Source organism: Pseudomonas sp. 18058 (genome assembly GCF_902706155.1).
GTDB lineage: Bacteria > Pseudomonadota > Gammaproteobacteria > Pseudomonadales > Pseudomonadaceae > Aquipseudomonas > Aquipseudomonas rustica.
Window position 1 is genome coordinate 1 of the sequence record NZ_CACSJY010000016.1, and the last position, 57,671, is coordinate 57,671.

The 57,671-nt window shown below is 59.9% G+C and carries 42 protein-coding genes and 5 tRNA genes (1 of these 47 running past the window's edge); 29 read left to right on the forward strand and 18 right to left on the reverse strand.

Translation table 11 applies throughout. The features are described from left to right. On the forward strand, window positions 1-3,470 hold a 3,470-nt coding region (locus GVL50_RS10980), incomplete at its 5' end, for a non-ribosomal peptide synthetase (RefSeq protein WP_159812910.1). Between the two features lie 84 nt (window positions 3,471-3,554). Beyond that, entirely contained in the window at window positions 3,555-4,517 is a 963-nt protein-coding gene (locus tag GVL50_RS10985; protein ID WP_159812911.1) for an alpha/beta hydrolase, read from the forward strand. A 148-nt stretch (window positions 4,518-4,665) separates the two neighbouring features. On the opposite strand, the gene GVL50_RS10990 is transcribed toward GVL50_RS10985, so the two are convergent. The 5 genes from GVL50_RS10990 to pvdM form a co-directional block, all read right to left on the reverse strand. Further along, on the reverse strand, window positions 4,666-7,128 hold the full coding sequence (locus tag GVL50_RS10990; protein ID WP_082341413.1) for a TonB-dependent siderophore receptor: 2,463 nt from the start codon (window positions 7,126-7,128) through the stop codon (window positions 4,666-4,668). Between the two features lie 98 nt (window positions 7,129-7,226). Next, window positions 7,227-8,876 carry a cyclic peptide export ABC transporter gene (locus GVL50_RS10995; RefSeq protein WP_159812912.1) on the reverse strand — a complete coding sequence of 550 codons (1,650 nt, stop codon included), beginning with the start codon at window positions 8,874-8,876 and terminating at the stop codon, window positions 7,227-7,229. A gap of 144 nt (window positions 8,877-9,020) precedes the next feature. Then, window positions 9,021-9,929 (reverse strand): formylglycine-generating enzyme family protein, encoded by a 909-nt coding sequence (locus GVL50_RS11000; protein ID WP_159812913.1) that lies wholly within the window; start codon window positions 9,927-9,929, stop codon window positions 9,021-9,023. 11 nt (window positions 9,930-9,940) lie between these two features. Continuing rightward, window positions 9,941-11,245, reverse strand: a complete 1,305-nt coding sequence (locus GVL50_RS11005; RefSeq protein WP_159812914.1) for an aminotransferase class V-fold PLP-dependent enzyme — start codon at window positions 11,243-11,245, stop codon at window positions 9,941-9,943. Further along, window positions 11,242-12,612, reverse strand: a complete 1,371-nt coding sequence (gene pvdM / locus GVL50_RS11010; protein ID WP_159812915.1) for a pyoverdine-tailoring dipeptidase-like protein PvdM — start codon at window positions 12,610-12,612, stop codon at window positions 11,242-11,244. The genes GVL50_RS11005 and pvdM overlap by 4 nt, the downstream gene beginning before the upstream one ends. Window positions 12,613-12,864: 252 nt before the next feature. Between pvdM and GVL50_RS11015 the strand changes: the two genes are divergently transcribed. Beyond that, window positions 12,865-14,484, forward strand: a complete 1,620-nt coding sequence (locus tag GVL50_RS11015; RefSeq protein WP_159812916.1) for a PvdJ/PvdD/PvdP-like protein — start codon at window positions 12,865-12,867, stop codon at window positions 14,482-14,484. 121 nt (window positions 14,485-14,605) lie between these two features. On the opposite strand, the gene GVL50_RS11020 is transcribed toward GVL50_RS11015, so the two are convergent. From GVL50_RS11020 to GVL50_RS11030, 3 genes are read right to left on the reverse strand one after another with little or no spacing between them, the layout of a single operon-like run. Then, the gene (locus tag GVL50_RS11020; RefSeq protein ID WP_159812917.1) at window positions 14,606-16,000 is read right to left on the reverse strand and encodes an efflux transporter outer membrane subunit; all 1,395 of its coding nucleotides are present in this window, start codon (window positions 15,998-16,000) and stop codon (window positions 14,606-14,608) included. A 7-nt stretch (window positions 16,001-16,007) separates the two neighbouring features. Continuing rightward, window positions 16,008-17,981, reverse strand: a complete 1,974-nt coding sequence (locus GVL50_RS11025) for a MacB family efflux pump subunit (RefSeq protein WP_159812918.1) — start codon at window positions 17,979-17,981, stop codon at window positions 16,008-16,010. Then, window positions 17,982-19,154: an efflux RND transporter periplasmic adaptor subunit gene (locus GVL50_RS11030; RefSeq protein ID WP_159812919.1), complete on the reverse strand. Its 1,173-nt coding sequence runs from the start codon at window positions 19,152-19,154 to the stop codon at window positions 17,982-17,984. A gap of 323 nt (window positions 19,155-19,477) precedes the next feature. Here GVL50_RS11030 and GVL50_RS11035 point away from each other — a divergent pair, with 323 nt between their 5' ends. The 7 genes from GVL50_RS11035 (at window position 19,478) to GVL50_RS11065 (ending at window position 30,275) form a co-directional block, all read left to right on the forward strand. Then, on the forward strand, window positions 19,478-19,960 hold the full coding sequence (locus tag GVL50_RS11035) for a sigma-70 family RNA polymerase sigma factor (RefSeq protein ID WP_159812920.1): 483 nt from the start codon (window positions 19,478-19,480) through the stop codon (window positions 19,958-19,960). 134 nt (window positions 19,961-20,094) lie between these two features. Then, window positions 20,095-21,429 (forward strand): lysine N(6)-hydroxylase/L-ornithine N(5)-oxygenase family protein, encoded by a 1,335-nt coding sequence (locus tag GVL50_RS11040; protein WP_159812921.1) that lies wholly within the window; start codon window positions 20,095-20,097, stop codon window positions 21,427-21,429. A gap of 704 nt (window positions 21,430-22,133) precedes the next feature. Further along, window positions 22,134-24,833: a magnesium-translocating P-type ATPase gene (gene mgtA, locus GVL50_RS11045; protein ID WP_159812922.1), complete on the forward strand. Its 2,700-nt coding sequence runs from the start codon at window positions 22,134-22,136 to the stop codon at window positions 24,831-24,833. Window positions 24,834-24,978: 145 nt separating this feature from the next. Continuing rightward, window positions 24,979-25,695 (forward strand): MgtC/SapB family protein, encoded by a 717-nt coding sequence (locus tag GVL50_RS11050; RefSeq protein ID WP_159812923.1) that lies wholly within the window; start codon window positions 24,979-24,981, stop codon window positions 25,693-25,695. 148 nt (window positions 25,696-25,843) lie between these two features. Next, entirely contained in the window at window positions 25,844-26,278 is a 435-nt protein-coding gene (locus GVL50_RS11055; protein ID WP_053118871.1) for a hypothetical protein, read from the forward strand. Between the two features lie 141 nt (window positions 26,279-26,419). After that, complete coding sequence (locus GVL50_RS11060) at window positions 26,420-27,046, forward strand: response regulator transcription factor (RefSeq protein ID WP_053118873.1); 627 nt, start codon at window positions 26,420-26,422, stop codon at window positions 27,044-27,046. A gap of 10 nt (window positions 27,047-27,056) precedes the next feature. Then, window positions 27,057-30,275: an ATP-binding protein gene (locus GVL50_RS11065; RefSeq protein ID WP_159812924.1), complete on the forward strand. Its 3,219-nt coding sequence runs from the start codon at window positions 27,057-27,059 to the stop codon at window positions 30,273-30,275. Window positions 30,276-30,279: 4 nt separating this feature from the next. On the opposite strand, the gene dkgB is transcribed toward GVL50_RS11065, so the two are convergent. Both dkgB and GVL50_RS11075 read right to left on the reverse strand, forming a co-directional pair. Beyond that, window positions 30,280-31,083, reverse strand: coding sequence for a 2,5-didehydrogluconate reductase DkgB (gene dkgB / locus GVL50_RS11070; protein ID WP_159812925.1), 804 nt, complete (start codon window positions 31,081-31,083; stop codon window positions 30,280-30,282). A 246-nt stretch (window positions 31,084-31,329) separates the two neighbouring features. Beyond that, window positions 31,330-32,238 carry a LysR substrate-binding domain-containing protein gene (locus GVL50_RS11075; protein WP_159812926.1) on the reverse strand — a complete coding sequence of 303 codons (909 nt, stop codon included), beginning with the start codon at window positions 32,236-32,238 and terminating at the stop codon, window positions 31,330-31,332. 105 nt (window positions 32,239-32,343) lie between these two features. Between GVL50_RS11075 and GVL50_RS11080 the strand changes: the two genes are divergently transcribed. The 4 genes from GVL50_RS11080 (at window position 32,344) to GVL50_RS11095 (ending at window position 36,292) form a co-directional block, all read left to right on the forward strand. Then, window positions 32,344-33,210, forward strand: a complete 867-nt coding sequence (locus tag GVL50_RS11080) for a pirin family protein (RefSeq protein WP_159812927.1) — start codon at window positions 32,344-32,346, stop codon at window positions 33,208-33,210. 86 nt (window positions 33,211-33,296) lie between these two features. Continuing rightward, the gene (locus GVL50_RS11085) at window positions 33,297-33,980 is read left to right on the forward strand and encodes an isochorismatase family protein (protein WP_159812928.1); all 684 of its coding nucleotides are present in this window, start codon (window positions 33,297-33,299) and stop codon (window positions 33,978-33,980) included. Between the two features lie 56 nt (window positions 33,981-34,036). Then, complete coding sequence (gene ycaC, locus GVL50_RS11090; RefSeq protein WP_053118885.1) at window positions 34,037-34,663, forward strand: isochorismate family cysteine hydrolase YcaC; 627 nt, start codon at window positions 34,037-34,039, stop codon at window positions 34,661-34,663. Between the two features lie 186 nt (window positions 34,664-34,849). Continuing rightward, window positions 34,850-36,292: a mechanosensitive ion channel family protein gene (locus tag GVL50_RS11095; protein WP_159812929.1), complete on the forward strand. Its 1,443-nt coding sequence runs from the start codon at window positions 34,850-34,852 to the stop codon at window positions 36,290-36,292. Between the two features lie 5 nt (window positions 36,293-36,297). On the opposite strand, the gene GVL50_RS11100 is transcribed toward GVL50_RS11095, so the two are convergent. Then, entirely contained in the window at window positions 36,298-36,879 is a 582-nt protein-coding gene (locus GVL50_RS11100) for a GNAT family N-acetyltransferase (RefSeq protein WP_159812930.1), read from the reverse strand. A 129-nt stretch (window positions 36,880-37,008) separates the two neighbouring features. On the opposite strand from GVL50_RS11100, the gene xth reads away from it, so the two are divergent. Together xth and GVL50_RS11110 are read left to right on the forward strand one after the other, a co-directional pair. Further along, the gene (xth, locus tag GVL50_RS11105; RefSeq protein WP_159812931.1) at window positions 37,009-37,803 is read left to right on the forward strand and encodes an exodeoxyribonuclease III; all 795 of its coding nucleotides are present in this window, start codon (window positions 37,009-37,011) and stop codon (window positions 37,801-37,803) included. A gap of 101 nt (window positions 37,804-37,904) precedes the next feature. After that, window positions 37,905-38,738, forward strand: a complete 834-nt coding sequence (locus GVL50_RS11110) for an arylamine N-acetyltransferase (RefSeq protein WP_159812932.1) — start codon at window positions 37,905-37,907, stop codon at window positions 38,736-38,738. On the opposite strand, the gene GVL50_RS11115 is transcribed toward GVL50_RS11110, so the two are convergent. Next, window positions 38,735-39,055, reverse strand: a complete 321-nt coding sequence (locus GVL50_RS11115) for a BrnA antitoxin family protein (RefSeq protein ID WP_159812933.1) — start codon at window positions 39,053-39,055, stop codon at window positions 38,735-38,737. The two genes, GVL50_RS11110 and GVL50_RS11115, sit on opposite strands and share 4 nt — an antisense overlap. 289 nt (window positions 39,056-39,344) lie before the next feature. On the opposite strand from GVL50_RS11115, the gene GVL50_RS11120 reads away from it, so the two are divergent. Next, window positions 39,345-40,868 carry a nucleobase:cation symporter-2 family protein gene (locus tag GVL50_RS11120; RefSeq protein WP_053118894.1) on the forward strand — a complete coding sequence of 508 codons (1,524 nt, stop codon included), beginning with the start codon at window positions 39,345-39,347 and terminating at the stop codon, window positions 40,866-40,868. A gap of 201 nt (window positions 40,869-41,069) precedes the next feature. On the opposite strand, the gene GVL50_RS11125 is transcribed toward GVL50_RS11120, so the two are convergent. Beyond that, window positions 41,070-41,145, reverse strand: a tRNA-Asn gene (locus GVL50_RS11125). Between the two features lie 228 nt (window positions 41,146-41,373). Between GVL50_RS11125 and GVL50_RS11130 the strand changes: the two genes are divergently transcribed. Beyond that, window positions 41,374-41,604: a hypothetical protein gene (locus GVL50_RS11130; protein WP_028624759.1), complete on the forward strand. Its 231-nt coding sequence runs from the start codon at window positions 41,374-41,376 to the stop codon at window positions 41,602-41,604. Here GVL50_RS11130 and GVL50_RS11135 read toward each other — a convergent pair. After that, window positions 41,601-41,801 (reverse strand): hypothetical protein, encoded by a 201-nt coding sequence (locus GVL50_RS11135; protein WP_159812934.1) that lies wholly within the window; start codon window positions 41,799-41,801, stop codon window positions 41,601-41,603. The two genes, GVL50_RS11130 and GVL50_RS11135, sit on opposite strands and share 4 nt — an antisense overlap. A gap of 226 nt (window positions 41,802-42,027) precedes the next feature. After that, a complete protein-coding gene (locus tag GVL50_RS11140; RefSeq protein WP_007913409.1) occupies window positions 42,028-43,224 on the reverse strand; it encodes an amino acid aminotransferase in 1,197 nt (398 codons plus the stop codon). Window positions 43,225-43,560: 336 nt separating this feature from the next. On the opposite strand from GVL50_RS11140, the gene uvrB reads away from it, so the two are divergent. After that, window positions 43,561-45,576 (forward strand): excinuclease ABC subunit UvrB, encoded by a 2,016-nt coding sequence (gene uvrB, locus GVL50_RS11145; protein WP_159812935.1) that lies wholly within the window; start codon window positions 43,561-43,563, stop codon window positions 45,574-45,576. 120 nt (window positions 45,577-45,696) lie between these two features. On the opposite strand, the gene GVL50_RS11150 is transcribed toward uvrB, so the two are convergent. Both GVL50_RS11150 and GVL50_RS11155 read right to left on the reverse strand, forming a co-directional pair. Next, on the reverse strand, window positions 45,697-47,187 hold the full coding sequence (locus tag GVL50_RS11150; RefSeq protein ID WP_178124178.1) for an MDR family MFS transporter: 1,491 nt from the start codon (window positions 47,185-47,187) through the stop codon (window positions 45,697-45,699). 49 nt (window positions 47,188-47,236) lie between these two features. Then, window positions 47,237-48,286 carry an HlyD family secretion protein gene (locus GVL50_RS11155; RefSeq protein WP_159812937.1) on the reverse strand — a complete coding sequence of 350 codons (1,050 nt, stop codon included), beginning with the start codon at window positions 48,284-48,286 and terminating at the stop codon, window positions 47,237-47,239. 229 nt (window positions 48,287-48,515) lie between these two features. Here GVL50_RS11155 and gltX point away from each other — a divergent pair, with 229 nt between their 5' ends. From gltX to GVL50_RS11205, 10 genes are all read left to right on the forward strand, one after another. Further along, window positions 48,516-49,997, forward strand: a complete 1,482-nt coding sequence (gene gltX / locus GVL50_RS11160) for a glutamate--tRNA ligase (RefSeq protein ID WP_159812938.1) — start codon at window positions 48,516-48,518, stop codon at window positions 49,995-49,997. A gap of 256 nt (window positions 49,998-50,253) precedes the next feature. Further along, window positions 50,254-50,329: transfer RNA gene (locus GVL50_RS11165), tRNA-Ala, on the forward strand. An 80-nt stretch (window positions 50,330-50,409) separates the two neighbouring features. Beyond that, a tRNA-Glu gene (locus tag GVL50_RS11170) sits at window positions 50,410-50,485 on the forward strand. A gap of 52 nt (window positions 50,486-50,537) precedes the next feature. Beyond that, window positions 50,538-50,613, forward strand: a tRNA-Ala gene (locus GVL50_RS11175). Window positions 50,614-50,692: 79 nt separating this feature from the next. Beyond that, window positions 50,693-50,768: transfer RNA gene (locus tag GVL50_RS11180), tRNA-Glu, on the forward strand. Window positions 50,769-50,949: 181 nt separating this feature from the next. Further along, window positions 50,950-51,489 (forward strand): TetR/AcrR family transcriptional regulator, encoded by a 540-nt coding sequence (locus GVL50_RS11185; RefSeq protein WP_053118906.1) that lies wholly within the window; start codon window positions 50,950-50,952, stop codon window positions 51,487-51,489. Window positions 51,490-51,519: 30 nt separating this feature from the next. Then, the gene (locus GVL50_RS11190) at window positions 51,520-52,353 is read left to right on the forward strand and encodes an alpha/beta fold hydrolase (protein ID WP_159812939.1); all 834 of its coding nucleotides are present in this window, start codon (window positions 51,520-51,522) and stop codon (window positions 52,351-52,353) included. Window positions 52,354-52,398: 45 nt separating this feature from the next. Beyond that, window positions 52,399-52,836 (forward strand): thioesterase family protein, encoded by a 438-nt coding sequence (locus tag GVL50_RS11195; protein ID WP_159812940.1) that lies wholly within the window; start codon window positions 52,399-52,401, stop codon window positions 52,834-52,836. Between the two features lie 163 nt (window positions 52,837-52,999). Then, on the forward strand, window positions 53,000-53,959 hold the full coding sequence (locus GVL50_RS11200) for a tRNA-dihydrouridine synthase (protein WP_159812942.1): 960 nt from the start codon (window positions 53,000-53,002) through the stop codon (window positions 53,957-53,959). A gap of 121 nt (window positions 53,960-54,080) precedes the next feature. Next, window positions 54,081-54,524: an Hsp20 family protein gene (locus GVL50_RS11205; RefSeq protein WP_159812944.1), complete on the forward strand. Its 444-nt coding sequence runs from the start codon at window positions 54,081-54,083 to the stop codon at window positions 54,522-54,524. 45 nt (window positions 54,525-54,569) lie between these two features. On the opposite strand, the gene GVL50_RS11210 is transcribed toward GVL50_RS11205, so the two are convergent. Next, window positions 54,570-57,671 carry the 3' portion of a PAS domain S-box protein gene (locus tag GVL50_RS11210; RefSeq protein WP_159812946.1) on the reverse strand. 177 nt of this gene lie beyond the right edge of the window, so only the last 3,102 of its 3,279 coding nucleotides appear in the window; its start codon lies off the right edge, out of view; its stop codon occupies window positions 54,570-54,572.

The window sequence follows — 57,671 nt, forward strand, 5'->3', positions numbered from 1 at the left end:
GGCAGGGCTTGTTCGACAGCATCATCGTCTTCGAGAACTACCCGATCGACGAGCGTCTTAGCGAGCAGCAGGACAGCGGTCTGAGCTTCGGTGAGTCACGCAATCATGACGTGACCAACTTCCCGATGGATCTGGCAGTCAATCTCGGCGAGCAACTGTCCATCGAGTATCTGTTCCTGCGTAACGCCTTCAGCCTTGAGGCGGTGGAGCAGATCCGTCGCACGCTGGAAGACACCCTTGAAGCGATGATCGCCGCGCCGGGCGTGTGCCTGGGCAACCTGCAGCGTTTGTCCGCGCAGCAATGGCAAGCGTTTGAACAATGGAGCGCAGCGCCTGAGGCGAGTTATCAGGCGCAGTTGCTGCCCGAATTGATTGCTCGTCATGCGCAGTCGCGGCCTGAGGCCACGGCACTGGTCTGCGGTGACGCTACCCTGAGTTACGCTGAGCTGGAGCGTCGCGCCAACCGTCTCGCCCATCGACTGATCGAACTGGGTGCCGGGCCGGAAGTGGTCATCGGTGTGGCGCTGGAACGTTCGGTGGAAATGGTCGTGGCATTGCTGGCGGTGATGAAAAGCGCTTCGGCGTATGTGCCGTTGGACATCGATTATCCGCCGGAGCGTCTGGCGTTCATGATCGAAGATTCGGCGATGGCGCTGCTGCTCACCCACACGCAGGTGCAAGATCGCTTGCCGGTGGTCGAGGGGCTGGCGCGTCTGGCTATCGATGAATTCGACGACAGTGCTTACCGCGAGACAGCGCCGGTCAGCAACTTGCTCGCGGGCAATCTGGCGTATCTGATTTACACCTCCGGCTCGACCGGAAGGCCGAAAGGCGTCGCAGTGGCGCACGGGCCGATGAGCATGCACTGCCAGGCCATTGCCGAGCTATACGACATGGACGAGCGCACCCGTGAGCTGCATTTCATGTCGTTTGCCTTCGACGGTGCCCACGAGCGCTGGCTGAGCACGCTGTTCAGCGGCGGCACGCTGGTGATTCGCGACGCCAGTTTGTGGACACCGGAGCAGACCTTCGAGGCCTTGCATCAGCACGGCATCACGATTGCCTGTTTCCCGCCGGCCTACCTTAAACAACTGGCCGAATACGCTGCACACAGCCAATTGGCGCCGCCGCCGGTGCGCGTATATTGCTTTGGCGGCGACGCGGTGCCGGATCAAACCTTTGAGCAAGTGAAAGCCGCGTTGCGTCCGCAATTCTTCACCAACGGTTATGGCCCGACCGAAACCGTGGTCACGCCGATGCTGTGGAAGGTGCCAGTCAGCGAACGCTGTGAAGCGGCGTACGCGCCGATCGGACGTGCTGTTGGCGAACGTGCGTTGTACGTGCTCGACGAAGATCTCAACCCGCTGCCGCCGGGCATTGCCGGCGAGCTGTACATCGGCGGCCAGGGTATCGCCCGTGGCTACTACCAGCGTCCGGATCTGAGCGCCGAGCGTTTCGTGCCGGATCCGTTCGGGCCGCCGGGCGATCGTCTGTACCGCAGCGGCGATCTGGTGCGCCAGCGTGCCGACGGTGTGCTCGATTACGTCGGGCGCATCGACCATCAGATCAAGGTGCGCGGGTTCCGTATCGAACTCGGCGAAATCGAAGCCAGTCTGCGTCAGCTCGCCGACGTCAGCGATGCCTTGGTGATCGCCCGCGACAGTGCCTCGGGTAAACAACTGATCGGTTATGTGGTGACGCCGCAGGGTGTGGCCATCGGTGATCGACTCAAGTCCGAATTGCGTGCGCAACTACCGGACTACATGGTGCCGGCGCAGGTGATCTGTCTCGCCGCGCTACCTGTCACGCCGAACGGCAAACTCGATCGCCAGGCCTTGCCGGAACCCGAGTTCAAGGGCGCGGAATATGTGGCCGGGCGCACCCGTGACGAGCAACTGCTGGCCGAGGTCTGGGCCGATGTGTTGCAAGTCGAGCGGGTGGGCATTACCGACAACTTCTTCGAACTGGGCGGCGACTCGATTCTCAGCCTGCAAGTGGTGTCGCGGGTGCGCAACCACGCGGAGCTAAAGATGGATCTGAAACTGCGCGACCTGATGCGTGGGCAGACCATCGAAGCGATTTTCGAACAGCGTTCGAGCGCAGTGGCGAGCGTGGTGGAAGACGTGACGCAGGTGGCGGCCGAAGGGCAGTTCAACCTGATTCCGATCCAGCAATGGCTGTTCGATCAACGCATGAGCGAGCCGCATCACTACAACCAGGCGTTGATGTTGCGTGCGCGGCAGGCACTGAATTTGCCGGCGCTGGAAATGGCCCTGCGCGCAATGATGCAGCAACACGACGCCCTGCGTCTGCGCTTCAGCGATGTCGGCGCGCGTCATTATCAGCATTACCAACCGCTGGCGGAGATGCAGGCGCAATGGGCCAACGAAGCGTTGCTGTGGCAGCACGAAGTGGCCGATGAAACCGAACTGGAACTGTATGCCGAGCAGGTGCAACGCAGCCTCGATCTGCACAATGGGCCGGTGTGGCGCACGGCGCACGTGACGTTGCCTGATGGCGAAAGCCGTGTGCTGATGGTCATTCACCACTTGGTCATCGACACGGTCTCATGGCGTTTGCTGTTGCAGGATTTGCAGGTGGCTTACGAGGCGTACAGCGCCGGTGGCTCACCGAATCTGCCGATTCGTACCAGCAGCTATCGCGCCTGGGCCGAAGGTTTGCAAGCCTACGCAGCGGATTATCCGCCGGAGGAAAAGGCCTGGTGGCTGGCGCAGATCAACCAGCCCGGCAGCGAGTTACCGTGCGATAACCCGCGCGGCAAGAATCAGGTGCAATACCAGTCGGTGGCGCATTTGGGCTTGTCGGAGCAACACACCCAGCAACTGCTCAAGCAAGTGCCGGCGGCGTATCAGACGCAGATCAACGATGTGCTGCTGGCGGCGCTGAGCCGGGTGCTGTGCCGCTGGAGTGAGCAGTCTTCGGTACTGATTCAGCTTGAGGGCCACGGCCGTGAAGATCTGGTCAAGGACATCGACTTGAGCCGCAGTCTGGGCTGGTTCACCAGCATGTTCCCGGTGCGCCTGATGCCCGGCGAAAACGCCGACATCGGTACCTCGGTGCGCGCCGTGCAGCGGCAATTGGCGGCGGTGCCAAATAAAGGTCTGGGTTACGGCGTGCTGCGTCACATGAGCGGCGGGGCGATGGCCGAGACCTTGAGTCAGGCACCGCAGGCACGCGTGACCTTCAACTATTTGGGGCAATTCGACCAAAGCTTTGACGACAAAGCCATGCTGGTGCCGGCGGCAGAAAGCTACGGCAGTTGCTACAGCCCGCATGCTGCGCTGGGCAACTGGCTGGAAGTGGTCGGTCAGGTGTTCGACGGGCGCCTGGCCTTGCGCTGCATCTACAGCACTCGCCGTTACCGCGCCGAGACCGTCGAACAGCTGATGCGTGAGTATCAGGCGGAACTGGAGGCGCTGATCGAGCACTGTGTCGCACAAGCGGCCTAAGTATTGGCCCTGATCCATCGTTATACATAGAGGAGCCCTTGCGGCTCCTCTTTTGTCTGTGGCTTTTTCATAAGGAAACCTGCGATGTCCCTGCATCCGGAACTCAATGCCTTCCTCGATCTGGCCGAAGAAAGCCAGGCCGATGGCCCCGGTCCGTTTCATTTGTCGACGCCGGCTCAGGCCCGGGAAGCCTTCGAGCGCACTACGGTGCAGTTGCGCTGGGGCGCGCCGGCGGATGTCAGCGTCATGACGGTGCCGTACACCGCGCGTGATGGCGCCAGTCTGGAGCTGCGTTTATATCGGCCCGCCAATGCGCAGGCCGAGGCGCTGCCGGTGCTGGTGTATTTCCACGGTGGCGGTTATGTGGTCGGCAGCCTGCAATCCCATGACGGCGTGTGTCGCGAGTTCTGCGCGCGTACGCCGTGCGCGGTGTTGTCGGTGGGCTATCGCGTGGCACCGGAACACAAATTTCCAACCCCGCTTAATGATGGTGCTGATGCCTTGGCGTGGCTGGCGCAGCACGCCGTGGCTGAAGGTCTGGACATCAACCGCGTGGCATTCGGTGGCGACAGCGTCGGCGCGACATTGGCGACAGTGTTGGCCCTGCAAGCGGCGCGCGATCCGGCTTCGCTGGCAATCAAACCTTGCCTGCAACTGCTCTGCTATCCGGTAACGGACGCCTCCACCAGCAGCCCCTCGACCGAGCTGTTCGGCGAAGGTTATCTGCTGGAAAGCGAGACGCTGGAGTGGTTCTACCGGCACTACGCCAACGACGCGGCGGATCGTCTCGACTGGCGCTTCTCACCGCTGCTGGCGACGGATTACCAAGGCATGGCCCCGGCCGTCATCGCCTTGGCTGGCCACGATCCATTGCTCGACGAAGGCCGCGCTTATGCCCGGCGCCTGCAAGAGCACGGCGTGACCGTGGAGCTGATCGAATACACAGGTTTGATTCACGACTTCCTGCGTCTGCAGAGCGTGGTGCCGGACATCGATAACGTCTACACCCAACTCACCCAAAGCCTGCGCACAGCCATCTCACACTAAACACGTCCCCTGTAGGAGCTGCCGAAGGCTGCGATCTTTTGCTCTTTAAGATCAACAGATCGCAGCCTTCGGCAGCTCCTACAAAAAAGCGGGTTTCAGGGCATAAAAAAACCGGGCAATCGCCCGGTTTTTTTGTCGGTGGGGTGGCTTACCAGTCGTAAGACACTTCAACCGATGCCACGCGCTCCTGGCCGTAGTAGCAACCGAACGAGTAGTTGCAGTCCGAGATGTACTCGCGGTCGAAGATGTTCTGCACGTTCACGCTGGTCTGCACGCCGCGCAGGCTTGGCGAGAGTTTGCCCATGTCGTAGCTGACGGTGGTGTCGTAGACAACGTAAGACGGCACGTCGAACGAGTTGGCCGCATCACCCGGCTTGCGACCGGTGTAGCGGGCGCCGACGCCGAAGGTCAGACCGTTGAGCGAAGCTTGGGTGAAGTGGTAGTTGGCCCACACCAGCGCCGAAACAGGCGACTGTGCTTCGCTGCGGTTGTCTTCGTTGCCCCAAGTGTCTTTGGTGTAGAACGAGTCGAGGTAGCTGGCGGCCGCCATCACGTCGATGTTGTCGAAGGTCGATTTGACTTCCAGTTCGACACCGCGCGAGCGCACTTCACCCGACTGCGCCTGGTATTGCGGGTACTCGGTGTCGCCGGTCAGCACGTTCTTCTGTTTGATCTGGAACACCGAAGCGGTGATCAGGGTCTGGTCGAACGGCTGGTATTTCACACCGATTTCGTATTGCTCGCCTTCGGTCGGCTCAAAGCCTTTGCCACCGCGCTCAGGCGCTGCAGTGCCGAGGGTCGGCAGGAACGATTCCGAGTAGCTGACGTACGGCGCGAGGCCGAAGTCGGTGACGTAGGTCAGGCCCACGCGGCTGGTGAATTTGTGGTCACGCTTTTCTTCGACGGTGCGTGCCAGCAGATCCTTGTTTTCCACTTCGGCCCAGTCCTGGCGGCCACCGATGGTGAGGATCCACTTGTCCAGTTTGATCTGGTCTTGCAGGTACACACCGGTCTGGCGAATGGTGTTGTCCCACTTGGTGTCCAGTTGCGGCGTGACGCTGCTGGTGTCGTAGTTGTTGTTCGCGCCGTAAAGGTTGATCGGCAACACGTTGTAGGCGTTGTAGCCGTCGTACTTACGGTTGAAGTGGCGATAATCCACGCCCATCAGCGTGGTGTGTTCCAGCGCGCCGGTGTTGAATTTGTATTCCAGGTTGTTATCGACGGTGTACGCGGTGTTGTGCTGTTTCCAGTTCAGCTTGACCCGGTTGGCCTGGGTGTAGTCGGTCACGCCGGCGTCATCGGTGACGAAGCTGCGCAGGTAGAAACCTTTGTAGTCATCGCGCACGTCGGTGTAACGCGCGGTGGAGCGGTATTTCAAATCTTCGGTGAGGTTGTGGGTGAAGTCGTAGCCGAAGACGTACTGATCGCGTTTGTAGTCGTTGTATTTCGAGTCGCCGGAGAAGAATTCGCGGTCGATGCGCTCGCCGTTCGGGCCGCGCTTGAGCGAGCCGATCATCGGCAGCGCCTGATAGTCTTCCAGACCGTCGTCACGCTGGATCTGCGCAAGCAGGGTCAGCGAGGTGTCGTCGTTTGGCGTCCAGGTCAGGCTTGGCGCCAGCAACATACGCTCGCTGTGCGTGTGATCGACCTGTTGGCCGCCTTTTTTGCCAACGCCAACGACGCGGTAGGTGAACTCTTTCTGATCGTCGATCGGGCCGCTGGTGTCGAACGCGCCGTTAACCCGATCGTAGCTGCCGGCACCCAGTTTGACCTGGCTGCGCTGCTCGGTGGTCGGACGCTTGGACACCATGTTGATGATGCCGCCCGGCTGGTTTTGGCCGTACAGCACCGAGGATGGGCCTTTGAGCACTTCGATGCGCTCAAGGGTGTACGGATCGATCTGCGGTGCGCCGCCGAGGCTGCCGGCATACGGCAGGTAGGCGCCGTCGAGGTACAGCGGCGTCGGTGCAAAACCACGGCTGGTGATTTCGTCGGCGATGGCGTTGCGGTCGGTGAAACCACCGACGTTAAGGCCCGGCGTGTAGCGCAGGGCCTGGGTCAGGTTGCGTGCGCCCTGGGTCTGCACTTGTTCGGCAGTGATGACGTTGATGGTCTGCGGGATTTCCAGGATCGGCGTGTCGGTCTTGGTACCGGTGGCGCTGCGAGTCGCGACATAGCCGTCGACCGGGCCATAGGCGGATTCAACCGCTCGGCCATTGATGTTGGTGGCGCCCAGCTCCAGCGAGTTACCGCTCGATCTGCCGCGCACGGTGACGGTGTTGTCCTGCACGGTGAACATGACGCCGGTCCCCACCAGCATCTTCGACAGCGCTTGCGACGGCGACAACCGGCCGCTGACCGGTTGGCTGCGCAGGCCCTGTACGTCATCAGCGCTGTACAGCACTTGCATGTTCGATTGCGTGCCCAATGCCTGCAGTGCGCTTGCCAGCGATTGCGCAGGGATATTGAAATTCACTTCCTCAGCCTGAACGTGGGCGCTGAACGGCAAGGCGAGGGCCATGCTGAAGGCGGTAGCGCTGAAGCCAGGTTGCAACATGCGACGCATGATCAGCGCCTTGGTAAAACGTGGAATCCCCGGAATTGCTGGCATTGTGTTTCACTCTTGCAGGTTTTAATTGGGTTGTAGTTGTTATCGATTCTTAATTAGACGCACGAGCCTCAGAAAACCAGAATGAGAATCGTGGCTATTTACGCCGTTTGCAGTTCCGTGATGACTTTTCCCGCTTCCATCCGCACCAATTGGTCGGCGACATCGAAATAACGATCGTCGTGGGAAATGACAATGATGGTTTTGCCCAGACGCTTCAGGTCGGGCAGCAGCTCGGTGTAGAAAATGCGCCGGAAGGTCGGATCCTGATCCGCCGCCCACTCGTCGAACACCAGCACCGGACGCTCTTCCAGCCAGGCATTGACCAATGCCAGACGCTTACGCTGGCCGGTCGACAGGTCGGTAGTGGTGAACGAGCCGTCACGCACGCTGACCTTGTGCGCGATCTCCAGGCGTTGCAGGTATTGGTTGGCGTCTTCGGGGATGTGCGTGTCGCCCTGTACCACGTCGTCGAACAGGTAGTAGTCGGCGAAAATCGTCGTGAACAGTTGGCGGTAGTCGTCGCGGGTGAGGGCGGTGACCACTTGCTCGTTGAGGCGAATCTCACCTTGTTGTGGTGCGTACAGGCCCAGCAGCAACTTGATCAGGGTGGTCTTGCCGCAACCGTTTTCACCGACAATGAAAACGATGTCGCCCTGTTCGATCTTCAAGTTGACCGGGCCGAGTTTGAACGGCGTGGCGCCTTCGACCGCCGGGAAGCTGTAGGCGACGTCGGTGAGTTCGAGGCTGTGCACCGGGGTTTTGCGATTGCCCTGATCGCTGAGCAACAGGTGCGGCTCTGGCGAGGAGAACTGTTCCGACAACTCGGCGATGCGGCGGAAGGCGATCTGCGCGCGGCTGACAATCGGCAGCGTGCCAATCAAATGCTCCAGCGGCCCTTTCATGTACAGCAGCACCAGCACGAAGCCGCTCATCACCGCTTTGTCCGTGCTCGGCCAAAGTGATTGCAGGGCCAGCGCCAAACCGATCACGACAAAGAACAGCATCGAACCGAAGGTTTTTGCGACCACGAAAATATTCACCGAGCGAATCTGCGTGTCGCAGATTTTGTCGGCGGTGTGCTCGATACCCGAGACGAACATGCGATGACGACGTGGGCGGTGGATGCGCAGTTCCTTGGCGCCTTCAGCGATGGCGTTGTAGTGCTTTTGCAATTCGTCTTCGGAATCGCGAGCCTCCATGAAGCCTTTGATGCCGTGGCCGCGAGCGATGTACTGAACAACAGTGCCGATGATGATCGCCACCACCATCATCAGAAACATCGGCCACGACAGCATTGCCAGGTAGCCCATGCAGCCGAGTGTCACGGTGAGGGAAATGGCCAGCGGCGCGAAGGCAAAGGCGAAATCGCTGATGGTGTCAACGTCATGGGTCAGCACCGGAATCAGCCGATGGCTGCGATAGCGCTCGATCTGTTCGATCGGTGCTGAGAGCACCTTTTCGCCCAACTCTTTGCGCAGTTTGGCGATGATTTTCTGGCCGACGTAGTTGGTGCCGATGTCGGAGAAAATCGAACTGACCAGTGCCAGCAGGCACAACCCGGCGAACGCGGCGACCACGGTGTTGGTCAGGCCGCCCTCGGCATGCAGCACATTATTGATTGTCGCCAGCAGCACCGTGACGCTCAGGCCACCGACCATGCCCAGCAGGATCGATCCGGCAACAATCAGACGAAAGGGTTTGAGCAGGGTGAACAATTCATTGATCACCCCGCGTGTTGGTTTGCTCATGGAGGTTCCCTGCTTGAAAGAACGACGAAGGCCGGCATCGGTCTCGGGCTTCGCCTGGGTGCGTAGAGGGCGGGGGCGCGTCGCAATGGATCGCGCCCACCTGTAAAACGACTGGAGGGGTGGTTAATTTAAGGGGCGCTGCGGTTACAGATCGCGGGCGACCCGGAAGCCGATCCAGTCGCCGCGATCACCCGGCACCAGCGCGTTGCGGTTGCCGGAGCGGGAGAACACCGGCGCCTCGCCCCAGTCGTTGCCGCGAATGCGCTTGAATTCGCACTTGCCGGTCAGCCAGGCGCTGCCGTCGCTCGGTGCGCCGACGTAGTTTTCGTTGTAGCAATCGGCCGTCCATTCGTAGACGTTGCCGTGCATGTCGTACACACCAAACGCGTTCGGCGCGAAGCTGCCGGCCGGGGCGGTGAAGTTGTAGCCGTCGGCGGCGCCATAGGTGTTGGCGTGCTTGGCGATGCTGTATTCCTTGCCTTCATCGAACGGGAAGGGGAACGGCCCGCTGCTGCCGCCACGGGCGGCGTATTCGCGCAAGGATTCGCTGACCAGACGGTATTGCTTGCCGGTCTTTTTCGACAGCCACGCGACGTAGGCATTGGCCTCGGCGAAGTCCATGCACACCGCCGGGTGGCGGTCGGTGTATTGCTTGCGCGGGTCGCTGCCCTGATAGTCCGGAATCCCCGCTTTGCACGCGCGGCCCGGGCGGTCGTCGCCGTCCGGCATCTGGTAGCCGGTGTCCTTCAGGTAGGCGAACCATTCACCCTTGAGCACCTGAAAACGGCTGATGGCCAAGGGTTTGGCGAACGTCACCGGGTGCATCGGGCCTTCATCGGGCTCGCGGCCGACTTCGTCATCCGGGGTGCCCATGGTGAAGGTGCCAGTGGGCAGCACGACCATTTCCGGGCAGTCCTTGCAGTCCTTGAACACTTTGCCCGGCGCGGGTGGCGTGGCGGCCTGAGCGGCGCTCGGCATGAGGCCGGCGGCGAGGGCGGCGAGCACCAGAGCGGGCAGGGCTTTCAGGGAAAAACGAGGTAACTCAGTGTTCATTTCGCGTCTCGCTAAAAAGGAAAAAGAGGGCAGGCCCACAGGGCCTGGTCGAGGATGCTCAGCAAGCGCTCGATCTGCGCTTCGTTGTTGAGCAGCCCCGGTGCGGTGCGGATCACCGGGCCGACGTCACGCTCGACGGCATCGGCAACCACACGGTTGGCCATCAGGTGCGCAGCGATCTTGTCGCTGTCCTTGCCCTTGACCCGGAAGAAGGTGAAACCGGCAGAAAACTCCGGACTCAACGGCGTCACCAGTTCGATCTGTGGGCGTTGCAGCAGACGTTTTTTCAGGTAGCTGTTGAGTTCATGGATGCGCGCCTGCACCTCGGCTTTGCCCAATTGCAGATGCAACTTGAACGCCTCGGTCAGCGCCCAGCGATGTTCGAAGGCGTGATAACCGCCCGGGGTCATCGTCGTGGAAAAGTGCTCAGCCTCGGAGAAGGTCGGGATGATCGGCGTGACGTATTTCACCTCCGGCGTGCGGCTGCAAACGATGCCGGTGCCACGTGGGCCGAACATCCATTTGTGTGTGCCGGCGATGAAGAAGTCGCAATTCATCGCTGGGAAACTCAGGTCTTCAACGCCAAATCCGTGCACGCCGTCGACCACGTAAATGATCCGGTCAGCATCGCTGCGCCCACGGTTGTGTTTGTCGACCAGCGCGCCGATCGCGCCGAGCGGCAGCTTCACGCCGCTGCCCGAATGCACCCAGCACATGCCCAACACGCGGGTCTCGGGGCGGATGCTGCGGTCGATGTTGGCCAGCAGTTGTTTCTCGCTGATCGTTTGCGGATCGTCGAACAAGCGAATCTTGCGCACCTTGGTGCCTTCGCGTTCGCTGCGCAGTTCCAGAATCGTGTGGGTGGCGTAGTGCTCGTGTTCGGTGGTGAGGATTTCCTGGTCGGCGCGCACGTGCACGCCGCCGTAAATCATGGTCAGGCCTTCGGTGGTGCTGCCGGTCAGGGCGATCTGCTTGGCATCGGCTTGCAGGTATTGGCCGGCCCAGACGCGCACATCGTGTTCGCGTTTTTCGATCACGCCGACGTCCCAGTCCATCGCCAGCCCCGGGTTTTTATCAAGTGCGGCGCGGTGCATTTCAATGGCGTCGCGCACCGGTTTCGGGTGGCTGGTGATGAGGAAATTGGAGAAATGCAGGTACTCGGGATCTTGATTGAACAGCTGCTGCAACTGCGCCCATTTATCGCGCGGCAAAGGCGCGATCGGCGTGGGGGCAGCAACGCTCGGCAGGCTCGCGCCGAGTGGCAGCGCCGCCGCGAGGATTCCGGCCTGCTTCAAAAAGTCACGACGATTGCTCATGGCTTGACGGTGTCCTGAGCAGCGGCCACTGCCGGTTTGGCGGATTTCTCGACCTGATCCCAGACGCGCAGGAAATTGCCGCCCCAGAGCTTGGCGATGTCGGCTTCGGAGTAGCCGCGCGCGAGTAATTCGGCGGTGACATTGCGGATCTCGCCAACGTTCTCCCAGCCTTTGACGCCGCCGCCTTCGTTGAAGTCGGAGCTGATGCCGACGTGGTCGATGCCGATCTTGCGCACGGTGTAATCGATGGCGTCGCCCAAGTCTTTGAGGCTGGCTTTCGGTTCCTCTTCAAGAATCGCGTAGAGCTGACCGGCGTACTCGCCAAATTTCTGCTCCGACCACGCGGCGATGATCGGGTCGCCCGGCATCAGCGCCATGGCCAGGTTCGGCAGCGGTGGCAGGTCGTAGCGTTTGCGCAGTTCGTTGAGCTTGTCCTGAGTGCCTTGGGTCAGCGGGCGCAGGTATTGCGAGAAGCCGACGATCTGCACCACGCCGCCACTGTTTTTGATCAGCTGCATTTCCTTGTCGCTGAGGTTGCGCGGAATATCCACCATCGCCCGTGGTGCCGAGTGGGACGCCACCAACGGTGTACGGCTCAGTTGCGCGACTTGCTCGAGGGCTTTGGTCGACATCTGCGAGACGTCGATGATCACGCCCAGATCGTTGAGGCGTTTGACCGCTTGCTTGCCCAGATCCGAGAGGCCATCGAGGGCGTCCGGCGAATCGTTGAAGAACGGCAACGGCCGCGACGAATCAGCCCAGTCGTTGTTGCCGATATAGCTGAAACCGAACATGCGCATGCCGCGCGCCGTCCATAGATCCAGCAAGTTGAGGTCGTGGCCGAGCGGGTAGGCGTTGAGCATGCTGATGAAAATCGCAAACTTGCCTTCGCCATGCAGGCGGCGGAAATCGGCGGGGGTGTAGGCGATCCCGACCTGATTGGGGAAGTCGCGCACCATGCCGGAAATGATTTTGTAGCGGATCTCTTGTTGATTGCGCGCCTCGTCGACGAAACCGGCGGTGGGTTTGTGCGGGGCGTTGGCGCCGTTCCAGATTTCCGGCCAGCCGAAAATCGTCAGCGCCGCGCCGGAAAGGCGACCACGGTTGGCTTTGACCAGGTCGAACTGGCCGCTGCCGTCCTTGTCGACCTCATTGCCGGTGGTGCCGAAATCCTGGGTGACGGTGATGTGGCTGTCGAACGAGAGCATGTGCTCGTGCAGCGCTTCGGCCTGCTGCATGACTTTGTGCGGGTAGCCGGGATTGTCCTTGAACCAAATGTCCCACACCGCAAAAGCAGCGCCGGCGCTGAACGCCAGAGCCAGCGGCAGGCCGATGAAAAGAGCCTTTTTCGAACGTGGTTTTGTCATTGCCATCTCAGTCAGGTTCGCCGTCGAGGTGCAGGCGCAGAGGCCTTTGCTATCTGGGAAGAACGAGTGGATGGCCGTGGAATTTAGGTCGTCGGGTTAAAAGATCGCAGCCTTCGGCAGCTCCTACAGGGATATACATTGCATGTAGGAGCTGCCGAAGGCTGCGATCTTTTCAAACCCACATAAATTTACCCGCGCAGCAAACGTTCTAGCTTGGATAAAGCCTGCTTCAGGGCTGACACAGGTAGGGCAATGAGGATTTCTCGACGATGGTTCATGGCAGGCCTGGCGTTGACCGGCGCTGCCGTACCGGCGGCTTATTTCGGGCACCGTGAATGGACGAAGCCGGATCCGACGATCACCCCCGGTGAGGCGTCGTTCGATGTCGCCGACGTGGCCGGGCAGCGCCTGTCCAATGCCTTGCGCGGGGTCTGGAACATTCGTTTTACCGGCAACGATGCCGGCCTCGATGGCTTGCCGGCTGAAGGGCTGGAAGTGTTTCTCGACATCGGTCAGAAGGGCCGGGGCGTCAATGGCTTCCTCGACACTGCCGAGCGTTTGCGCAGTGACGAAACCCCTCGTTACCGAATTCTTGGCGATCTGGCCGGGGCAGAGGCCTCGAAACTCAGTTGGCGGTTGCTCGGCACGGACGGTCGCGTCGATTACGAACTGAACATGATCCTCGATGAAGTCTGGGCTGATTTCGGTAACGCCGGCAGCGGCACCCTCAGTGGCACGGTGCAGCGCCTCGATCGCCCGTTGGCCTTGCCCGCGCAGGACAATCGCTTTATCGCCGTCAAATGCCTGTTCCCCGAAGCCCGCCAGCGCACGCCGTTGAATGCGCCGTTGCTGGCATGGCTGGTGTCGCCGGAACATCGCCTGTTCCATCAAGTCTGGCACGCCACCCGCGACAAATGGCACACGCTGCCCGAGGACAAGCGCAATGCCCTGCGCGGCCTCGGCTGGCAGCCCGGGCCGCGTGACCAGGAGCGGGATGCGCGTGGCACGCACAAGGATCGCAACGGCTCCGGCATCGATTTCTTTTTCATGCACCGGCACATGCTCGGCACGGCGCGCTCGATGATGGATCTGCCGTCATGGCAGTTTTTCCCATTGCCGCAACCGGAGCTGATCCGTGATCGCCAGGGCTTCGCGCGCTACTTCGACAACCACGACGGCACTTCGCTGCCGCCGACCTGGCTGGCGGCCGAAGATGACGAATACACCCAATGGGTCAGCGACCTGAAAACCGCCGAGACCTATCAAAGCAATTTTGAAGTCTGGGAATCGCAGTACCGCGATCCGCAATATCTGTCGAAGCTCACTTTGGGCCAGTTTGGTTCAGAAGTAGAGCTGGGCCTGCACGACTGGCTGCACATGCGTTGGGCGTCGGTGCCGCGTGACCCTTCGAACGGTCAGCCGGTGCCGCTGGCGCGTGATCTGGATGACTTCGCCGCCCGCTGGTTCGCCGCCGAAAACGATTTTCTCGGCGACCCGTTTTCATCCCATGTGAACCCGGTGTTCTGGCATTTTCATGGCTGGATCGATGATCGCATCGAGGATTGGTATCGCGCGCACGAGCGCTTCCATCCGGGGCAGGTCACGCGCCTTGAGGTCAACGGCGTGAAGTGGTTCGCGCCAGGTCGCTGGGTGGAAATCGCTGATCCATGGCTGGGGCCGGATACGCACGGTTGCAGCACTACACCGGGCTTGCAGATGGGCCGATCAGTGGAGATGGATCCGGAAACCATGAAACTGGCCCTGCGCATTACCTTCGGCGAAGACGAAAAGAAACTCGCCAACCTGTTCCGCCGCGTGCCGCAACGGCCGTGGTATGCGCGCAATCTCAAGCCGAAACAAACTTCGGCTTGAGTCCGCGTCATCGTTCTTCGCGAGCAAGCCCGCTCCCACATTTGACCGAGTTCCTTCAGTAGGAAAGCGATCCAATGTGGGAGCGGGCTTGCTCGCGAATGCGTTCTGCCAGTCAAAGCAATTACAACGCCTGCCACCCACCCCCAAGCGCCTTGTACAGCGCGATACTCGCCTGCACCCGCGACAGCCGCAGTTGCACGTTCATATCTTGCGCTGCATACAGCGTGCGCTGGGTTTCCAAAACCGTCAGCAAGTCCTCGGCCCCGGCCTGATAACGGCTTTGGGCGATGTTGAAAGCGGTCTGTGCCTGACTCAGTTCTTCGCTCTGCCATTGGCGTTGTTCGTCCAGCCCGCGAATGCTGTTGAGGGCTTTTTCGACGTCGGCGAAGCCGTTGATGATCGCGCCGCGATAGGTTTGTAGCAGCTCATCCTGACGCGCCGTGGCCTTGTCGCGCTCAGCGCTGAGGCGGCCGTTATTGAAGATGGGTGCGACCAGCCCCGCAGTCAGGTTGTAGAAAGGACTGCGGATCAAGTCATCAAACTTGTCAGCGCCCGAGCCGAGCTGCGCCGTCAATGTGACAGTGGGCAACATCGCGGCGCGAGCGACTTTGACATCAGCCTCGGCGGCCGCCAATTGTGCTTCGGCGCGAGCAATGTCCGGGCGATGGGTGAGCAAATCGCTCGGCACACCGCTGGCAATCCCCGGCCATTGCAGGCGATCGAATGATTCCTGATTGGCCGCGAGTTGCTGCACCGGTTGGCCGAGCAGGGCGGCGAGGCTGATCAACGCATCCTGCGCCTGTTGTTGCACCAGCGGCAGTTGCCGTTGCTGGGCGGCGACCAGGCTTTTCTGCTGCGCCAGTTCCAGCGCTGTCGCCGAGCCGGAATCAAACCTCGTCTGCACCAGTTTCAGCACGCTTTGCGCGTTGGCCAGATTCAATTCAGCAATGCGGCTCTGCTCACGCAACGACAAGGTTTGCGCATAAGTATTGGCAACGCCGCTGAGCAACGTCAGCTCAACCGTCGCGCGATCAAATTCGCTGGCCTGCAACGCAAATTGCGCACTGTCGCGAGACGCCTGTTTACCGCCCCAGAAATCGATCTCGTACGTCGCGCTCAAATTGGCATCGAAATAGTCCACTGCCTTGTTATTGCCGTCGGCATCCAGCTGGCTATAACCCTTGCCGCGCAACAGTTTCTGCCGATTGGCATTCAGCCCGGCCTTGACCTCCGGCAGCAACGAGCCGCCAGCAATCACCGTGCTGGCCTGCGCCTGCTGAACGCGCGCCACGGCAGCGGCAAGGTCAAAACTGCCGACGCGAGCCTGTTCGATCAGACGATCCAGCTCCGGGCTGCCAAACTGTGTCCACCATTGCGGGTTGTTGCGGGCGACGCTGGCGCTGTGCGGTGATTGCCACATAGCGGGTGCTTGCACGCCGCTGTCCGGGCGCTGAACGGGACTGCCGCAGGCGCTGAGGAGCAGGCACACGGTCAACAAACTGAGGCGCGGTTTCATAGATCGATCATTCACTGGTAAGGGCCGTGACCGGGTCGAGCCGGGCAGCTTTGCGGGCCGGCATGAAGCCGAAGACAACACCGGTCACAAGGGCGCAACCGAAGGCGCCGAGCACCGCGAGCAACGAGAACGCCACGGCGATATCGCTGAGGATCAATACGCCGCCAACGATCAGCGCGAGGGCGATCCCGGCGATGCCGCCAACCACCGAAAGCATCACCGCTTCGGTGAGAAACTGGCGGAGGATGTCGCGTTGACGCGCGCCGGTGGCCATGCGAATACCGATCTCGCGGGTACGTTCGCGGACGGTCATCAGCATGATGTTCATCACACCGATACCGCCGACCAGCAGCGAGATCGCGGCAATCGAGCCAAGCATCAGCGACAGGGTGTTTTGCGTGCGCGCCTCGGCCTGAATCATTGCGGCGTTGTTGGTCAGTTCGAAATCCTTTTTGCCGTTGTGCAGACGCAGCATCAGCTGTTCGATGGCGTGTTCGGCCTCTTTGACCTTGCGCGCATCGGTGGCGGCGATGGCCACGTATTCCGGATCGTGGGTGCCGAACAGGCGCACGCTGGCCGCCGAATAGGGCACGGCGATGCGGTCGTCACTGTCGGAATCACCGGAGCTGGCGCCTTTTTCCGCGAGCACGCCGACCACCTGAAACGGCACGTTTTCGATAAGGATGTATTGGCCGATCGGGTTGGCCACGTCCTTGAGTAATTTGTTGCGCACCTTATGGCCGATCACCGCGACGGCCGAGGCGTTTCGCTCGTCCTGCTCGGTGAAGTAACTGCCTTCCACCACCGGCCAATTGAAGATCGCCGGGAAGTTGGTGTCGTTGCCGCCGACGTAACTCAAGTGGTCGGCATTGCCGTAACGCACGCCGGCCTCAGTACCAATCACCGGCATGATGCGCTGCACTTGCGGCAGGCTCGCCAACGCGCGGACATCGTCGAGGGTGATGATTCCTGGTGGTGTGCGCGGGTTCGGCGCCGAGCCACTCAGGTACAGAATGTTCGAACCGAACGCGCCCATTTGCGCCATGACCTGACGCTTGCTGCCTTCACCGACGGCGAGCATCACCACCACTGAAGCCACGCCGATGATGATGCCGAGCAACGTCAGCGCGGTGCGGAAGCGGTTGATCCACATCACTCGCCACGCCGCGTGCAGGGCGTCGACCAGTTCGCCCTTCCAGGCGCCAGTGGCTTCGGCGCCTTCGCTCAGACGCTTGCGCAAGTCGACCGCTTGCAAGGCGTCGGGGTTGGCGCTGGTCTGGGCGTCGGGGTTGTCTTTGGCGCTGTCGCTGATGATCAGGCCGTCGCTGATTTCGATGATGCGTTTGGCCCGCGCCGCCACTTCGCGGTCGTGGGTGATGAGAATCACCACATGGCCCTGACTGGCCAGCTCGTCGAGCAGCGCCATGACTTCTTTGCCGCTGTGGCTGTCGAGGGCGCCGGTCGGTTCATCGGCGAGAATGATGTGGCCGCCGTTCATCAAGGCGCGGGCAATCGACACCCGTTGCTGCTGACCGCCGGACAACTGATGCGGACGGTTGCCGGTGCGTTCGGCGAGGCCGAGACGGTCGAGCAGGGCGGCGGCCCGGGCATGCCGTTCGGTGGCCGGAGTGCCGGCATAGATCGCCGGCATCTCGACGTTTTCCTGGGCCGAGCCGGACGGAATCAGGTGATAACCCTGAAACACGAAACCGAAGGCTTCACGGCGCAGCCAGGCCAATTCATCGCTGTCGAGGCCGGCGACGTTTTCCCCGGCGAAACGGTATTCGCCACAGGTCGGTCGGTCGAGGCAACCGAGGATGTTCATCAGCGTCGATTTGCCGGAGCCGGACGCGCCGACAATCGCGACGAATTCGCCAGCGTGGATCGACAGGTCGATGCCGCGCAGCACGTGAACTTCAGGCGCGTCGCCGCCACCGTAGGATTTGCGAATGTCCTGCAGGTCGATCAGGGGCGTTTGCATTCAACCCCCGCTGCCAGTGGCCGGGCCGATCAGTAGATGATCGCCTTCATTGAGGCCATCGAGGATCTGCACCTTGAGCCGATCACTGATGCCGGTGCGCACCTCGCGCGATTCGATGTTGCCGTTGGCAGCGACCACTTGCGCGGTCTGCCGGTCAGCTTTGACGCCACCTTGCAGGGCGGCGACTGGCGCGGTGAGCACGTCTTTGGCCTGATTGGCGACGAAGAACACCTGCGTGGTCATTTCCGCCATCAGCGCGTTGTCGGCGTTATCGACATCAAGCAGAACGGTATAAAGCACCACGCGGGCGCTGCCGCTTTTGCTGGTGCTGGTCGGGCTGCCGCCGCCCTGGCTGGTTTGATCGAGCGGTTTGGGCGGCACCGGCAGGATCTGCCGCACGGTGCTGCTCCAGCGCCGATTACCGCCGCTGAGCGTGGTGAAGTAAGCGCTCATGCCCGGTTTGACGTGACCGATATCCGCCTCGGAAACCTCGGCCCACACGGTCATCGGCGACAGTTTGGCGATGCGCAGAATCAGCGGTGTCTGTTGCTGAGCGTTGAGGGTCTGGCCTTCGCGCGCATCGAGAGCGACCACGGTGCCGGCCATTGGCGCGTAAATGCGCGTGTAGCCGAGTTCGGCCTGATCGCTGCGCAAGCTCGCTTCGGCCTGGCGGATCTGCGCCTGGAACATGTCGATGCGCGCTTGCGTGGCTTTCAGTTCGGCGCGGGCGGTTTGCACGTCTTCTTCGCGGGTTGCGCCGCCGGCAGCGAGGTTTTGCTGACGCTGATATTTCTGCTGTGCAAGCTCATGTTGCGCGCGCTGTTCCTGCAATTGCGCCTTGAGGTTTTCGATCGAGAAGCGCCCGGCGTCGAGTTTGGCCTTTTGCGTCGACGGGTCGATTTCCACCAACAACTGGCCTTCCTTGACCACGTCACCGACTTCGACGTGGATCTTCTGGATTTGTCCAGAAGCCTGCGCACCGACATCCACATAACGTCGCGGTTGCAGGGTGCCGAGGGCGGTGACGCTGCTTTCTATATCGCCGCGCGACACTTGCACGGTGGCGAATTTATCCCGGCCCGGCGGCAACATTTGCCACGCGGCATAGCCGACGACGGGGATCAGACAAAGGACTACGAGCAGGGCGCGTCGGGCGGGGCGGGGACGTTTCATGCAGGGTTCCGGCCAGTGGAATTCGGCCCGTCGTCCGGCCGCCGCGCACAGAGGGGGCAGCGCTGAACGCTGTCGCGGGGCGCGACAGACACGGGGAGCTGTCCTGTAAACGAGGAAAGAGCGGCGGAATTTAAGCGCTGACACACGAAGTAACAGCTATAGCGCAGCACTATTTATCGGGCAACGGCAAACACCACTTTAAATCTATATGAGAATTACTATAAATTACGCACCTCAAGTTGCCACTATCTTGCTACTGCGTTTCACGCCGTCGTCAATCGGTGTGCTCAAGGACAGAAACCGCACGTTTGCGGCCGGGAGTCATGTTGGAAAACTACTATCGCGAGCTGGTGTGTTTCCTCAACGCCAAGCTCGGCAATCGTCAGATTGCCGAAGATGTGGTGCATGACGCCTATCTGCGGGTGCTGGAACGTTCCAGCGATACCCCGATCGAGCAACCGCGCGCGTTTCTTTATCGTACGGCGCTGAATCTGGTCATCGACGACCATCGGCGCAATGCCTTGCGCCAAGTCGAGTCACTCGATGTGCTCGACAACGAAGAGCGCTATTTCACCCCGTCGCCCCACAGCACTCTCGATCACGGCCAGCGTCTGGAAATGCTCCAGCGCGCGTTGGCAGAACTGCCGCCGCTGTGTCGCGACAGTTTTCTGCTGCGCAAGATCGAAGGTCTGTCGCACCCGGAAATCGCCGAACAGCTGGGCATTTCCAAGGCGCTGGTGGAAAAACACATCGTCAATGCGATGAAACATTGCCGCGCGCGGATCAAGCAATGGGATGCCCATTGAGCCGACTTCGTTAAATTTTATTTCACTGTCCTCGTTCCTACTCAACAGACGACCTGCTGTCCTGCTCAAGGCCGGTCAGGTCACTTAGGCTCTCCATGCCCCTTGTTGAGGGGTTCCTCCAGAGGACACTGGAAATGACTCAGGCAATTGCATCGCCCATCGTTCACGACCTGATCGGCGTCGGTTTCGGCCCTTCGAACCTGGCGCTGGCCATCGCTCTGCAAGAGCGCGGCCCGATCCATGGCGAGCTGGATGTGCTGTTCCTCGACAAGCAGGCCAATTACAGCTGGCACGGCAACACCCTGTCGACGCAAAGCGAGTTGCAGATTTCCTTCCTCAAGGATCTGGTGACCCTGCGCAATCCGACCAGCCCGTACTCGTTCGTCAACTATCTGAAGGATCACGGCCGTCTGGTCGACTTCATCAACCTCGGCACGTTTTACCCGTGCCGCATGGAGTACAACGACTACCTGCGCTGGGTCGCCGGCAAGTTCACCGAGCAGAGCCGTTACGGCGAAGAAGTGCTGACCATCGAGCCGGTGCTGCACAACCATCAGGTTGAAGCGCTGCGCGTGATTTCCCGTGGCAGCGACGGCCAGCAACATGTGCGCACCACCCGTTCGGTGGTGGTCAGCGCCGGTGGCACGCCGCGTATTCCAGAAGCGTTCAAAGCGCTGAAGGGCGACAGCCGTGTGTTCCACCATTCGCAATACCTGTCGCAAATGGCCAAGCAGCCTTGCGTGAACAATCAGCCGATGAGCATCGCAATCATCGGTGGCGGGCAGAGCGCGGCGGAGGCGTTTATCGACCTGAATGATTCGTTCCCGTCGGTGCAGGTCGACATGATCCTGCGCGGCTCGGCACTGAAACCTGCGGACGACAGCCCGTTCGTCAACGAGGTGTTTTCGCCGGAGTTCACCGACCTGGTGTTCCAGCAGAACAGCGCCGAGCGTGAGCGTCTGGTCAATGAGTACCACAACACCAACTACTCGGTGGTCGACATTGACCTGATCGAGCGCATCTACGGCATCTTCTACCGCCAGAAGGTTTCCGGGATTGCCCGTCATGCGTTCCGCACCCTGACCACGGTCGAGAGTGCTACTGCTACTGAAAACGGTATCGAACTGGCCGTGCGCAACAACGCCACCGGCGAAGTCACCGTGCGCCATTACGACGCGGTTGTATTGGCCACCGGTTACGAGCGGCAGATGCACCGCAAACTGCTGGCGCCGCTGGAAGAGTACCTCGGTGATTTCGAGGTCGACCGTAATTACAAACTCATCACCGACGAGCGCTGCAAGGCCGGCATCTACATGCAGGGCTTCTGCCAGGCGAGCCATGGTTTGAGCGACACGCTGCTGTCGGTGCTGCCGATTCGTGCGGACGAGATCGCCGGCTCGCTGTATGAGCATGGCAAGAATCGTGGGCATCGGTCGATGGCGGATCTGCTGTTGGCGACTGCCAGCTGATTTTTTAGCGCCTCACATACCGCCTTCGCGAGCAAGCCCGCTCCAACAGGGGATTTTCAGTGAACACAGATTTTGTGTCAGATGAAGATCCAATGTGGGAGCGGGCTTGCTCGCGAAGAGGCCAGCAGAAGCACCGAAAATTCAAGATCGTTCCCACGCTCTGCGTGGGAATGCCTCAACGGACGCTCCGCGTTCGGCCTTCGACAGGGACGCGGAGCGTCCCGGGCTGCATTCCCACGCAGAGCGTGGGAACGATCATCCTGAACCCTTCCTGAACATCCCCCACATTCCCCAACGCACTGCCTTTTGCGGGTTTACTCTCCATTCATCGGCGCGTAAGCTTCGCGCGTTTTCATCAATAGCGGAGACCCACAGTGGGTACTTGTTCGAGTGACAGTTGTCGGCCGGTCTCGGTAACCGGCAGATTCTCGGCAAGATAACGCACAGACTTTCTCTGTCGTTGTCTCGCCGTAAAAGCGAGCAGCGGCATCCCGTGCATGACCCGTCCTGGGCCATGGCTAGACGTCCTTCTCATCGACGCTGAACAGAGCGTGGTTTCGACTTTACTGTCGTGATCGCAGCCCTATCGACACGCCTGTCTTTTCTGACCGGCGCGCCAAGCCTTGCCGTGCCGGTTTTTCCGGCGGACGAGGCGCGGCCGTACCTGCTTGACGGTTTCCCGGCTGACCACAGGGGCAACAGCCATGAAACTTACGCTCAAGGAATTTTTCGCAGGCTTCCTGCGCACCCGCCACATCGCCCGGCACTTCCGTCGCCTGGCGTTGCTGGAATCGATCAACGACACCACGGTCAGCCGTGAAGTCCCGCCGACTCTGGCCAACACTCTGGTCGATGCCGCGCATTGCGACAGCGGTGTGCTGCTGTCGTCATTGGGCACGCATTCCGATGGCCTCACCGATTTCGAAGTCGATGCGCTGCGTGCGCAATACGGCCTCAACGAAGTCGAACACGAGCAGCCGCTGCCATGGTGGATTCACCTGTGGCACTGCTACAAAAACCCGTTCAACCTGCTGCTGACCCTGTTGGCGGTGATCTCGTGGCTGACCGAAGACCTCAAGGCGGCCGTGGTGATTTTTTCCATGGTGGTGCTGTCGACGCTGCTGCGCTTCTGGCAGGAAAGCAAATCCAACCAGGCCGCCGACGCACTCAAAGCAATGGTTAGCAACACCGCGACAGTGATGCGCCGTGACGCGCCACGCAGCGAATTGCCGATCAAACAATTGGTGCCGGGCGATCTGATCGTGCTCTCGGCCGGTGACATGATTCCTGCCGATTGCCGCGTGCTCAGCGCCAAGGATCTGTTCGTCAGCCAAGCTGCAATGACCGGCGAATCGATGCCGGTGGAGAAGTTTCCGCGTCAGGCTGATCGCGACACGCGCAATCCGCTGGAGCTGGACAACATCCTGTTCATGGGCACCAACGTGGTGTCCGGCACAGCAGTGGCGGTGATTCTCACCACCGGTAACAGCACCTATTTCGGTGCGCTGGCCCAGCGTGTCGGCGCAACCGATCGCACGGTCACTTCGTTCCAGCAAGGCGTCAACAAAGTCAGCTGGCTGTTGATCCGTTTCATGTTCGTGATGGCGCCGCTGGTGCTGTTCATCAACGGTTTCACCAAGGGTGACTGGACGGAAGCATTGCTGTTCGCGTTGTCGATTGCCGTCGGCCTGACCCCGGAAATGCTGCCGATGATCGTCACCTCGACGCTGGCCAAAGGCGCGGTGTTTCTGTCGCGCAAAAAGGTCATCGTCAAACGCCTCGATGCGATCCAGAACTTCGGCGCGATGGACGTACTGTGCACCGACAAGACCGGCACGCTGACTCAGGACAAGATCTTCCTCGCGCGCAATGTCGACGTGTGGGGCGCTGATTCCGATGACGTGCTGGAAATGGCCTACCTCAACAGCTACTACCAGACCGGCCTGAAAAACCTGCTGGATGTCGCGGTGCTGGAGCACGTGGAAATCCACCGCGAACTGAAAGTCGGCACGGCGTTTCGCAAGGTCGATGAGATCCCGTTCGACTTCAATCGTCGGCGTATGTCGGTGGTGGTCGAAGGGCGTGGCCAACCGCATCAACTGATCTGCAAAGGCGCGGTGGAAGAAGTGCTGGCGGTGTGCAGCCGCGTGCGTCACGGCGACGTCGATGAAGCCTTGAGCGATGAATTGCTGACCCGGATTCGTCAGGTCACCGCAGCATTCAACGCTGAAGGCTTGCGCGTGGTGGCCGTGGCCGCACGCTCGATGCCTGAAGGTCGCGAAATTTACAGCCTGGCCGATGAGCAAGAACTGACGCTGATTGGTTACGTGGCGTTCCTCGATCCACCGAAAGAAAGCACTGCACCCGCGCTGAAAGCCTTGGCCGAACATGGCGTGGCAGTGAAAGTGCTGACCGGCGACAACGAACTGGTGACCGCGAAGATCTGCCGCGAAGTCGGCCTCGCGCAACAAGGCTTGCTGCTGGGCAACGACGTCGAGCGCATGAGCGATGCCGAACTGGCGGTGGCGGTAGAGACCACCAATGTCTTCGCCAAACTGACGCCGTCGCACAAGGAACGCATCGTGCGCATCCTTAAAGGCAATGGTCACGTGGTCGGGTTCATGGGCGACGGCATCAACGATGCGCCTGCGCTGCGTACCGCCGACATCGGTATTTCCGTGGACAGCGCGGTGGACATCGCCAAAGAAGCGGCCGACATCATCTTGCTGGAAAAGAGCCTAATGGTGCTGGAGGAGGGCGTGCTCGAAGGGCGGCGCACCTTCGCCAACATGCTCAAGTACATCAAGATGACCGCCAGCTCCAACTTCGGCAACGTGTTCTCGGTGCTGGTCGCCAGTGCGTTTATTCCGTTCCTGCCAATGCTGCCGATGCACCTGTTGGTGCAGAACCTGCTCTACGACATTTCGCAGATTGCCATTCCATTCGATAACGTCGACGAGGAAATGCTGAAAAAACCGCAACGCTGGCAGCCGGGCGACGTCGGGCGCTTCATGCTGTTTTTCGGCCCGATCAGTTCGATCTTTGACATCACCACGTTCGCCTTGATGTGGTACGTCTTCGATGCCAACACCCCGGATCACCAGACGCTGTTCCAGTCCGGCTGGTTCGTGGTCGGGCTGCTGACCCAGACGCTGATCGTGCACATGATCCGCACGCCGAAGATTCCGTTCCTGCAAAGCCGTGCCGCCATGCCGCTGCTGGTGATGACCGGAATCATCATGGCGGTCGGCATCTTCCTGCCGATGGGGCCGCTGGCGCACTACTTCAAATTGCAGGCGCTGCCGTCGCTGTACTTCGTATTCCTGCCGGTGATCCTGCTGGCGTACATGGCGCTGACCCAAGCGGTGAAAGGCTTCTACATCCGCCGGTTCGGCTGGCAATAACAGCACGGCCAACACCGTTCCCCTGTGGGAGCGAGCTTGCTCGCGAAGGCGTTCTGTCAGTTAAACATCTGTTAGCTGACACACCGCTTTCGCGAGCAAGCTCGCTCCCACAAGGAGTTGATGCGTTCTCAAGAGGGATTTACACATGCAAGCCATCAACAACCTCAACCTCGATTCACTGCTCGATACCCTCGTCAGCCTCAGCGCCGCGTTCATCCTCGGTGGCCTGATCGGCTTCGAACGGCAATACCGGCAACGCACCGCTGGCCTGCGCACCAACGTGCTGGTCGCCGTCGGCGCAGCGATTTTCGTCGACATGGCCAACCGTCTCACCGGCGCTGAAGGCGCGGTGCGTGTGGTCGCTTACGTGGTCTCCGGCATCGGTTTTCTCGGCGCCGGGGTGATCATGCGTGAAGAGGGCAACGTGCGCGGCCTCAACACCGCCGCCACCCTGTGGACGTCAGCCGCCGTCGGTGCCTGCGCCGGCGCCGACCTGCTCGCCGAAGCCGTGCTCGGCACGCTGTTCATCCTCGCCGCGAATACCTTGCTGCGGCCGATCGTCAACAACATCAACCGCCAGCCGCTGGACGTTGTGTCGGCGGAAGTCACCAACATCGTTTACGTCATCGCCCGGCGTTCGCAGCAAACGGCGGTGTTCGCGTTGCTCGAAGCGGAGCTGGAACGCAGTAATTACCCGGCCAGTGATGTCGACGTGCATGCCTTCGGTGCCGACGAGATCGAGATCGAAGCGACGCTGGCGACGACGTCGGTGGACGGCGATGAGCTGGACGCACTGGTCGCGCGGATCTCGACGTCAGCGTTGGTGGTGCAGGCATTCTGGAGTCCGAGCACCACCGAATAGCGGCACTTTATTGGCACCGGCCTGGCGTGGCCGAGCGCGTGAATCAAGGAATTACCGCCAGTCTTTTTAGGACGCGTCCTACAGAATCTTCCGTTTGGCCTCCGTAGGCTTGCATTCATTTGAAGCCGTTTAACCCGTGAGGTTTACGATGAACAACAAAGCCCTGCGCATTCTGATCGCCGATCCGCAACATTTTCACCGCATGAAAATCGAGCGTGCATTCAATGGCCTCGGCTACTACCGCGTGGCACCGGTGCAGAGCCTGGTCGACCTGCTGACCCTGGTCGATTACGGCTGCGAACCCTTCGACATCGTGGTGATAAACGCAGAGATGGCCGCTGGCTCACTGGATCTTCTGGGGTTTTTCCTCGATAACCCGCATGTTCGCCACGCCTTGATCTACAACGAACCTACTGCGCCATCACGGGCGATCCCGGGTTTTGCGCAGGATAATGTGCAGATCAGCCATTGCGTGCTGCCGAATGCGCGAATGATCGAGCAGTTGGCGGCGCTGGCCGATGCGCCAAAACCCGGAGCCTGCGCTGACTTGATGCGTGTTCCAGCGTTGAAACGTCAGGCTTAGACACAAATATTCAATGGCCGCAACTGTCAAACCTGACAGGTAGATTCGCCGTCGTTCCCGTGCAACAGTCTTTGCGCAGCCACCCTGTCCGCTCATGCGGTCGTGTGGCGCCAATGTCATGTCTTGCCATCGGGAGTGTTCATGAAGTCAGCGCTGATCGTCGATGATCATCCGGTGGTGTGCGCCGCCGTCAGAATCGTGCTGCAAGCGGAAGGTTTCAAAAAGATCCACGAGGCATCCAGCGGGAATGAGGTGCTGCCACTGATTCGTGAGCACGAACCTCAATTGGTGGTGCTTGACCTGAATTTGCCGATGCTCGGTGGGCTGGATGTGCTGGCGCGGATCAAGGCCAACGATCTGGAATGCCGGATTCTGGTATTCACGTCCCATGAGCCGTTGTTCTATCAGGAGCGTTGCCTGCGCGCCGGGGCCATGGCGTTTGTGCCCAAGACGAATCAGTTGGCGCAGTTGCACAAGGCGATTCAGGCGCTGATGTCGGGGTACACCTATTTCACGGCACTGCCTGATCAGGCAAACGCATCGAACGCTCTGCACTACACCGAGAAGCAGATGATCGATCAACTTTCCGATCGGGAGCTGAGCATATTCGTGCAACTGGCGCGAGGAGCGCCCAACAAGACCATCGCCGAAGACATGCACCTGAGCCACAAGACTGTCAGCACCTACAAAACCCGATTGATGACAAAACTGGGCGTCTCCTCCGGCGTTCATTTGCGTGATTTCGCTAAGCGCAATCACTTGATCTGAGAGGCCGCACATGCGCATCGGCCGCTGGGTTGTGATTGCATTGGCGGCGTGGGCGCTGACCGCGTTGGCCGAAACGGCGCCAACGACGTTGGAGATCCTCACGCGAACCCGGCTGGAGAATGTTCAAATACGGCTCGACGGCACCGACCGGCAATGGCTGCGCCAGCACCCGGTGTTGCGCATGGGCATTTCCGGGCCGGATTACCCGCCGTTCGAATTGACCCGCAACCACCATCAACTGGAAGGGCTCAGCGCCGATTACGCCGATCTGCTCGCGCAACTGCTGAATATGCGTGTCGAAGTGCTGCGTTACGCCAATCGGGAAGCGGCCATTACCGCGCTCAAACGGGGCGAGCTGGACGTGCTCGGCACCTCGAACAACTTTGAACTGGCTGACCCTGAGCTGGTGCTGTCCCGCGCGTACGCCGAAGATCAGCCAATGCTGGTGACCCGGCTCGGAGAAGCGCCGCTGGCCGATCTTGCCGGCAAACGCCTGGCCATGGCCGAAGACTATTTACCACTGGCGACCGTGCAGGGTTTTTATCCACAGACCCATATTCAGCGCTACCGCTCAGCCATGGACGCACTCGGCGCGGTGGCCTTCGGCAGGAACGATGCGTACCTCGGCGACTTCATCAGCGCCAATTACCTGATCAACACCAATTACCGCAACGACGTGCAACTGGCCGGGCCGTCCGGGCTGGATGCCAACCCGTTCGGCTTCGCACTGCGCCGCACGGATGCGCGATTGAAACGGATCATCGACAAGGCGCTGGCCGCCATTCCCCTGCATCAACGGCAGATCATCGAACAACGCTGGAGCGCCGGGCGCGCGGAAATGGCCGAGCAGTCGCAAGTACGCCTTAGTGCCAAAGAACAGCGCTGGCTCGACCAGCATCCGCGTGTGCGGGTCGGCGTTATCGATGATTTTGCACCGCTGTCGTTTTTTGATGCCGAAGGTCGCCTCAGCGGGCTCGCGGCGCCGTTGCTGAGTCTGATCAGTCAGCGCAGCGGCCTGACGTTCGAGGTGGTGCGCGGTCGCTCGCTGGATCGCCAGATCGAGCAATTGAAGGTTGGCGAGCTCGATGTGCTGCCAGTGGTGACGCCGAGCAGTGAGCGTGAAGCCGAATTGCGTTTCACCCGGGCGTATCTGAGCAATCCGTTCGTGCTGGTCACGGCAGCAGGTGTGGACAGCCCGCGCAGCCTCGATGATCTGGCCGGCAAACGCCTGGCGATTTATCGCGGGCATCCGTTGCGCGGGTATTTGCTCGAGCATGCACCGCAAGTGAAGTTGGTCGAAGTGCCCAGCCCGGCGGCGGGCATGGACATGATCGGCAAGGGCCAGGCGGACGCGACTCTGAGTTCGTTGCTGGTGGCGCGTTATCTGATCGCCCGTCATTACCGTGAGCGCGTGCGCATTGTCACCACAGTCGGTGATCAACCGGCAAGAATCGCCTTGGCTACGGTGCCGCAGGCGGCTGAGCTGCAGTCGATTCTGAACAAGGCATTGCTGAGCATTGCGCCGCAGGAAATCGATGAACTGGTCGGCCGCTGGAGCCATGACATGGTGGTCGATGACAGCTATTGGCTGCGTCATCGCGGGGAGATTTTGCGCGGTTTTATCGGTGCGGCGGTGTTGCTGCTATTGGCGCTGGCGTGGATCGTTTTTCAGCGCCGGCAGATTCGCCAACGGCAGCAATGGTTGCAGCAATTGCAGGAGGCCAAGGACGTGGCCGACGATGCCAATCGTGCGAAAACCACGTTTCTGGCGACCATGAGCCATGAAATCCGCACGCCGATGAACGCCTTGATCGGCATGCTCGAATTGGCCCTGAAACGCGCGGAGGAGGGCGTGACCGATCGCTTGGCGATTCAGGTCGCATCCAGTGCCGGGCAGCAATTGCTGGCGCTGATTGGCGACATTCTTGATATTGCGCGGATTGAATCGGGGCATTTGTCGCTGGCGCCCGAACGCGCGAATCTGCGTGAACTGGTGGGATCGGTGTGCCGGGTGTTTGAAGGGTTGGCGCGGCAGAAACGGTTGCTCTGGCACCTTGATCTAGAGGCTGGCAGTGACGTTGATGTGCTGATCGACCCGACGCGGTTCAAGCAGGTGCTGTCCAATCTGATGAGCAATGCGATCAAGTTCACCGAGACCGGCGAAGTGAGTTTGCAACTGCGCGTGAATGCTTTGGAGGCCGGACAACTGGCGGTCTGCGTGATTATCGAAGACAGCGGCATTGGCATCAGCCCTGAAGACAGGCAGCGTTTGTTCAGTCCGTTTGTGCAGGCCGGCAATGACCCGCATGCGGCGCGCAGTGGTTCGGGGTTGGGCTTGGTCATCAGTCGCAGCCTGTGCGAAATGATGGGCGGCGAGTTGCAACTAGAAAGCAAACCCGGCGTCGGCACGCGAGTCACCGTTCGGCTTGAGGTGGCGGTGCTGGAAGCGCTCGAACAAAACCATGCCGCCACGCCAATCACCTCCGAACCCTTGCAATCGCTGAGCATTCTGGTGGTGGACGATCACCCGGTGAACCGCTTGTTGCTGTGTTGGCAACTCAGTGAGTTGGGGCACCGGACGGTCGACACTGAAGACGGCGAGCAGGGCTTGAAACTGTGGCGCGAGCAATCTTTTGACGTGCTGATCACCGACTGCAACATGCCCCGGCGCAGCGGTTATGAACTGGCGCGCGCGATTCGTCAGGACGAAGCGCTCGCAGGTGCCGGTCGACGTTTGATTATTGGTTTTACGGCCAATGCGCTGGTCGAGGAAAGAGCTCGTTGCCTCGCAGCGGGCATGGACGATTGCCTGTTCAAGCCAATTCGTTTGCACGATCTGAGTGTGGCGTTGAGCGGCGTCAGCCACATTGAGCGAGGTATCGAACGATCAGAGAATCCGCCGCTGGCTGAGTTCGACCTCAGCGCGCTGGAGCAGTTGGCGGGGAATAACCGCGCCCTCATCGTTCACCTGCGCAAAGAAGTACTGAACAGCCTGCACGCCGATTTGCTGCGCCTCGACGATCTGTTGCAAACCCCTGACCGTGGCGGCCTGCGCGATCTGGCCCATCACATCAAGGGCGGTGCACAAATGGTCGGCGCCGCGCGCGTGGTGTCGGCGTGTACCGACCTCGAACACGCCTGCCGCGATGCTGAAAGCGCAACGCTAGGCGTGAGCGCCAGTGCATTGCGCGAGGCCATGCAAGGTCTCGCGCAACGTCTTCAGGCCTGAGCGATCAGTCCCAGATTGGCGCAATGCCTTTCGGACTGGTCAGACGGTGGCCGCGATCCAGCGTGGCGATTTGCGCCATGTCGGCATCGCTCAGCTTGAGGGCGGTGGCGCCGAGGTTGCTGTGCAGGTTGGCGCGCTTGGTCGACGACGGAATCACCGCGTACCCCGATTGCATGGCCCATGCCAGCGTGACTTGTGCCGGAGTGGCTTGCAGGCGCGTGGCGATCTGCTCGATCACCGGATCCTTCAAGACTTCACCGTAAGCGAGGGTCATGTACGAGGTGATGTGAATGCCCTGGCTTTTGGCGAACTCAGCCACCGCGCGGTTTTGCAGGTACGGGTGCAGTTCGATCTGGTTGGTGGCGATATTGTCGGCGCCGACGGCTTTGATCGCTTGCTTCATCAGGTCGATGGTGAAGTTGGATACGCCGATCTGCCGGGTCAGGCCCAGACGTTTGGCTTCCAGCAGAGCGCCCATGAATTCTTCGACGGGCACTTGGTCTTCCGGCGATGGCCAGTGGATCAGCGTCAGGTCGAGGTAGTCGGTCTGCAGTTTTTGCAGGCTCTCTTTGAGGCTGTCGATCAGGCGATCTTTGGCGAAGTTGGCGATCCATATTTTGCTGGTGATGAACAGATCTTCGCGGGGGATACCGCTGGCGGCGATGGCCTGGCCGACGTCGGCTTCGTTTTCATAAATTTGCGCGGTGTCGATGACGCGGTAACCGAGTTCGAGGGCAGTGCTCACCGAGTCAATGACCACCTGGCCTTGCAGGCGAAAGGTACCGAGGCCGAAAGCGGGAACAGACATGAAAGACTCCAAGGGATTGCAGTGGGAATGGGGTCGAGTATCCGCGTGTGCATCCTTGAGAAAAACCGCTGCCGGGGCAAAGCAGTGTTGAGCAGAAGTCATGAATCACATTTGAGTTTTGTGTTGTCTGGACTGGCCTCTTCGCGAGCAAGCTCGCTCCCACAGGATTTGGGGGTGTACACAACATTCATTACCAACATAAATCCCTGTGGGAGCGAGCTTGCTCGCGAAGCGCGCTCCGCCGATTCAAGCAATGTCGCTACGCGCAAATTCCTCGCCGAGAAAATCAATCAACGTCCGCACCGACGGCAACAACCCCCGCCGCGACGGAAAGATCGCATGCACCACCCCACACTTCGGTGCCCACCCCGGAATCAACTCCACCACGCGCCCGGCGGCAATGTCCTCACGCACCACCACACTCGGCAAATGCGCCACGCCGACCCCGGCAATCACTGCCTGACGCAACGCAATCAAATCATCAGTAACCATGCGCGGCGTGTGCCGGATCAGCGCAGTGTTGTCATTCGGCCCGAGCAATTCCCACTGATACTCACGCTGCGCCGCGCCCCAATGCAGGCTCGGCAAACCGTTGAGGTCAGCGGGCGAGGGCGGTGACGACAGGCGTTCAACAAACTGCGGACTGCCCACCACCGATTGCATGCTGTTGCCCAGTACCTTCATGACCATGTCGGTGTTTTCCAGCGGCGGAAAGCGCACGCGCAAAGCGATATCGAAACCTTCGTGAATCAGGTCGACGCGACGATTGGTGCTCTCGATGAACAACTCAACCAGCGGATACTTGAGCATGTAGCGCGTGAGCATCGGCCCGACCCACGAGTTGAGCAGCGCCGTCGGGCAACTCAGGCGCACCAGCCCCTGCGGCTCTGAGCGATTGCGTTCGATCAGTTCGGCGGCGCTTTCGGCTTCGATGCGCATGGCCAGACAACGCTGGTAATAAGCCTGGCCGATTTCAGTCAGCGAACAATGGCGGCTGGTGCGGTGCAGCAGGCGTACACCGAGGCGTTCTTCCAGCTCGGCAATGCGCCGGCTGAGCTTCGATTTGGGCATGTCCAGCGCACGCCCGGCGGCGGCGAATCCATGGTGTTCGACTACTTGGGTGAAGTAGTAAAGGGTGTTGAGGTCTTCCACCATCGTTCTCCAGATAGAACGCTAAGGCTGATTTTTGCAGTCTAGTGCATTAATGGTCACGGATTTAAGCTTAATCCATCGCATCACTCACCCCAATTGGAGACAACCATGAAAAACATCATCGGTATCTACACCAGCCCACGCGGCCATTGGGTCGGCGATGGTTTCCCGGTTCGCACGCTGTTTTCCTACGACAACCTGGGCAAACACATCAGCCCGTTCCTGCTGCTCGATCACGCTGGCCCCGCCGATTTCACGCCGACGACCGAACGGCGTGGCGTTGGTCAGCATCCGCACCGTGGTTTCGAAACGGTGACTATCGTTTATGAAGGCGAAGTGCAGCACCGCGATTCGACCGGCAGTGGCGGCGTCATCGGCCCGGGCGATGTGCAATGGATGACGGCGGCGTCCGGGATCCTCCACGAGGAGTTTCACTCGGATGACTTCGCCAAAACCGGCGGCAAACTGGAAATGGTGCAGCTGTGGGTCAACCTGCCGGCCAAGGACAAAATGGCCGCGCCGGGCTACCAGACCATTCTCGACCGCGACATCCCGAGCATCGCGCTCAAGGACAACGCCGGCAGCCTGCGCCTGATCGCCGGTGAGTTCGATGGCCACACCGGCCCGTCGCGCACGTTTACGCCAATCGACGTGTGGGATCTGCGTCTGAACGCCGGCAAGTTGCTGACGCTGGATCTGCACGAAGGGCGCAACACCGCGCTGGTGGTATTGAAAGGCTCGGTGCAGGTCAACGGTGTGGAATCGGTGCGCGAAGGGCAGTTGGCGCTGTTCGAACGTGATGGCAAGCAGCTGACCCTCGAAGCCAGCCAGGACGCGGTGGTGTTGTTGCTCAGCGGCGAACCGATCGACGAACCGATCGTCGGCCACGGCCCGTTCGTGATGAACACCGAGCAGGAAATCCACCAGGCCTTCGCCGACTTCCAGTCCGGCCGCTTCGGCCAGATGCACGCTTAACGCACAACCACTCCGCTCTACACAGGACGCGTAGGCCGGTTCGAAGGCCAGGGATGGCTGTTGCCTAAAGAAAAGAGGACACGCACATGAACACTGTCAATGCCGCGAACTTCGACGGCCAGAAACCGACCATCGATGCCAGCGACGCAGCCATGCTGCTGATCGACCACCAGAGCGGTCTGTTCCAGATCGTCAAGGACATGGACGTGCCGCAACTGCGCGCCAACGCCGTAGCGCTGGCGAAAGCGGCGACCCTGCTGAAGATGCCGGTGATCACCACCGCTTCCGTGCCGCAAGGGCCGAACGGGCCGTTGATTCCGGAAATTCACGAAGCCGCGCCGCATGCGCAATACGTGGCACGCAAAGGCGAGATCAATGCCTGGGACAACCCGGAATTTCACGCGGCAGTCAAAGCCACTGGCAAGAAAACCTTGGTGATCGCCGGCACCCTGACCAGCGTTTGCCTGGCGTTTCCGTCGATCGCCGCTGTGCATGAAGGCTACAAAGTGTTCGCCGTGGTCGATGCCTCCGGTAATCACTCCAAACTGGCCACTGATCTGACAGTTGCCCGTTTGGCCCAGGCCGGGGTGGTGCCGATCGACATCATGGCTACGCTTTCCGAGCTGCAAGGCTCGTGGAACCGTCCCGATGCCGAGCAGTGGGCGACCGTCTACGCCCAGGCCATGCCGCATTATCAATTGCTGATCGAGAGCTACCTCAAGGCTCAGCAAGTCGCGAACGAACACGAAGTGCTGGATTCCCAACGCTGATCGAGTCTCCCGAGGCCGGCCCCCGTCGGCCTCGACAACACGCGAGGATTACTGCAATGACCACTCAATACAAACGTCTGGACAAGAACAACGCTGCGGTGCTGCTGGTCGACCATCAGGCCGGGCTGCTGTCGCTGGTGCGCGACATCGATCCGGACAAATTCAAGAACAACGTGCTGGCGCTGGCCGATCTGGCCAAGTACTTCAAACTGCCGACAATCCTCACCACCAGTTTCGAAACCGGCCCCAACGGCCCGCTGGTGCCTGAGCTGAAAGCGCTGTTTCCGGATGCGCCGTACATCGCTCGTCCAGGCCAGATCAACGCTTGGGATAACGAAGATTTCGTCAAGGCGATCAAGGCGACGGGCAAGAAGCAACTGATCATTGCTGGCGTGGTGACCGAGGTCTGCGTGGCATTCCCGGCACTGTCGGCGATAGAGGAAGGTTTTGATGTGTTCGTGGTCACCGATGCCTCGGGCACGTTCAACGAATTGACCCGCGAATCGGCGTGGAATCGTATGTCCACGGCGGGTGCGCAGTTGATGACCTGGTTCGGTCTGGCCTGCGAGCTGCACCGCGACTGGCGCAACGACGTTGAAGGGCTGGGCACGCTGTTCTCCAACCACATCCCGGACTACCGCAACCTGTTCACCAGCTATAACAGCCTGTCTAACGACAAATAACCAATTCCCTGTAGGAGCTGCCGCAGGCTGCGATCTTTTGATCCTGTTTTGAAGATCAAAAGATCGCAGCCTGCGGCAGCTCCTACAAGGGTTGTCTGGTGATTTTTGTCGGCTGAAATCAATTACTCCTACACTCTCCCCAATCTGTGCGATCTTCTCGCGATTGGCCCCCGTCGGAGTTGTTTGATGCTGTCTCTGCTGACCGAACACCCGTTGTTTTGCGCGTTGGTCCTGATCCTCCTTGATCTCGGTCTGTGGCGCCTGATCAGTTCCCGTGGCAGCGAGTGGAAACTGCTGGTGCGCGTGCTGATTTTTACCCTGTTCAGCATCTTGCTGTTCAACGAAGGCCTCAACCCGATGGAGCCCGCGCCGTGGGCCGACAATGTGCCGTTGCACCTGGCGGCGACCGGGTTGCAGATTGGCTGGTGGCTGTTCGGCGCGCGCACCCTGACGGTGTTGATCGGCGCGGTGATGATGCAACGGGTCGGCCACACCGGGCGGTTGTTGCAGGATTTGCTCGGCGCTGTGATTTTCCTTATCGCGATTATCGCGGCGCTTGCCTACGTGCTCGATCTGCCGGTCAAAGGCGTGCTGGCGACGTCCGGCGCGTTGGCGATCATCGTCGGTCTGGCCCTGCAGAGCACGCTCAGCGATGTGTTTTCCGGCATCGTCCTCAACACCACCAAGCCTTATCAACTGGATGACTGGATTTCCATCGACGGCACCGAAGGTCGGGTCACCGATATCGATTGGCGTGCCACGCGCCTGCAAACCAGTCAGGGCAGCATGGCGGTGATTCCCAACTCGCTGGCGGCCAAGGCGAAGATCATCAACTTCAGTCGGCCGAGCAATATGTTCGGCGTCGCGGTCAGCGTGCAGGTCAGCCCGCATGCGCGGCCCAGTTCAGTGATCGAATCGCTGGAGCGGGCGATGCAGGGCTGTCGGCAATTGCTCGACAACCCGGCGCCGAGTGTCGCGCTGAAAAGCTCCGGCAGCAGCGGCGCGGAATACGAGATCAGCGGTTTCGTCGCGTCGATGGGCGAGAAACGCGTGGTGCGCAATCAGCTGTTTGATCTGGCGTACCGGCACTTGCAGGCGTCCGGGGTCAATCTGCTGTCGAGCGATGAAAGCAGCGCGCCGAGCAACCTGTCGCGGCCACGGGCATTGCTCGACAGTTCGCCGATCTTCTCGACGCTGCGTCAGGAAGAGAAAGAAACCTTCAGCCAGAACATGACCCTGCAAAATTTCCGCACTGGCGAGACGATCCTGGAGGCGGGGGAGGTCAGCGATCACTTGTTCATCATCGAGTCGGGCGTGGTCACAGTGACGCTGACCCGCCACGGCACGCCGTTCGAGTCAGGGCGCATGGGCCCGGGCGAAGTGATCGGCGAGGCGGGCATCCTTTCCGATTCCTCGGTGCCGGCCAAGTTTGCCGCGAAAACCTTCTGCGCCCTGTACCGCATCGAGAAGACTTACCTGAAGCCGTGCCTCGACGCTCGCCACGACATCAGCGATGCGATGAAAACCTTGCTCGATTATCGCCTCCACAAGGCGCAATCGCTGACCGAGGAAGCGCCGGTGGTGGTGGCGAAAAAAGGCTTCCTGCAATGGCTGCGCAGTCGCGCCTGAATGTTTTATGCGTAGGCGGCGAGTTTCTGTTCCAGATGCGCGCGCACTTGCGGCCATTCGTCGTCGATGATGCTGAAACGCACCGAGTTGCGTTTGCGCCCGTCCGGCATGATCCGTTCATGACGGACGATACCTTCCTGCTGCGCGCCGAGACGCAGGATCGCGTTACGTGACTTCTGGTTGTTCTCGTCGGTGGTGAACTGCACGCGCACGCAATCGAGCACTTCGAAGGCGTGGCGCAGCATCAGGTATTTGGCTTCGGTGTTGACGAAGGATTTCTGCCAGCTCGCCGAAATCCAGCTGCTGCCGATTTCCAGCTTGCGATTGATCGGATCGATCTTCCAGAAACGTGTTGAGCCGATCACTTCACCGGTGTCTTTCAACACAATGACAAACGGCATCACCGTGCCGGCCTCGCGACCGTCGAGGGCCTTTTTCAGATAGCTGTCGACGGTGCTGGCCGACGGCACAACGGTCACGGTGAGGTTCCACAATTCGCCGTCGGCAGCCGCATGGAGCAGGGCGGCGGCATCGGAGTACTCAAGCGGGCGCAGAAGGATGCGCTGACCTTGCAGCGTGGTTGGCATGGGATACAGGTCTCGGCAGAGCGGGCGAAGGGCGAGCGCCTATTACGCCGCAGCGAGCGGATCCGATGCAACCGCTGCGATGTTCACGCGGTCACAATTTTCACAGCCCACGGGCAGGAGCCTCAGCCGATGAAAAACCTGCGGATCGCCACCTACAACGTCAACGGTTTACGCGCGCGTTTGCCGAATCTGCTCGATTGGCTCAAACGCGAGCAACCCGACATCGCCTGCTTGCAAGAACTCAAATCGGTCGATTCGGCATTCCCCGCCGCCGAGCTGGAAGCCGCCGGTTATGGGGCGATCTGGCAAGGGCAGGCGGCGTGGAATGGTGTGGCGATTCTTGCCCGAGATGCGCAGCCGCTGGAGAGCCGTCGCGGTTTACCGGGCGATCCCGACGACAAGCACAGTCGCTACCTGGAAGCGGCGGTGCACGGCGTGCTGGTCGGTTGCCTGTACCTGCCTAACGGCAATCCGCAGCCGGGGCCGAAATTCGATTACAAACTGGCGTGGTTCGAACGGCTGATCAGCTATGCGAAAGACCTGCAAAGCAGCGATCACCCGGTGGTGCTGGCCGGTGATTACAACGTCGTGCCCACCGACATGGACATCTACAACACCCGCTCATGGCTCAAGGACGCTTTGCTGCAACCCGAAAGCCGCGAGTGTTATCAGCGCCTGCTCGATCAAGGCTGGACGGATTCGCTGCGGCATTTGTATCCCGAAGATCGCCTCTACACATTCTGGGATTACTTCCGCCAACACTGGCAAACCAACTCCGGTTTGCGCATCGATCATCTGCTGCTCAACCCGGCATTAAGTCCGTATCTGCACGAGGCCGGCGTAGACGCGTGGGTGCGCAATGAACCGCACGCCAGTGACCATGCGCCAACGTGGATTCGCATCGGCTCACGCAAAAAGCGCTAGCAGGCGATTGGCGAAATCAATTGTCGAACTCAGTGGCTGATCCCGTATACATGGCGACCATCAATGCAGTGAACTGCGGCCCCATGCAAAAGGATTGAGCAATGAGCGAGCCACGCCTGACGAACCTGAAGCTGTACCTGCAACGTCTGGGTTTTGATGCACCGCCAGCGCCGACGCTGGAAAACTTGCGGCTGCTGCAATGGCGCCACACCGGGGTCTTTCCTTTCGAGAATCTGGCGACGATTACTGGCGCACCGGTGCTGATCGATCTGCCGTCCATTGAAGAAAAAATCCTGCTCGGCGGTCGCGGTGGCTACTGCTATGAGCTGAATAATCTGTTCTTCACCCTGCTGCTTGAGCTGGGCTTCGACGCTCGCGCCATCAGCGGCCGCGTGGTGATGAACCAGCCGGAAGGCAGCTGGACGGCGCGCACGCACCGCTTGAGTCTGGTCACCCTCGACGGCGTGCGCTACATCACCGACGTCGGCTTCGGCGGCATGGTGCCGACCGCGCCGCTGCTTCTCGATACCGAGGCAGAACAAACCACCCCGCACGAACCCTATCGCATCGACAAACAAGCCGATGGCTACATGCTGCAAGCCAACGTCGCCGGCGAGTGGCGATCGATGTACCTGTTCGACCTGCAACGCCAGGAAGACATCGATTTCACCATCGGCAACTGGTACGTCTCGGCCCATCCCGACTCTCCTTTTACCCAACGCCTGATGGCGGCGCGAACCGGTGATGGCTGGCGCAAAACATTGAACAACGGCAGTTTCGCCCTTCATCGCATGGGCGCGAGCAGCGAGCGGCGCGAAATCACCGAGGTGGCGGCATTGATCGAACTGCTGGAGCAGGAATTCGGCATTCACCTGCCGGACGTGCCGCATACACGGCATTCCCTCGAACGAATGATCGTACCGGCCGAAGCCTAAGGCTTGGCATCCGGCTCCAGCACCCGGCGAATTTCCCCGGCCGCTGCCGACAATTTTTTCTCAAGACTCTTGAGGTCGGCGGCGGTAATGCCTTTGCTGAATTGCAGCGGATCGACCTGGTCGTGTTTTTCAGCATCGAGCAAGGCATGGCGCAGCGTGTTGTTGATCACCGTCTGATAACCAAACCCCTCGTTCTCCGCCACCGTGCGTGCGGCGTCGATGACGGCATCGTCGAGCATGATGGTGATCCGGGTTTTGCCCTTGGTCGACGCCACAGCGCCGCGTTTGCCTTGGGAGAAGTCATATTCGTCTTTCATTGGTTAAATCTCTTTAACAAAATACTCAAAATCATTATGCATATTTAATATGCATAAAAAAGACTGCGACCGCACCGTCGGTCGCCATGAACACTTCAGCCTAGTGGGTGTTGGCGCAGATGCAGGTGGGGATGTATTGCCGGATTTGTGGGCGTTGCGAGGCGCGGACTAGAAGCTTGGATGGCTACCTATCCATTTTGTGACTGGCAAGTTGTATACAACTCTATGGACATTTGTCCTGAGTATTGAATACAGTGTGCGCATAACAAAAACCAGGGAACCCCCCACCATGAAAACGCCCCATGTTTCACACCAACGGCCCGAGGACGAAAATCTCGGGGTCGGCGCGAATATGGCTTACGGCCTGCAACATGTTCTGACCATGTACGGCGGTATCGTTGCGGTGCCACTGATCATCGGCCAGGCGGCCGGCCTGTCGCCGGCAGACATTGGTTTGTTGATTGCTGCTTCATTGTTTGCGGGGGGGCTGGCGACGCTGCTGCAAACCCTGGGTCTACCGTTTTTTGGCTGTCAGTTGCCGCTGGTACAGGGCGTGTCGTTCTCCGGCGTGGCGACCATGGTCGCGATCGTCAGCAGTGGCGGGGAGGGCGGCTTCCAATCGGTGCTTGGCGCCGTCATTGCGGCATCGCTGATCGGCTTGCTGATCACGCCGGTGTTCTCGCGCATCACCAAGTTCTTCCCGCCATTGGTCACCGGTATCGTGATCACCACCATCGGCTTGACGCTGATGCCGGTGGCCGCACGCTGGGCGATGGGCGGCAACAGCCACGCGCCGGACTTCGGCAGCATGCAAAACATCGGTCTGGCGGCGGTGACGCTGGTGCTGGTGTTGCTGCTGAGCAAGGTGGGCAGCTCAACCATCTCGCGTCTGTCGATCCTGTTGGCCATGGTGATCGGTACGATACTGGCGGTGTTCCTCGGTATGGCGGATTTCTCCAACGTCACCACCGGGCCGATGTTTGGCTTCCCGACGCCGTTCCACTTCGGCATGCCGACGTTCCACTTTGCCGCGATTTTGTCGATGTGCATCGTGGTTATGGTGACACTGGTGGAAACCTCGGCGGACATCCTCGCCGTCGGTGAAATCATCGGCACCAAAGTCGATTCCAAACGCCTGGGCAATGGCCTGCGGGCAGACATGCTGTCGAGTATGTTCGCGCCGATCTTCGGTTCGTTCACCCAGAGCGCTTTTGCCCAGAACGTTGGTCTGGTGGCGGTGACCGGGATCAAGAGTCGTTATGTGGTGGCCACCGGCGGCGTATTCCTGGTGATCCTTGGCCTGCTGCCGTTCATGGGTCGGGTTATCGCAGCGGTGCCGACTTCGGTACTCGGCGGCGCCGGTATCGTGCTGTTCGGCACTGTGGCAGCGAGTGGTATTCGTACGCTGTCGAAGGTTGATTATCGCAACAACGTCAACCTGATCATCGTCGCCACCTCGATCGGTTTCGGCATGATCCCGATTGCCGCGCCGAACTTCTACGATCAGTTCCCAAGCTGGTTTGCGACCATTTTCCACTCGGGCATCAGCTCGTCGGCGATCATGGCGATCCTGCTGAACCTGGCGTTCAACCATTTCACCACTGGCAACTCCGATCAACAGTCGGTGTTTGCGGCGGCGGAGGAGCGGACTCTGCGTTATCGCGATCTGGATGCGCTGCGCGAAGGCGATTACTTCAGCGACGGTAAACTGCATGACTGCGACGGCAATGAAGTGCCGGTGATCGAGCCGGATGATCACGACCACGGCCATGGCGCGCCGAAAGTGCAGGTGAAAAGCAGCGAGCATGTCTGACCGCTGTAGCTGATTGGAAAAGGGCCGATCTGTTAATCAGATCGGCCCTTTTTGTTTGAAGATCAAAAGATCGCAGCCTTCGGCAGCTCCTACAGGGGATAGGTGTTTTCATGTAGGAGCTGCCGAAGGCTGCGATCTTTTGATCTTTTCGAGCGCACACAAAAAAGCCCCTGAATCTTTCAATTCAGGGGCTTTGCTATTTGGCTCCACAACCTGGACTCGAACCAGGGACCCAATGATTAACAGTCATTTGCTCTACCAACTGAGCTATTGCGGAATTGGTGCTTATGTTACTGATTCAAAAAGAGAAGTCAAGCGTCGATTGTGAAATTGAACGATTTACGGGGACGAAGGGTAGTTTGTCAGCGATTGGCGGTTACCAGATTCTCGCTAGAGGTCTACCATGGCCGCCCGGAAGTGGTAACACGCGCTACCGGCCATCCGCCGAAAAGGTAAGCGCCATGCATCACTTGATTTGTCAGTCCCGCCACAACGAGGTGTTCGCATGAGCATCGCGCAAATCAGCCTGCCGAAAGGCGTCGGCCCTCACGCCGAAAAACTCCTCGATGCGATCACTCAGGCCGGCACCGCTGAAGAACTGAATCGCGCTGGCGGCAAGGCCGAAGGTTTTGTCCTCGGTCTGGAAAGCGCCAAGGCGATCAAGAGCCAGATCGCCGAATCGCTGTACGTCGCGTATGACGATGCCGCCAGTCAGCGCGCGACCGAATTGGCTTAACTGCCGAAGGTAATGGTGCCGAGCATCAGTTTGGCGTAAGCCGCCGTGGCTGCCAGTTGCACCAGCCACAGCACCAGACCGCCAAGAAACACCCCGGTCGCTACTTGCAGCACCAGGCTTTTTTCGCGTTTGGCCGAGGCGCGGGGGATGAAATCATCCAGATCGTCACGGTCGGCGCGCAGGTTGTCGTTTTTCATTGGGTTTCTCACAGAATTCTTGGGTTAACTCATCGCTAATGTGGGAGCGGGCTTGCTCGCGAATGCGGTGTACCAGTCAGAAAAAATGGTGACTGAGCCGATGCTTTCGCGAGCAAGCCCGCTCCCACAGTTAAATCTGTGTGCAGTTTAGATGGAATGTTGCATTCCTTCGGACAAATAAAAACGGGAAGCCCCAAGGCTTCCCGTTTTTCATCACGCAGCGTTATCAGATGACCTGAACGATCGCGTCCGTCACAGCCTTGATGTTGCTCTGATTCAGCGCAGCCACACAGATACGGCCGGTATCCAGTGCGTAAATGCCGAACTCGTTACGCAGGCGATGCACCTGTTCAGTGGTCAGGCCCGAGTAGGAGAACATGCCGCGCTGACGACCCACAAAGCTGAAGTCGCGGCCCGGGGCTTTCTCGGCCAGCAGGGCAACCATCTGCTCACGCATGCCGCGAATGCGCAGACGCATTTCAGCCAGTTCCGCTTCCCACTGCGCACGCAGTTCCGGGCTGTTCAGCACGGCGGCGACGATGCTTGCACCGTGAGTCGGTGGGTTGGAGTAGTTGGTGCGGATCACGCGTTTGACTTGCGAGAGCACGCGCGCGCTTTCTTCTTTCGATTCGCTGATGATCGACAGGGCGCCAACGCGCTCGCCATACAGCGAGAACGACTTGGAGAACGAGCTCGAGACGAAGAAAGTCAGGCCGGATTCAGCGAACAGGCGCACAGCCGCGGCGTCTTCGTCGATACCGTCGCCAAAACCCTGGTACGCCATGTCGAGGAAAGGCACGTGACCTTTGGCTTTAACCACGTCCAGCACGTTGTTCCAGTCCGCCGGGGTCAGGTCGACGCCGGTCGGGTTGTGGCAGCAAGCGTGGAGGATAACGATCGAGCCGTTCGGCAGGGCGTTGAGGTCTTCGAGCATGCCGGCACGGTTCACGTCGTGAGTGGCAGCGTCGTAGTAGCGGTAGTTCTGCACCGGGAAACCGGCGGTTTCGAACAGCGCGCGGTGGTTTTCCCAGCTCGGGTCGCTGATCGCCACGACGGCGTTCGGCAGCAGTTGCTTGAGGAAGTCGGCACCGATTTTCAGGGCGCCAGTACCGCCGACGGCCTGAGTGGTGATGACGCGACCGGCGCTGATCAGCGGCGAGTCATTGCCGAACAGCAGTTTCTGCACGGCCTGGTCGTAGGCAGCGATGCCATCGATCGGCAGGTAACCGCGCGAAGCGTGTTGAGCGACGCGAATCGTCTCGGCTTCAATAACGGCGCGCAGAAGTGGAATTCGCCCCTCTTCGTTGCAGTAAACGCCAACGCCCAGGTTGACCTTGGTGGTCCGGGTATCGGCGTTGAATGCTTCGTTGAGGCCCAGGATTGGATCGCGGGGTGCCATTTCGACAGCGGAGAACAGGCTCATTATTACGGCGGCTCTAATGGATAGTGGAGGGACGTGTGGCGCTCCAGCCGAATGCACTAGAGCGGTGCACAAACGGGGAGCTAGTATAGAGGCCATCTGCGAGCAATGGCGACAGGCGATTCGGCTTTTCAGGTAAGTTTTTGCGATTATTTCTTGACCGTTAGTCGATTGGCCGTGTCAGAGACTTTACCGGATGTAGGACGTTTGCCTTGAAAGCAGAGGCAATCGCCACCACATTGAGCACAATCCAGGTTTTTTCTTGCGCGACACCGGTCGTTTGCGGTTGTCCCCGTGGTGCTCCGCTTTGCGCGGAATGCCGCGATCCCAGAGGTGTATATGTCCGAATTCCAGCTCGTCACTCGCTTTGAGCCCGCCGGCGATCAGCCGGAAGCCATCCGCCAATTGGTCGAGGGCATCGAAGCCGGGCTGGCGCACCAGACGCTGCTCGGTGTGACCGGCTCGGGCAAGACCTTCAGCATCGCCAATGTCATCTCGCAGATTCAGCGCCCGACGCTGGTGCTGGCGCCGAACAAAACCCTCGCTGCGCAGTTGTATGGCGAGTTCAAGGCGTTCTTCCCGAACAACGCCGTTGAATACTTCGTTTCCTACTACGACTACTATCAGCCCGAAGCCTATGTGCCGTCGTCCGACACCTTCATCGAGAAGGATGCGTCGATCAACGACCACATCGAGCAGATGCGCCTGTCCGCGACCAAAGCGTTGCTGGAGCGAAAAGACGCGATCATCGTCACCACGGTGTCGTGCATCTACGGTCTCGGTAGCCCGGAAACCTATTTGAAAATGGTCTTGCACGTCGATCGCGGTGACAAACTCGATCAGCGCGCATTGCTGCGCCGTTTGGCCGACCTGCAATACACCCGCAACGACATGGATTTCGCCCGCGCGACCTTCCGTGTGCGCGGCGACGTGATCGACATCTACCCGGCGGAATCCGATCTGGAAGCGATCCGCATCGAGTTGTTTGATGACGAAGTCGAAAGCATTTCCGCGTTCGATCCGCTGACCGGCGAAGTCATCCGCAAGATGCCGCGCTTCACGTTCTACCCGAAGAGCCACTATGTGACGCCACGGGAAACCCTGCTCGACGCCATCGAACACATCAAGGTCGAATTGCAGGAGCGCCTTGAATACCTGCGCAGCAACAACAAATTGGTCGAGGCCCAGCGCCTTGAGCAGCGCACCCGTTTCGACCTGGAGATGATCCTCGAACTGGGTTACTGCAACGGCATCGAAAACTACTCGCGCTATCTGTCCGGACGTCCGGCCGGTGCCGCGCCGCCGACCCTTTACGATTATCTGCCGGCGGATGCCTTGCTGGTGATCGACGAATCCCACGTCAGCGTGCCGCAGGTTGGCGCGATGTATAAGGGCGACCGTTCGCGTAAGGAAACCCTAGTCGAATATGGTTTCCGCCTACCGTCCGCACTGGATAACCGGCCGATGCGTTTCGATGAGTGGGAAGGGGTGAGCCCGCAGACCATTTTCGTTTCGGCGACGCCGGGCAACTACGAAGCCGAGCACGCCGGGCGCGTGGTCGAGCAACTGGTGCGTCCGACCGGGCTGGTCGATCCGCAGATTGAAGTGCGTCCGGCGCTGACGCAGGTCGACGATCTGCTGTCGGAAATCTCCAAGCGCGTAGCGATCGAAGAGCGCGTGCTGGTCACTACGCTGACCAAACGCATGGCCGAAGACCTCACTGATTACCTTGCCGATCACGGCGTGCGCGTGCGTTATTTGCACTCGGACATCGACACCGTTGAGCGCGTCGAGATCATCCGCGACCTGCGCCTCGGCACGTTCGATGTGCTGGTCGGCATCAACCTTCTGCGTGAAGGTCTGGACATGCCGGAAGTGTCGCTGGTGGCGATTCTCGATGCGGACAAGGAAGGTTTCCTGCGTTCCGAACGTTCGTTGATCCAGACCATCGGCCGTGCGGCGCGTAACCTCAATGGCCGCGCGATTCTCTACGCCGACCGCATGACCGGTTCGATGGAGCGGGCGATTGGCGAGACCGAACGACGTCGCGACAAGCAAATCGCCTTCAACCTGGAAAACGGCATCACCCCGAAAGGCGTATTCAAGGACGTCGCCGACATCATGGAAGGCGCCACAGTGCCGGGCTCGCGCAGCAAGAAGCGCAAAGGCATGGCCAAGGCTGCCGAAGAGAGCGCCAAGTACGAAGCCGAATTGCGCTCGCCGAGCGAGATCACCAAACGCATTCGCGCGCTGGAAGAGAAGATGTATCAGCTGGCGCGGGATCTGGAGTTTGAAGCGGCGGCGCAGATGCGCGATGAGATTGCCAAACTGCGCGAGCGGCTTTTGGCTGTTTGATCAATACGCCCTGACTTCAAACCTGTAGGAGCTGCCGAAGGCTGCGATCTTTTGATCTTGTTTTTACAATCAAAGTCAAAAGATCGCAGCCTTCGGCAGCTCCTACAGGATTGAGTCGGATCAGTGAGATTCGCCGGCCTTTAGCCCCGCCGGGAGCTTTTTGGTCAGTAGAATCGCCAACATACTGATCCCCAGCGCAATCCCGACAAAGTGAAACGCATCGTTGTAAGCCATGATCGCCGCCTGCTGATGGACGATCTCGCTCAACTTGCCCAACGCCGCCGTGTCACTGCCAAACCGATCCGTCATCGACGCCAACCGCTCGGCCACCTGCGGATTGGTCGGCACTACCGCCTCGCGCAAATAATCGAAGTAGGTCTTGGTGCGCGCATCCAAAAGCGTCGCTAGCAAGGCAATGCCAATCGCACCGCCAAGGTTGCGCAGAATGTTGAACAGGCTCGATGCCGACCCCGCGTCCTGCGGCAGGATGTACGCCGTGGCAATCAGCGAAATCGTCACCATAATCAACGGCTGCCCCAGCGCCCGGACAATCTGAATCTGATTGAACTGCGGCCCGGCAAAATCCGGGTTGAGCACTCCCGACGAAAAACTCGCCAGACCAAACAGTCCAAACCCCAGCGTGCACAGCCATTTTGGCGAAATGATCTTCATCAGCTTCGGCACCAGCGGAATCAGAAACAGCTGCGGCACGCCCATCCACATGATCACTTCGCCGATCTGCAGGGCGTTGTAGTTCTGGATCTGCGCCAGGTACAACGGCAACAAATAGATCGAGCCGTACAACCCGACACCCATGCCCAGACTGGAAATACTCGATAAACCGAAATTGCGATTACGCAGAATGCCAAGGTTGATCAGCGGATTGGGTTTGGAAATCTGCACGATGACAAAGGTGATCAGACTCACCAGCGCAATGCTGCCCAGCGTCACGATCAGGCTCGATTCCAGCCAGTCCTTGCGATGGCCTTCCTCAAGAAAAACCTGCAAGCAACCGAGGCCGATGCCCAGCGTGAGAATGCCGGTGTAATCGGTGCTTTTGAGCAATTCCCAGTGCGCTTCTTTCTTCTCCAGCCCGTACATCAAACCGGCGATCATGATCAGCCCCGGCGGAATGTTGATGTAGAAGATGTATTCCCAGCCCCAGTTTTCCGTGAGCCAGCCGCCCAGCGTCGGGCCGATCGACGGCGCAAAGGTCGCGGTCATGGCAAACATCGCCATGCCTTTGGCGCGGTGGTGTTCGGGGAGTTTGATCAAGGTCAGGGTGAACGCCAGCGGGATCAGTGCGCCGCCGGTGAAGCCTTGCATGGCGCGAAAGACGATCATGCTCTCCAGGCTCCAGGCCATCGAGCACAGTAGCGAGGACACCAGAAAGCCCAGCGACACCCACACAGCCAATCGTCGCGCCGACAGCAACTGCACCAGCCACGCGGTCAGCGGAATCATGATGATTTCCGCGACCAGATAGGAGGTGGAAATCCACGAACCTTCTTCCAGCGTCGCCGACAGCGCGCCCTGAATATCCTTGAGCGAAGAGTTGGTGATCTGGATGTCGAGCACCGCCATAAAGGCGCCGAGCATTACGCTCATCACCGCGATCCAATCGCGCCGGGTCGGTTCGCCGACCGGGCGGATCAGCGAATCACCGGCCATCTTCAGGGGCGTCTTTGATGTTTACGGTCGCGGTGACTGACATGCCCGGACGGATTTTCCCGTGCAGCGGGTTATCGGCTTTGAAGGTTAGTTTTACCGGAATCCGTTGCACGACTTTGGTGAAATTGCCGGTGGCGTTGTCCGGTGGCAACAGGCTGAACTGCGCTCCGGACGCGGCGAACAGGCTTTCGACCCGCGCTTCGATCGGCGTGTCGCCATAGGCATCGAAGGTCAGCTCGGCTTTTTGTCCCGGCTGCATGTGGCCTATCTGGGTTTCCTTGAAGTTGGCCTGCACCCAGATGTCCTCGTCCGGAACGATCGACAGCAAATAGGCGCCGGCCTGCACCACTTGGCCGTTGCGCGCAGCGCGTTGGCCAACGAGGCCGCTGATTGGTGCGTGGATTTCGCTGCGGGTCAGGTTGAGTTCGGCCTGAGCAATATCGGCGTGGGCGTTGGCGATCTGTGCGTCGAGGCGTTTGATTTCAGCGTTCAGGGCGTTGACCTGTTGGCGCTGACCTTGCGCGTCGGCCTGTGCTTTAGCCACTTGCGAACGAGCAATGTGGGCGTCGGCGGAGAGGGTGGTCACGCGTTCTTCGGAAACGTAACCGGGTTTGCGCAAGGTTTCAGCGCGCGACAAATCCATCTGCGAGCGGCCAAGCGTCGCTTGTGTAGTCGCTACTTGCGCATCGCTGGCGGCGATCAGGCTAGATTGTTGGGTCAGTTTGCTTTGCGCTTGCAGGCGTTCGGCTTCGCGGGTGGCGAGGGCGGCATTGGCGCGGTCTACCGCGAGGCGGAAATCATTCGGTTCGAGGCGTACCAGCAACTGGCCTTTTTCCACGTGCTGATTGTCCTGCACCAGCACTTCGTCGATGCGCGCGCCCAATTGGCTCGAGACACGAGTGATCTCGCCCTGGACATAGGCGTTGTCGGTGCTTTCATAAAAACGTCCCTTGAAAAACCAGTGGGCGAAGAAGCCCCCGGCAATCAGCAGGACGAGCAGCAGGAAAATAAACAGGCGACGCTTGAGTTGGGCAGGCATGGGGCAAACTGTAGTCGAGGAATTGTAAGGAAAGTTATCAGCAGGCAAATTTGGCATACAGCCGATAAACGGTAAATGCCATCTGTTGATATTCCGCCATTCATCACGGCTTACGGGCCTTACAGACGCAAACTTGGCTTAAATGCCCTGCCCGCTGGAGCGGGGCGGGTGTCGCCTGTTACCATTCGCCGCTTGATTGTTTTGCTTTTCATTATTTTCGAGACATGCCATGACCACCGTCCGCACTCGCATCGCGCCATCGCCTACCGGGGATCCCCACGTAGGTACCGCTTACATCGCATTGTTCAACTACTGCTTTGCCAAGCAGCACGGCGGTGAGTTCATCCTGCGGATCGAAGACACCGACCAGTTGCGTTCGACCCGCGAGTCCGAACAGCAGATCTTCGACGCCCTGCGCTGGTTGGGCATCGACTGGAGCGAAGGCCCGGACGTTGGCGGCCCGCACGGCCCGTATCGCCAGAGCGAGCGCGGCGATATTTACCAGAAGTACTGCCAGCAACTGGTTGAAATGGGCCACGCGTTCCCATGCTTCTGCACCGCTGAAGAACTCGATCAGATGCGCGCCGAGCAAATGGCTCGCGGCGAAACCCCGCGCTACGACGGCCGCGCGCTGCTACTGTCGAAAGAAGAAGTCGCGGCCCGTCTGGCCGCCGGCGAACCCCACGTGATCCGCATGAAAGTGCCGAGCGAAGGCGTTTGCGTGGTGCCGGACATGCTCCGTGGTGATGTCGAGATCCCGTGGGATCGCATGGACATGCAAGTGCTGATGAAGACCGACGGCCTGCCGACGTACTTCCTCGCCAACGTGGTCGACGATCACCTGATGGGCATCACCCACGTGCTGCGCGGCGAAGAGTGGCTGCCATCGGCACCAAAACTGATTCTGTTGTACGAATACTTCGGCTGGGAACAACCGGAGCTGTGCTACATGCCGCTGTTGCGTAACCCGGACAAGAGCAAGCTGTCCAAGCGCAAGAACCCGACCTCGGTGACGTTCTACGAGCGCATGGGCTTCATGCCGGAAGCGATGCTCAACTACCTCGGTCGCATGGGCTGGTCGATGCCGGACGAGCGCGAGAAGTTCTCGCTGCAGGAAATGGTCGATAACTTCGACCTCAAGCGTGTCTCACTGGGCGGGCCGATCTTCGACATCGAGAAGCTGTCGTGGCTCAACGGCCAGTGGCTGCGTGATCTGCCGGTGGAAGAGTTCGCCAGCCGCTTGCAGACCTGGGCCTTGAACCCGGAATACATGATGAAGATCGCGCCGCTGGTGCAGGGTCGCGTTGAAACCTTCAGCCAGGTTGCACCGCTGGGGGGATTCTTCTTCGCTGGTGGCGTCAATCCGGATGCCAAACTGTTCGAATCGAAAAAGCTCTCGGGCGATCAGGTTCGTCAGTTGATGCAGTTGATCCTGTGGAAGCTCGAAAGCCTGCGTCAGTGGGAGAAAGACAACATCACCGCAACGATTCAGGCAGTGGTTGAATCGCTGGAATTGAAACTGCGTGACGCGATGCCGCTGATGTTTGCGGCGATCACCGGTCAGGCGAGTTCGGTGTCGGTGCTCGATGCGATGGAAATCATTGGCCCGGATCTGACCCGTTTCCGTCTGCGTCAGGCGATTGACCTGCTGGGCGGTGTGTCGAAGAAAGAAAACAAAGAGTGGGAAAAGCTCCTGGCCGCTATCGCCTAAACGCTTTGCCTTCCTGTAGGAGCTGCCGAAGGCTGCGATCTCTTGATCTTGTTTTCAAAAGATAAAGTCAAAAGATCGCAGCCTGCGGCAGCTCCTACAGGTCTGTGTGACATCCCGAGTCCCGAATTTACGGGGGGAGGGCGGTAAGTGATTGTTATGCCGACGAAAAACTTTGAAATTTTTAAAAAATAAGTTTGACAGGCTTTCGATACGCCCTTAAGATTCGCCCCGTCCTCAGCGATGACATCAACGATGAGGGGCTATAGCTCAGCTGGGAGAGCGCCTGCATGGCATGCAGGAGGTCAACGGTTCGATCCCGTTTAGCTCCACCAATTTTACACTTCGAGGTCTGGCCACACCGGCCTTGAAGCGATCAGCACTCAGTGTTGGTCTGTTGTATAGAAGGGTTTGCGTCCCCTTCGTCTAGTGGCCTAGGACACCGCCCTTTCACGGCGGTAACAGGGGTTCGAGTCCCCTAGGGGACGCCAGTTTTACAGAAGTGATGTTGCAAGATGTCACTCCGCCGCGAGGCGATAAATCGGGGCTTTAGCTCAGCTGGGAGAGCGCCTGCATGGCATGCAGGAGGTCAGCGGTTCGATCCCGCTAAGCTCCACCAATTTTACAGTTCAAGGTCTGGCCACACCGGCCTTGAATCGATCAGCACTCAGCACTGATCAGTTGTATAGAAGGTTTGTGTCCCCTTCGTCTAGTGGCCTAGGACACCGCCCTTTCACGGCGGTAACAGGGGTTCGAGTCCCCTAGGGGACGCCACGATTACCCGCTCTGCGGGATTTTATAAGGGTCATTCAATTATTGAATGGCCCTTTTGTTTGTCTGGCGTTTGGCCAATTCTCCTATTTCCTAAACTGTGCTTCAGACCAGCGGTCACATTCTTGACTTGCAGAATATTATTATGCGAATAATATTCTAGTCGTAATATTCGGAGGCAACGATGAACGATAAAAAAGCTCAAACCCGCGAACGCATCCTCAAGGCTGCCAGCGCTGCACTGATCCAGCGCGGCCCGGCAGACCCTAGCGTGGGCGAAGTGATGGGCGCAGCCGGCCTGACGGTTGGCGGCTTCTACGCGCACTTCGAAAGCAAGGACGCGATGATGCTCGAAGCGTTCAAACAGCTGCTTGGCCGCCGTCGCGACTTGATTGCCGACATGGATGCCGAACTGACCGGTGAAGAACGCCGCGCGCTGGTTGCTGCGTTCTACCTGTCGCGCAAGCACCGTGATTCCAGCGAAGCGGCCTGCCCGATTCCGGCGTCGATCGGTGAGTTGGGGCGTCTGCCGGAATCGTTCCGCATCGCGCTGAACGAACACCTGGAATTGATGATTGCGCAGTTGGCGTCCAGCCCTGAGGACACCGACAAAGCCCTGGCCGACGTGGCCTTGATGGTGGGTGGTCTGGCTCTCGCAAGAGCGCTAGGCCCTGGTGATTTATCCGATCGATTGCTGCGCGCTGCCAAGTCGGCGGTGCGTTGACCTGAAGGCAACACGCCTGAGGAGAGAGCGATGAGCACGTTGAAATGGGTTCGTGGCGTTAATGGCACCTTAGGCTGGTTTGCACCGAAATTAGTGGCGAGCAAAATGCGTCTGGCGTTCATGACGCCGCGCGCGCTGCCACTGCGCGACTGGGAACTGCCGATGTTGGCCAGTGCCGAGCGCATCACCTTGCGTTTCGGCCTCTCGGCATTGCGCTGGGGCCAAGGCCCTGCGGTGCTGCTGATGCACGGCTGGGAAGGGCGGCCCACCCAGTTCGCCGCGCTGATCACGGCGCTCGTCGATGCCGGTTACACCGTCGTTGCGCTCGATGGCCCGGCACACGGTCGCTCACCGGGGCGTGAAGCCAACGTCGTCCTGTTCGCCCGCGCCATGCTCGAAGCTGCCGCCGAATTGCCGCCGCTGCAAGCGGTCATCGGTCACTCGATGGGCGGCGCCAGCGCGATGCTCGCCGTGCAATTGGGCTTGCGCACCGAAACCCTTGTCAGTATCGCCGCGCCGGCACGCATTCTTGGTGTGTTGCGCGGATTCGCTCGCTACATGGGCATGCCACCGCGAGCGCGTTCGGCCTTCATCCGTCAGGTCGAGCAGGACGTCGGCATGCGCGCCGCGACCCTTGACGTTGCCCACTATCAACTGGATATGCCCGGCCTGATCGTGCACGCCGAGGACGACAATTTCGTCTCGGTCAAAGAGTCGCAGCTGATCCACGAATCCTGGTTCGACAGCCGTCTGCTGCGCCTTGAGGGCGGTGGTCATCAGCTCGTGCTCGCCGACCCGCGCGTGATTGATGGCGTGTTATCACTGCTCGCCGGCCGTAGCCTTCAGGCGCGCCAATCGGCGTGAGCTCCGTTACACTGCCCCGGTTGAATAACTGACGGGGAGTGGGGCATGGGCTGGGATCGGGCAACGCCGTTTACCATTGATCTGCAAGTAGGCGCCGAGGACATCGACGGGCTGGGCCACGCGAATAACGCGGTCTACGTGACTTGGCTCGAGCGCTGTGCCTGGCGCCACTCGCAGCGTCTGGGGCTGGATCTGGTTGAATATCGGCGACTGGATCGGGCGATGGCCGTGGTGCGCCACGAAATCGATTATCTGGCAGCGGCGTATGAAGGCGACGAGTTGCAATTGGCGACATGGGTCGTCGATTGGGATCAGCGCTTGAAGATGACCCGGCACTTTCAGTTGATCCGCCCAAGCGACAACACCACGCTGCTGCGCGCGCAAACCACGTTTGTCTGCATCGAACTGTCCACCGGCAAGCCCAAGCGCATGCCGGCCGAGTTTATCGAAGGCTATGGCCCTGCGATCCTGACCCCGGCCTGACCCGATCCCTGTAGGAGCTGCCGCAGGCTGCGATCTTTTGATCTTGATTATAAAAAACAACATCAAAAGATCGCAGCCTTCGGCAGCTCCTACAAGGGATCTGCGGTTTCCCGCGATATCCAGTAAACTGCCGCACGTTTTTTCCTTAAGTAGTGTTTTCCCCATGCAAATTGCTCTGGCGCCCATGGAGGGGTTGGTCGACGACATCCTCCGCGACGTGCTGACCCGCGTTGGCGGCATCGACTGGTGCGTGACCGAATTCATTCGGGTCAACGATCAGTTGCTCACCCCGGCGTACTTCCACAAGTTCGGCCCCGAGCTGCTCAACGGCGCCCGCACCGCTTCCGGTGTGCCGCTGCGCGTGCAGTTGCTCGGTTCCGACCCGGTGTGCCTGGCGGAAAACGCTGCGCTGGCCTGCGAACTCGGCTCCGAAGTGATCGACCTCAACTTCGGCTGCCCGGCCAAAACCGTGAACAAATCCCGTGGCGGCGCGGTACTGCTGAAAGAGCCGGAGCTACTCAACCAGATCGTCGAATACGTGCGCCGTGCCGTGCCTGCGCACATTCCGGTGACCGCGAAAATGCGCCTCGGCTTTGACAGCCCGGACGGCTCGCTGGTCTGCGCCACCGCATTGGCTGAGGGCGGCGCCGAGCACATCGTGGTTCACGCTCGTACGAAAATGGACGGCTACAAACCGCCGGCGCACTGGGAGTGGATCCCGCGTGTGCAGGACGTGGTCAAGGTGCCTGTGTTCGCCAATGGCGATATCTGGAGCGTCGAAGACTGGCGCCGTTGCCGCGAAATCAGTGGCGTAGAAGACATCATGCTCGGTCGCGGTCTGGTGTCGCGCCCCGATCTGGCCAAACAAATCGCCGCTGCCCGTGCCGGTGAAGAAGTCGTCGAGATGACTTGGGCGGAACTGATGCCGCTGATTCAGGACTTCTGGTTGCAAGCCAAAGCACAGATGACCGCTCGCCAATCGCCGGGCCGTTTGAAGCAATGGCTGGCGATGCTGACGCGCAATTATCCTGAGGCGACCGAACTGTTTACCGTGCTGCGTCGTGAGACCGAGCCGGATCATGTTTCGCGTTTGCTGGGTTTGCCGGTTGCCGAAGCCGCCTGAAAAAAATCTGCACACAGTCTCTTGAAAACAATTCAGCGGTCCCTATCTAGGGGTTACGCGATGCCGAATTCGGGTCGCGGAGTCAAAAAAACTTGCTGATTGTTTTCAGGAGATTTGAACCATGAGTACTGCATTTTCCCTCGCGCCACTGTTCCGTTCCTCGGTGGGCTTCGACCGTTTTAACGACCTGTTCGAAACCGCCCTGCGCAATGAGCCAGGCAGCAGCTACCCACCTTACAACGTAGAAAAACACGGTGACGACCAATACCGCATCGTTGTAGCGGCAGCCGGTTTCCAGGAAGAAGACCTGGAACTGCAAGTCGAGAAAGGTGTGCTGACCATCAGTGGCGGCAAGCGTGATGCCAACGAAGGCGTGACCTTCCTGCATCAGGGCATTGCCCAGCGTGCTTTCAAGCTGTCCTTCCGCCTCGCCGATCACATCGAGATCAAGGCAGCGGATCTGAGCAACGGCCTGCTGAGCATCGACCTGCTGCGCGTGATTCCGGAAGAAGCGAAAGCCAAACGCATCCCGATCAATGGGGGGCAGAAGCCGGCGTTGCAGTAAGCCGAGCAATGAAAAGGGCGCCAACGGCGCCCTTTTTTGTGCCCGCTATTCCAGCAACACCTTCAAAACATCCAGTGCCACCGGCCGGCTGTGCAGATAACCCTGATACAAATGGCAACCTAATCCCTGCAAAAACGCCAACTGCTCCGGCGTCTCCACCCCCTCGGCAATCACCTCCAGCTCCAGGCTGCGCGCCATCGCCACGATCGCGCGGATGATCTCGGCATCGTTCGGATCCGTCGTCGCATCACGAATAAACGACTGGTCGATTTTCAGCGTGTCCACCGGCAAGCGCTTGAGGTACGTCAGCGACGAATAACCAGTGCCGAAATCGTCCATGGCGAAGCTCACGCCGAGTTTTTTCAGGCGACGCATTTTGCTGATGGTGTCTTCCAGGTTCTGGATGACGATGCCTTCGGTGATTTCCAGTTTCAGCAGCGAGCAGGGCAAGCCGTGGCTGATCATGCTGTGTTCGATGCGTTCGACGAAGTCGTTCTGGCGGAACTGCCGCGGGCTGATGTTCACGCACAGGCTGAAGTTGAGCGGGTCGACCAGTTTCAGTCCGATCAGCTGTTTGAAGGCGTCGCAGGCTTCGTCGAGGATCCACGTGCCGACTTCGAGAATCAGGCCGCTGTCTTCCAGAACCTTGATGAATTCGGTGGGTGATTGCGCGCCGAGTTCCGGGTGGTTCCAGCGCACCAGCGCTTCGGCGCCGATGATCTGGTTGTTGCGGGCATCGATCTGCGGCTGGAAGTGCACGTTGAATTCACCGCGCGACAGCGCCAGACGCAAATCGGTCTCCATGCGCAGCCGCTCGCTGGCGGCTTTCTGCATGGTGTTGTGGTACATCTGCGTGGTGTTGCGCCCGGAATCCTTGGCCCGATACAGCGCGATGTCGGCGCGTTTGAGCAGGTCGGTCGGGGTTGAACCGTGATCGGGAATCAGCGCCACACCGATGCTCGGCGTCACTTGCAGGCGCTGGCCATCGAGGAACATCGGTTCCGAAAGCAATTCGCGGATGGTGTCGGCCAGTTCGCGCACTTGCGCACTGACTTCGTTGCGCGAACCTTCCAGACCGCTGAGCAGCACCACGAACTCATCGCCACCGAGGCGCGCGACCGTGTCTTCCATGCGCACGCTGGCTTCGAGGCGCGCGGTGATGATCTTCAACACCGTGTCGCCGACCGGATGGCCGAGGGAATCGTTGATGTGCTTGAAGTGATCGAGATCGAGAAACAGCAAGGCGCCGCGCAGGTTGTGGCGCTTGAGCAGGGCGATCTGCTGGCTCAGGCGATCCATCAGCAAGGCGCGGTTGGGCAGGTTGGTCAGTGGATCGTGATAAGCCAGATGGCGAATTTGTGCTTCGGCATTTTTCAGCAGACTGACGTCGCGGGCGGTCAGCAGCAGGCACGCGGTTTCGTTGAGGGTGATCGGCTCGACCGAGACTTCGACCGTGAGCATTTCCCCGCGCTTGTTGCGCCCAAGCATTTCCTGATGGTGGACGCGGCCCTTGATTTGTAACTCGGCGAGTAGCGCCGAGCGCTGTTTCTCCTCGGCCCAGATGCCGACCTGATACACGGTTTTACCGACGACCTCTTCAGCGCGATAACCGGTAAGCCGGCAGAAGCCGTCGTTAACTTCCAGATAGCGCCCGGAATCACGTTCGGTGATGGTGATCGCGTCGGGGCTTGAGTGAAACGCCTTGGCGAATTTCTCTTCGCTGGCCTTCAGTGCAGCCTCTGAACGTTGTTGCTGAGTAATGTCGCGCAGGGTGGTGACGATGCACGGTTGATCGCCGACGCTGATCTGCCGACTAGAAATCACGCAGGTCAGCGACTGGCCGTCCTTGTGCTGGACGATGATCGCGACGTTGCTCAGGCCCTGTTCGCGAATTACCCGTTCGATGCGTTGCAGACTTTTTGCCGACGCGTCCCACAGGCCGATTTCTTCGGCAGTGTGGCCAATCACGTCGCTGGCACTCCAGCCGAAAGTCTGGGTAAAGCTGTTGTTGATCTCGATGAATTCGCCGCTGTCCTGGCGCGTGACGCAGATCGGGTCGGGGCTGACCTGGAACAGCGTGGCGAATTTTTCTTCTGAGGCGACCAGGCGCTGCTCTCGCTCAACCTGATCGGTGATGTCGAGCAACGTGCCGGCCATGCGCAGCGGCGCGCCGTTGTCGTCGCGGTAGAGGCGGGCGCGGCTTTCCAGATAGCGCGAGCTGCCGTCCGGCAGTTGCACGCGATAGGTCAGTTGATAATTGCCTGCCGGGCCTTCGCGCAGGGAGCGGTAGGCGTCGCGCATGCTGTCGCGTTCTTCGCCGGGCACGCCTTCGAAAAACTCGTCAAACGATTCATGGAACGGTTTCGCTTCAAGCCCGTGTAACTGCGCGGCGCGCGCCGAGCCGTAAAGCATGCCGCTGGGGATGTGCCAGTCCCACGTGCCGAGTTGCGCCGAGTCCAGCGCGAGGTCGAGACGTTCCTGGCTGTCCTTCAGCGCGTGTTCGGCAGCTTTGCGTTCGGTGGTGTCGAGGAAGGTGCTGAGCAGATAGGGTTGGCCTTCCAGTTCGACCTTCTGCGCGCTGAGAATGCCGTCGTGGATCTGGCCGTTGCTCGCACGGAACTGCACTTCCATGGCGATCAGTTCGCCTTTGGTGTTGGTCTTTTTGACCAGTTCGGCGCGTTGTTCGGGATGCACCCACAAACCGAGTTCCAGCGTGGTGCGGCCGATGGCGCTCTGCACCGGCCAGCCGAACAGGCTTTCAAAATACTGATTGGCCTCGCTGATCAAGCCATCTTCCTGGCGGGTGAGCAAAACCATGTTGGGGCATAGGTGAAATAGTGTGGCGAAACGTTTCTCCGAGCTGCTCAGCGCTTGCTCGCGTTGGCGCTGGTGGGTGATTTCGCGAATCACCCCGATCATTCGGGGGCGGCCGTTTTTGTCCGGCAGCAGACTCCCGCTGATCTCCAGCCAGTGCAGGCTGCCGTCGGGCCATTGGATGCGGTGGTGCATCGCTTGCTCCAGCGGCGCACCGGCAATCACCGCGTGGAAGGCGCGCACGGTTTTCGCGCGGTCTTCCGGAGGCAATAAATCGAGGTATTCAAGGTCGGCCGGCAGCGGCTGGCGTGGATCGAAGCCGAACAATGCCTG

Excerpts from the sequence above, each read along its gene's own strand:
- GVL50_RS10985 (WP_159812911.1), top strand. The coding sequence starts at position 3,555 with ATGTCCCTGCATCCGGAACTCAATGCCTTCCTCGATCTGGCCGAAGAA.
- GVL50_RS10990 (WP_082341413.1), bottom strand. The coding sequence starts at position 7,128 with ATGCCAGCAATTCCGGGGATTCCACGTTTTACCAAGGCGCTGATCATG.
- GVL50_RS10995 (WP_159812912.1), bottom strand. The coding sequence starts at position 8,876 with ATGAGCAAACCAACACGCGGGGTGATCAATGAATTGTTCACCCTGCTC.
- GVL50_RS11000 (WP_159812913.1), bottom strand. The coding sequence starts at position 9,929 with ATGAACACTGAGTTACCTCGTTTTTCCCTGAAAGCCCTGCCCGCTCTG.
- GVL50_RS11005 (WP_159812914.1), bottom strand. The coding sequence starts at position 11,245 with ATGAGCAATCGTCGTGACTTTTTGAAGCAGGCCGGAATCCTCGCGGCG.
- pvdM (WP_159812915.1), bottom strand. The coding sequence starts at position 12,612 with ATGACAAAACCACGTTCGAAAAAGGCTCTTTTCATCGGCCTGCCGCTG.
- GVL50_RS11015 (WP_159812916.1), top strand. The coding sequence starts at position 12,865 with ATGAGGATTTCTCGACGATGGTTCATGGCAGGCCTGGCGTTGACCGGC.
- GVL50_RS11020 (WP_159812917.1), bottom strand. The coding sequence starts at position 16,000 with ATGAAACCGCGCCTCAGTTTGTTGACCGTGTGCCTGCTCCTCAGCGCC.
- GVL50_RS11025 (WP_159812918.1), bottom strand. The coding sequence starts at position 17,981 with ATGCAAACGCCCCTGATCGACCTGCAGGACATTCGCAAATCCTACGGT.
- GVL50_RS11030 (WP_159812919.1), bottom strand. The coding sequence starts at position 19,154 with ATGAAACGTCCCCGCCCCGCCCGACGCGCCCTGCTCGTAGTCCTTTGT.
- GVL50_RS11035 (WP_159812920.1), top strand. The coding sequence starts at position 19,478 with ATGTTGGAAAACTACTATCGCGAGCTGGTGTGTTTCCTCAACGCCAAG.
- GVL50_RS11040 (WP_159812921.1), top strand. The coding sequence starts at position 20,095 with ATGACTCAGGCAATTGCATCGCCCATCGTTCACGACCTGATCGGCGTC.
- mgtA (WP_159812922.1), top strand. The coding sequence starts at position 22,134 with ATGAAACTTACGCTCAAGGAATTTTTCGCAGGCTTCCTGCGCACCCGC.
- GVL50_RS11050 (WP_159812923.1), top strand. The coding sequence starts at position 24,979 with ATGCAAGCCATCAACAACCTCAACCTCGATTCACTGCTCGATACCCTC.
- GVL50_RS11055 (WP_053118871.1), top strand. The coding sequence starts at position 25,844 with ATGAACAACAAAGCCCTGCGCATTCTGATCGCCGATCCGCAACATTTT.
- GVL50_RS11060 (WP_053118873.1), top strand. The coding sequence starts at position 26,420 with ATGAAGTCAGCGCTGATCGTCGATGATCATCCGGTGGTGTGCGCCGCC.
- GVL50_RS11065 (WP_159812924.1), top strand. The coding sequence starts at position 27,057 with ATGCGCATCGGCCGCTGGGTTGTGATTGCATTGGCGGCGTGGGCGCTG.
- dkgB (WP_159812925.1), bottom strand. The coding sequence starts at position 31,083 with ATGTCTGTTCCCGCTTTCGGCCTCGGTACCTTTCGCCTGCAAGGCCAG.
- GVL50_RS11075 (WP_159812926.1), bottom strand. The coding sequence starts at position 32,238 with ATGGTGGAAGACCTCAACACCCTTTACTACTTCACCCAAGTAGTCGAA.
- GVL50_RS11080 (WP_159812927.1), top strand. The coding sequence starts at position 32,344 with ATGAAAAACATCATCGGTATCTACACCAGCCCACGCGGCCATTGGGTC.
- GVL50_RS11085 (WP_159812928.1), top strand. The coding sequence starts at position 33,297 with ATGAACACTGTCAATGCCGCGAACTTCGACGGCCAGAAACCGACCATC.
- ycaC (WP_053118885.1), top strand. The coding sequence starts at position 34,037 with ATGACCACTCAATACAAACGTCTGGACAAGAACAACGCTGCGGTGCTG.
- GVL50_RS11095 (WP_159812929.1), top strand. The coding sequence starts at position 34,850 with ATGCTGTCTCTGCTGACCGAACACCCGTTGTTTTGCGCGTTGGTCCTG.
- GVL50_RS11100 (WP_159812930.1), bottom strand. The coding sequence starts at position 36,879 with ATGCCAACCACGCTGCAAGGTCAGCGCATCCTTCTGCGCCCGCTTGAG.
- xth (WP_159812931.1), top strand. The coding sequence starts at position 37,009 with ATGAAAAACCTGCGGATCGCCACCTACAACGTCAACGGTTTACGCGCG.
- GVL50_RS11110 (WP_159812932.1), top strand. The coding sequence starts at position 37,905 with ATGAGCGAGCCACGCCTGACGAACCTGAAGCTGTACCTGCAACGTCTG.
- GVL50_RS11115 (WP_159812933.1), bottom strand. The coding sequence starts at position 39,055 with ATGAAAGACGAATATGACTTCTCCCAAGGCAAACGCGGCGCTGTGGCG.
- GVL50_RS11120 (WP_053118894.1), top strand. The coding sequence starts at position 39,345 with ATGAAAACGCCCCATGTTTCACACCAACGGCCCGAGGACGAAAATCTC.
- GVL50_RS11130 (WP_028624759.1), top strand. The coding sequence starts at position 41,374 with ATGAGCATCGCGCAAATCAGCCTGCCGAAAGGCGTCGGCCCTCACGCC.
- GVL50_RS11135 (WP_159812934.1), bottom strand. The coding sequence starts at position 41,801 with ATGAAAAACGACAACCTGCGCGCCGACCGTGACGATCTGGATGATTTC.
- GVL50_RS11140 (WP_007913409.1), bottom strand. The coding sequence starts at position 43,224 with ATGAGCCTGTTCTCCGCTGTCGAAATGGCACCCCGCGATCCAATCCTG.
- uvrB (WP_159812935.1), top strand. The coding sequence starts at position 43,561 with ATGTCCGAATTCCAGCTCGTCACTCGCTTTGAGCCCGCCGGCGATCAG.
- GVL50_RS11155 (WP_159812937.1), bottom strand. The coding sequence starts at position 48,286 with ATGCCTGCCCAACTCAAGCGTCGCCTGTTTATTTTCCTGCTGCTCGTC.
- gltX (WP_159812938.1), top strand. The coding sequence starts at position 48,516 with ATGACCACCGTCCGCACTCGCATCGCGCCATCGCCTACCGGGGATCCC.
- GVL50_RS11185 (WP_053118906.1), top strand. The coding sequence starts at position 50,950 with ATGAACGATAAAAAAGCTCAAACCCGCGAACGCATCCTCAAGGCTGCC.
- GVL50_RS11190 (WP_159812939.1), top strand. The coding sequence starts at position 51,520 with ATGAGCACGTTGAAATGGGTTCGTGGCGTTAATGGCACCTTAGGCTGG.
- GVL50_RS11195 (WP_159812940.1), top strand. The coding sequence starts at position 52,399 with ATGGGCTGGGATCGGGCAACGCCGTTTACCATTGATCTGCAAGTAGGC.
- GVL50_RS11200 (WP_159812942.1), top strand. The coding sequence starts at position 53,000 with ATGCAAATTGCTCTGGCGCCCATGGAGGGGTTGGTCGACGACATCCTC.
- GVL50_RS11205 (WP_159812944.1), top strand. The coding sequence starts at position 54,081 with ATGAGTACTGCATTTTCCCTCGCGCCACTGTTCCGTTCCTCGGTGGGC.